This window comes from Bradyrhizobium sp. AUGA SZCCT0177, from assembly GCF_018130125.1.
Classification (GTDB): domain Bacteria; phylum Pseudomonadota; class Alphaproteobacteria; order Rhizobiales; family Xanthobacteraceae; genus Bradyrhizobium.
Genome location: NZ_JAFCMA010000001.1, coordinates 57,672 through 110,686, shown reverse-complemented (window position 1 = coordinate 110,686; position 53,015 = coordinate 57,672). Strand labels below are relative to the sequence as shown.

The 53,015-nt window shown below is 62.0% G+C and carries 57 protein-coding genes, 3 tRNA genes and 1 pseudogene (1 of these 61 only partly in view); 34 read left to right on the top strand and 27 right to left on the bottom strand.

What is annotated here, in order from left to right; translation table 11 throughout:
* On the top strand, positions 1-68 hold the final stretch of the coding sequence (locus JQ597_RS00530; protein ID WP_212261696.1) for a hypothetical protein. The gene continues 232 nt to the left of window position 1, outside the view; the window shows 68 of its 300 coding nt (coding positions 233-300); its start codon lies off the left edge, out of view; its stop codon occupies positions 66-68.
* Between the two features lie 152 nt (positions 69-220).
* Here JQ597_RS00530 and JQ597_RS00525 read toward each other — a convergent pair whose 3' ends face one another.
* Entirely contained in the window at positions 221-403 is a 183-nt protein-coding gene (locus tag JQ597_RS00525) for a hypothetical protein (protein ID WP_212261693.1), read from the bottom strand.
* A 527-nt stretch (positions 404-930) separates the two neighbouring features.
* A tRNA-Glu gene (locus JQ597_RS00520) sits at positions 931-1,005 on the bottom strand.
* A 248-nt stretch (positions 1,006-1,253) separates the two neighbouring features.
* Here JQ597_RS00520 and JQ597_RS00515 point away from each other — a divergent pair.
* The gene (locus tag JQ597_RS00515; RefSeq protein WP_192735778.1) at positions 1,254-1,511 is read left to right on the top strand and encodes a PilZ domain-containing protein; all 258 of its coding nucleotides are present in this window, start codon (positions 1,254-1,256) and stop codon (positions 1,509-1,511) included.
* A 31-nt stretch (positions 1,512-1,542) separates the two neighbouring features.
* On the top strand, positions 1,543-1,797 hold the full coding sequence (locus JQ597_RS00510; protein WP_212261690.1) for a porin: 255 nt from the start codon (positions 1,543-1,545) through the stop codon (positions 1,795-1,797).
* A gap of 3 nt (positions 1,798-1,800) precedes the next feature.
* Here JQ597_RS00510 and JQ597_RS00505 read toward each other — a convergent pair whose 3' ends face one another.
* The 3 genes from JQ597_RS00505 to JQ597_RS00495 form a co-directional block, all read right to left on the bottom strand.
* Positions 1,801-2,445, bottom strand: a complete 645-nt coding sequence (locus tag JQ597_RS00505) for a glutathione S-transferase family protein (protein WP_212261687.1) — start codon at positions 2,443-2,445, stop codon at positions 1,801-1,803.
* A 326-nt stretch (positions 2,446-2,771) separates the two neighbouring features.
* The gene (locus JQ597_RS00500) at positions 2,772-2,999 is read right to left on the bottom strand and encodes a hypothetical protein (RefSeq protein WP_212261684.1); all 228 of its coding nucleotides are present in this window, start codon (positions 2,997-2,999) and stop codon (positions 2,772-2,774) included.
* A gap of 50 nt (positions 3,000-3,049) precedes the next feature.
* Complete coding sequence (locus JQ597_RS00495) at positions 3,050-3,502, bottom strand: VOC family protein (protein ID WP_212261681.1); 453 nt, start codon at positions 3,500-3,502, stop codon at positions 3,050-3,052.
* Between JQ597_RS00495 and JQ597_RS00490 the strand changes: the two genes are divergently transcribed.
* The 4 genes from JQ597_RS00490 (at position 3,501) to JQ597_RS00475 (ending at position 5,457) form a co-directional block, all read left to right on the top strand.
* Positions 3,501-3,998, top strand: a complete 498-nt coding sequence (locus JQ597_RS00490) for a hypothetical protein (RefSeq protein ID WP_212261679.1) — start codon at positions 3,501-3,503, stop codon at positions 3,996-3,998. The genes JQ597_RS00495 and JQ597_RS00490 overlap by 2 nt on opposite strands.
* Before the next feature lie 151 nt (positions 3,999-4,149).
* Complete coding sequence (locus JQ597_RS00485) at positions 4,150-4,437, top strand: hypothetical protein (RefSeq protein ID WP_212261677.1); 288 nt, start codon at positions 4,150-4,152, stop codon at positions 4,435-4,437.
* A 430-nt stretch (positions 4,438-4,867) separates the two neighbouring features.
* The gene (locus JQ597_RS00480) at positions 4,868-5,101 is read left to right on the top strand and encodes an antibiotic biosynthesis monooxygenase family protein (RefSeq protein WP_212261674.1); all 234 of its coding nucleotides are present in this window, start codon (positions 4,868-4,870) and stop codon (positions 5,099-5,101) included.
* A gap of 218 nt (positions 5,102-5,319) precedes the next feature.
* Positions 5,320-5,457, top strand: a complete 138-nt coding sequence (locus tag JQ597_RS00475) for a hypothetical protein (protein ID WP_212209431.1) — start codon at positions 5,320-5,322, stop codon at positions 5,455-5,457.
* A gap of 329 nt (positions 5,458-5,786) precedes the next feature.
* On the opposite strand, the gene JQ597_RS00470 is transcribed toward JQ597_RS00475, so the two are convergent.
* Positions 5,787-6,011, bottom strand: coding sequence for a hypothetical protein (locus JQ597_RS00470; RefSeq protein WP_192735784.1), 225 nt, complete (start codon positions 6,009-6,011; stop codon positions 5,787-5,789).
* A gap of 175 nt (positions 6,012-6,186) precedes the next feature.
* Between JQ597_RS00470 and JQ597_RS38010 the strand changes: the two genes are divergently transcribed.
* Positions 6,187-6,315 carry a hypothetical protein gene (locus tag JQ597_RS38010; protein WP_283813377.1) on the top strand — a complete coding sequence of 43 codons (129 nt, stop codon included), beginning with the start codon at positions 6,187-6,189 and terminating at the stop codon, positions 6,313-6,315.
* A gap of 205 nt (positions 6,316-6,520) precedes the next feature.
* On the opposite strand, the gene JQ597_RS00465 is transcribed toward JQ597_RS38010, so the two are convergent.
* On the bottom strand, positions 6,521-6,718 hold the full coding sequence (locus JQ597_RS00465) for a hypothetical protein (protein ID WP_212261671.1): 198 nt from the start codon (positions 6,716-6,718) through the stop codon (positions 6,521-6,523).
* Positions 6,719-6,855: 137 nt separating this feature from the next.
* On the opposite strand from JQ597_RS00465, the gene JQ597_RS00460 reads away from it, so the two are divergent.
* A complete protein-coding gene (locus tag JQ597_RS00460; protein WP_212261668.1) occupies positions 6,856-7,152 on the top strand; it encodes a putative quinol monooxygenase in 297 nt (98 codons plus the stop codon).
* A 51-nt stretch (positions 7,153-7,203) separates the two neighbouring features.
* Here JQ597_RS00460 and JQ597_RS00455 read toward each other — a convergent pair whose 3' ends face one another.
* A complete protein-coding gene (locus JQ597_RS00455) occupies positions 7,204-7,350 on the bottom strand; it encodes a hypothetical protein (RefSeq protein ID WP_212261665.1) in 147 nt (48 codons plus the stop codon).
* Between the two features lie 611 nt (positions 7,351-7,961).
* Between JQ597_RS00455 and JQ597_RS00450 the strand changes: the two genes are divergently transcribed.
* Positions 7,962-8,147: a hypothetical protein gene (locus JQ597_RS00450; protein WP_212209536.1), complete on the top strand. Its 186-nt coding sequence runs from the start codon at positions 7,962-7,964 to the stop codon at positions 8,145-8,147.
* Positions 8,148-8,684: 537 nt separating this feature from the next.
* Here the strand turns inward: JQ597_RS00450 and JQ597_RS00445 are convergent.
* On the bottom strand, positions 8,685-8,852 hold the full coding sequence (locus tag JQ597_RS00445; RefSeq protein WP_212261662.1) for a hypothetical protein: 168 nt from the start codon (positions 8,850-8,852) through the stop codon (positions 8,685-8,687).
* A gap of 193 nt (positions 8,853-9,045) precedes the next feature.
* Between JQ597_RS00445 and JQ597_RS00440 the strand changes: the two genes are divergently transcribed.
* The 5 genes from JQ597_RS00440 (at position 9,046) to JQ597_RS00420 (ending at position 11,981) form a co-directional block, all read left to right on the top strand.
* Entirely contained in the window at positions 9,046-9,282 is a 237-nt protein-coding gene (locus JQ597_RS00440) for a hypothetical protein (RefSeq protein ID WP_212261659.1), read from the top strand.
* Between the two features lie 166 nt (positions 9,283-9,448).
* Positions 9,449-10,210, top strand: a complete 762-nt coding sequence (locus tag JQ597_RS00435; protein ID WP_212261656.1) for an SIR2 family NAD-dependent protein deacylase — start codon at positions 9,449-9,451, stop codon at positions 10,208-10,210.
* A 200-nt stretch (positions 10,211-10,410) separates the two neighbouring features.
* The gene (locus tag JQ597_RS00430; RefSeq protein WP_212261653.1) at positions 10,411-11,076 is read left to right on the top strand and encodes a cold-shock protein; all 666 of its coding nucleotides are present in this window, start codon (positions 10,411-10,413) and stop codon (positions 11,074-11,076) included.
* A 242-nt stretch (positions 11,077-11,318) separates the two neighbouring features.
* Positions 11,319-11,735: a DUF192 domain-containing protein gene (locus JQ597_RS00425; protein ID WP_249133138.1), complete on the top strand. Its 417-nt coding sequence runs from the start codon at positions 11,319-11,321 to the stop codon at positions 11,733-11,735.
* Between the two features lie 169 nt (positions 11,736-11,904).
* Positions 11,905-11,981, top strand: a tRNA-Pro gene (locus JQ597_RS00420).
* 77 nt (positions 11,982-12,058) lie between these two features.
* Here JQ597_RS00420 and JQ597_RS00415 read toward each other — a convergent pair.
* The 5 genes from JQ597_RS00415 to JQ597_RS00395 are packed head-to-tail and all read right to left on the bottom strand — an operon-like array spanning position 12,059 to position 16,045.
* Entirely contained in the window at positions 12,059-12,832 is a 774-nt protein-coding gene (locus JQ597_RS00415; RefSeq protein WP_212261650.1) for an ABC transporter permease, read from the bottom strand.
* Complete coding sequence (locus JQ597_RS00410) at positions 12,829-13,557, bottom strand: ABC transporter permease (protein ID WP_212262453.1); 729 nt, start codon at positions 13,555-13,557, stop codon at positions 12,829-12,831. The genes JQ597_RS00415 and JQ597_RS00410 overlap by 4 nt, the downstream gene beginning before the upstream one ends.
* Positions 13,558-13,613: 56 nt before the next feature.
* Positions 13,614-14,417: an ABC transporter ATP-binding protein gene (locus JQ597_RS00405; protein ID WP_212261647.1), complete on the bottom strand. Its 804-nt coding sequence runs from the start codon at positions 14,415-14,417 to the stop codon at positions 13,614-13,616.
* Positions 14,418-14,421: 4 nt separating this feature from the next.
* Positions 14,422-15,120 carry a GntR family transcriptional regulator gene (locus JQ597_RS00400; RefSeq protein ID WP_212261643.1) on the bottom strand — a complete coding sequence of 233 codons (699 nt, stop codon included), beginning with the start codon at positions 15,118-15,120 and terminating at the stop codon, positions 14,422-14,424.
* A 10-nt stretch (positions 15,121-15,130) separates the two neighbouring features.
* Positions 15,131-16,045, bottom strand: a complete 915-nt coding sequence (locus JQ597_RS00395) for an ABC transporter substrate-binding protein (RefSeq protein ID WP_349628769.1) — start codon at positions 16,043-16,045, stop codon at positions 15,131-15,133.
* Between the two features lie 100 nt (positions 16,046-16,145).
* Here JQ597_RS00395 and JQ597_RS00390 point away from each other — a divergent pair, with 100 nt between their 5' ends.
* Positions 16,146-17,129, top strand: a complete 984-nt coding sequence (locus tag JQ597_RS00390; RefSeq protein WP_212261637.1) for a fumarylacetoacetate hydrolase family protein — start codon at positions 16,146-16,148, stop codon at positions 17,127-17,129.
* A 57-nt stretch (positions 17,130-17,186) separates the two neighbouring features.
* A complete protein-coding gene (locus tag JQ597_RS00385) occupies positions 17,187-17,963 on the top strand; it encodes a cyclase family protein (protein WP_212261634.1) in 777 nt (258 codons plus the stop codon).
* A 312-nt stretch (positions 17,964-18,275) separates the two neighbouring features.
* Here the strand turns inward: JQ597_RS00385 and JQ597_RS00380 are convergent, their stop codons facing one another.
* A complete protein-coding gene (locus tag JQ597_RS00380; RefSeq protein WP_212261631.1) occupies positions 18,276-18,494 on the bottom strand; it encodes a hypothetical protein in 219 nt (72 codons plus the stop codon).
* Positions 18,495-19,003: 509 nt separating this feature from the next.
* On the opposite strand from JQ597_RS00380, the gene JQ597_RS00375 reads away from it, so the two are divergent.
* On the top strand, positions 19,004-20,812 hold the full coding sequence (locus tag JQ597_RS00375) for a carbamoyltransferase family protein (RefSeq protein WP_212261629.1): 1,809 nt from the start codon (positions 19,004-19,006) through the stop codon (positions 20,810-20,812).
* 18 nt (positions 20,813-20,830) lie between these two features.
* Positions 20,831-20,884 (top strand): annotated as a pseudogene (locus JQ597_RS38420) (hypothetical protein); the annotation flags it as partial.
* Here the strand turns inward: JQ597_RS38420 and JQ597_RS00370 are convergent.
* Positions 20,859-22,007 carry an OpgC domain-containing protein gene (locus JQ597_RS00370; RefSeq protein WP_212261626.1) on the bottom strand — a complete coding sequence of 383 codons (1,149 nt, stop codon included), beginning with the start codon at positions 22,005-22,007 and terminating at the stop codon, positions 20,859-20,861. The pseudogene JQ597_RS38420 and the gene JQ597_RS00370 sit on opposite strands and share 26 nt — an antisense overlap.
* A gap of 299 nt (positions 22,008-22,306) precedes the next feature.
* Here JQ597_RS00370 and JQ597_RS00365 point away from each other — a divergent pair, with 299 nt between their 5' ends.
* On the top strand, positions 22,307-22,612 hold the full coding sequence (locus JQ597_RS00365; protein WP_212261623.1) for an ETC complex I subunit: 306 nt from the start codon (positions 22,307-22,309) through the stop codon (positions 22,610-22,612).
* Positions 22,613-22,664: 52 nt separating this feature from the next.
* Here JQ597_RS00365 and JQ597_RS00360 read toward each other — a convergent pair whose 3' ends face one another.
* Together JQ597_RS00360 and JQ597_RS00355 are read right to left on the bottom strand one after the other, a co-directional pair.
* The gene (locus tag JQ597_RS00360) at positions 22,665-23,159 is read right to left on the bottom strand and encodes an Lrp/AsnC family transcriptional regulator (RefSeq protein ID WP_212261620.1); all 495 of its coding nucleotides are present in this window, start codon (positions 23,157-23,159) and stop codon (positions 22,665-22,667) included.
* 33 nt (positions 23,160-23,192) lie between these two features.
* The gene (locus tag JQ597_RS00355) at positions 23,193-23,840 is read right to left on the bottom strand and encodes a TetR/AcrR family transcriptional regulator (protein WP_212261617.1); all 648 of its coding nucleotides are present in this window, start codon (positions 23,838-23,840) and stop codon (positions 23,193-23,195) included.
* 339 nt (positions 23,841-24,179) lie between these two features.
* On the opposite strand from JQ597_RS00355, the gene JQ597_RS00350 reads away from it, so the two are divergent.
* The 3 genes from JQ597_RS00350 to JQ597_RS00340 are packed head-to-tail and all read left to right on the top strand — an operon-like array spanning position 24,180 to position 28,732.
* Positions 24,180-25,784 carry a carboxyl transferase domain-containing protein gene (locus JQ597_RS00350; RefSeq protein ID WP_212261615.1) on the top strand — a complete coding sequence of 535 codons (1,605 nt, stop codon included), beginning with the start codon at positions 24,180-24,182 and terminating at the stop codon, positions 25,782-25,784.
* A gap of 25 nt (positions 25,785-25,809) precedes the next feature.
* On the top strand, positions 25,810-27,816 hold the full coding sequence (locus JQ597_RS00345; RefSeq protein ID WP_212262451.1) for an acetyl/propionyl/methylcrotonyl-CoA carboxylase subunit alpha: 2,007 nt from the start codon (positions 25,810-25,812) through the stop codon (positions 27,814-27,816).
* Between the two features lie 7 nt (positions 27,817-27,823).
* A complete protein-coding gene (locus JQ597_RS00340) occupies positions 27,824-28,732 on the top strand; it encodes a hydroxymethylglutaryl-CoA lyase (protein ID WP_212261613.1) in 909 nt (302 codons plus the stop codon).
* Between the two features lie 5 nt (positions 28,733-28,737).
* Here the strand turns inward: JQ597_RS00340 and JQ597_RS00335 are convergent, their stop codons facing one another.
* The 4 genes from JQ597_RS00335 to JQ597_RS00320 form a co-directional block, all read right to left on the bottom strand.
* The gene (locus JQ597_RS00335; protein ID WP_212261611.1) at positions 28,738-29,664 is read right to left on the bottom strand and encodes a dihydrodipicolinate synthase family protein; all 927 of its coding nucleotides are present in this window, start codon (positions 29,662-29,664) and stop codon (positions 28,738-28,740) included.
* Positions 29,665-29,740: 76 nt separating this feature from the next.
* Positions 29,741-30,736 carry a TRAP transporter substrate-binding protein gene (locus JQ597_RS00330; RefSeq protein ID WP_212261608.1) on the bottom strand — a complete coding sequence of 332 codons (996 nt, stop codon included), beginning with the start codon at positions 30,734-30,736 and terminating at the stop codon, positions 29,741-29,743.
* 26 nt (positions 30,737-30,762) lie between these two features.
* Positions 30,763-32,028 carry a TRAP transporter large permease gene (locus JQ597_RS00325; protein WP_212261605.1) on the bottom strand — a complete coding sequence of 422 codons (1,266 nt, stop codon included), beginning with the start codon at positions 32,026-32,028 and terminating at the stop codon, positions 30,763-30,765.
* Positions 32,028-32,651, bottom strand: a complete 624-nt coding sequence (locus tag JQ597_RS00320; protein WP_212261602.1) for a TRAP transporter small permease — start codon at positions 32,649-32,651, stop codon at positions 32,028-32,030. Before JQ597_RS00320 ends, JQ597_RS00325 begins: the two co-directional genes overlap by 1 nt.
* A 188-nt stretch (positions 32,652-32,839) precedes the next feature.
* Here JQ597_RS00320 and JQ597_RS00315 point away from each other — a divergent pair, with 188 nt between their 5' ends.
* A complete protein-coding gene (locus JQ597_RS00315) occupies positions 32,840-33,538 on the top strand; it encodes a GntR family transcriptional regulator (protein WP_212261599.1) in 699 nt (232 codons plus the stop codon).
* 10 nt (positions 33,539-33,548) lie between these two features.
* Here JQ597_RS00315 and dctP read toward each other — a convergent pair whose 3' ends face one another.
* From dctP to JQ597_RS00300, 3 genes are all read right to left on the bottom strand, one after another.
* Positions 33,549-34,571 (bottom strand): TRAP transporter substrate-binding protein DctP, encoded by a 1,023-nt coding sequence (gene dctP, locus JQ597_RS00310; protein WP_212261596.1) that lies wholly within the window; start codon positions 34,569-34,571, stop codon positions 33,549-33,551.
* A gap of 540 nt (positions 34,572-35,111) precedes the next feature.
* Positions 35,112-35,471 (bottom strand): DUF6481 family protein, encoded by a 360-nt coding sequence (locus tag JQ597_RS00305; RefSeq protein WP_212261593.1) that lies wholly within the window; start codon positions 35,469-35,471, stop codon positions 35,112-35,114.
* A 260-nt stretch (positions 35,472-35,731) separates the two neighbouring features.
* On the bottom strand, positions 35,732-35,956 hold the full coding sequence (locus JQ597_RS00300; RefSeq protein ID WP_212261590.1) for a hypothetical protein: 225 nt from the start codon (positions 35,954-35,956) through the stop codon (positions 35,732-35,734).
* A 1,635-nt stretch (positions 35,957-37,591) separates the two neighbouring features.
* Between JQ597_RS00300 and JQ597_RS00295 the strand changes: the two genes are divergently transcribed.
* From JQ597_RS00295 to JQ597_RS00285, 3 genes are all read left to right on the top strand, one after another.
* Positions 37,592-38,029, top strand: coding sequence for a hypothetical protein (locus JQ597_RS00295; RefSeq protein WP_212261587.1), 438 nt, complete (start codon positions 37,592-37,594; stop codon positions 38,027-38,029).
* A gap of 285 nt (positions 38,030-38,314) precedes the next feature.
* Positions 38,315-38,497 (top strand): Trm112 family protein, encoded by a 183-nt coding sequence (locus JQ597_RS00290; RefSeq protein ID WP_312011001.1) that lies wholly within the window; start codon positions 38,315-38,317, stop codon positions 38,495-38,497.
* 204 nt (positions 38,498-38,701) lie between these two features.
* Positions 38,702-38,947 carry a hypothetical protein gene (locus tag JQ597_RS00285; RefSeq protein WP_212261584.1) on the top strand — a complete coding sequence of 82 codons (246 nt, stop codon included), beginning with the start codon at positions 38,702-38,704 and terminating at the stop codon, positions 38,945-38,947.
* Between the two features lie 195 nt (positions 38,948-39,142).
* Here the strand turns inward: JQ597_RS00285 and JQ597_RS00280 are convergent.
* Positions 39,143-39,219: transfer RNA gene (locus JQ597_RS00280), tRNA-Arg, on the bottom strand.
* A gap of 291 nt (positions 39,220-39,510) precedes the next feature.
* Here JQ597_RS00280 and JQ597_RS00275 point away from each other — a divergent pair.
* From JQ597_RS00275 to JQ597_RS00250, 6 genes are all read left to right on the top strand, one after another.
* Entirely contained in the window at positions 39,511-44,718 is a 5,208-nt protein-coding gene (locus JQ597_RS00275) for an alpha-2-macroglobulin family protein (protein WP_212261581.1), read from the top strand.
* A 107-nt stretch (positions 44,719-44,825) separates the two neighbouring features.
* On the top strand, positions 44,826-46,928 hold the full coding sequence (gene pbpC, locus JQ597_RS00270) for a penicillin-binding protein 1C (RefSeq protein WP_502754089.1): 2,103 nt from the start codon (positions 44,826-44,828) through the stop codon (positions 46,926-46,928).
* 96 nt (positions 46,929-47,024) lie between these two features.
* Positions 47,025-48,767 (top strand): ArnT family glycosyltransferase, encoded by a 1,743-nt coding sequence (locus JQ597_RS00265; protein WP_212261578.1) that lies wholly within the window; start codon positions 47,025-47,027, stop codon positions 48,765-48,767.
* Between the two features lies 1 nt (position 48,768).
* Entirely contained in the window at positions 48,769-49,614 is an 846-nt protein-coding gene (locus JQ597_RS00260) for a phosphatase PAP2 family protein (RefSeq protein WP_212261575.1), read from the top strand.
* Positions 49,615-49,697: 83 nt separating this feature from the next.
* On the top strand, positions 49,698-50,441 hold the full coding sequence (locus JQ597_RS00255) for a glycosyltransferase family 2 protein (protein WP_502754087.1): 744 nt from the start codon (positions 49,698-49,700) through the stop codon (positions 50,439-50,441).
* Positions 50,441-50,779, top strand: a complete 339-nt coding sequence (locus JQ597_RS00250) for a lipid-A-disaccharide synthase N-terminal domain-containing protein (protein ID WP_212261524.1) — start codon at positions 50,441-50,443, stop codon at positions 50,777-50,779. Before JQ597_RS00255 ends, JQ597_RS00250 begins: the two co-directional genes overlap by 1 nt.
* On the opposite strand, the gene JQ597_RS00245 is transcribed toward JQ597_RS00250, so the two are convergent.
* On the bottom strand, positions 50,776-52,467 hold the full coding sequence (locus JQ597_RS00245) for a Na/Pi cotransporter family protein (RefSeq protein ID WP_212261521.1): 1,692 nt from the start codon (positions 52,465-52,467) through the stop codon (positions 50,776-50,778). The two genes, JQ597_RS00250 and JQ597_RS00245, sit on opposite strands and share 4 nt — an antisense overlap.
* A 292-nt stretch (positions 52,468-52,759) precedes the next feature.
* Between JQ597_RS00245 and JQ597_RS38205 the strand changes: the two genes are divergently transcribed.
* Complete coding sequence (locus JQ597_RS38205) at positions 52,760-53,008, top strand: PilZ domain-containing protein (protein WP_192735824.1); 249 nt, start codon at positions 52,760-52,762, stop codon at positions 53,006-53,008.
* Positions 53,009-53,015: the final 7 nt, after the last annotated feature.

The following is a 53,015-nucleotide window of genomic DNA, read 5'->3' as shown; positions in this document are numbered from 1 at the left end:
TGATCAAGAAGGCGGCGGGCCTCTTTGTGCCCAACACGCTCCATGATGAGATTTGGCGAACGCTCTAAAGGCGCGCGTAAGCCGCCCCGAGGGGCCTGGCAAATCGCTGGAAATGCTTAGTCCCATCCTCCTCGGTCTCTTGCCTCAAGGACTGAGCGTTCAGATCATCGAAAGAGGCCGCCAGCGGGGCGGCCTCCCGAGCGTCTTAAAACTCAAACTGTCAGCCAAAATAGCCGTAGTAGTCGGTTGGATTGGTGCGGGCATACGCCGCGGTAAGCTGTTGCTGCAACGCGATCCGCTGATCTGTCCGCACCCCGAAGCCTGTAATGACACCGCCGCCGCTTACAGCCTCAAGCTGCTCGTCCATCATTTCGGTTGCCTCAATCTGATAATCCGATTTCATGTCGCTCTCCTGGTCCCTTTTCCCGATGGCACCATTGCCTCGGCTGATTGCGACATTGACGGATAAATTCTCGTGGCGCTGTTCCCTACGGAACAGGCCAAAAGGTCGCGCGAATTCGGTTGAACTAGTCGCAGCGTTAATTGGCGCCGATCCGCTCCCTCAAGACGGAACCCGGTGTCCACGAAGTTGGATGATCCACGTCTAACGAAGCGGCCAAACTCAAAACCGGTTCGGCGCTGGCGCCCGACCGAAATGGCGGCCTTCGAGGCTCGCTCGCCTCTCGGAACAAAGCAGCGGACTGCTTACGAGTTGATGCTCAACGTCGGCACGGCAAGGGTCGACGTCCACATGATGACGTGGGCGCAGACCGACGCCGACGGCGTTCAGTACACGCGCAGAGGCGCAGCGAGCGATGTGCGATCGAGCAGCTGGACGACCATAGGGAGAACAGACTTAGCCAAACCGAATCTGAGCGTTTGAGAAAAGAGGTCAAATCGTGAGGAAGATCAAAATGACACGAAAGCGACTGGCGCTCCCTAGCGGAATCGAACCGCTCTCTCCACCGTGAAAGGGTGGCGTCCTAACCGATAGACGAAGGGAGCAAAAACAACCGGAAAATCAGTGCTTTACAGCATGATGCACCGTGTTGGTCGCCGTTAATCGGGTTGGATCAGGCCAGCGACCGGCGAACGTATAGTGGCGTTTTGCCGGGCGGGCAAGCGGCCTGAAACTGCCTTTTTCCGGGCGCTTCCGGCCCGCACCGGCAAGGGGGACCGGCCAAAACAACCGATGTTTTGCAACGGATTTTAAAGCCGCCTGGAGTAGGGCTGGTGGCAGGGGAACTTCTGACATGGCCTTGGGCACCAAAAAGCGCGAGTCGCGCAAATCGCTGCATCAATCCGGGTGGATCACGCTGGACGGCGGCTTCGCGGCGCGCCCATGCGTGGTGCAGGACATGTCCACGACGGGCGCCAAGGTCACGATCGACGATCCCAACACGCTGCCCGCCAAATTGAAGCTGGCGTTTTCGCGCGACGCCCGGACCGGGCGAAACTGCGAAGTGGTCTGGCGCCGGGGCAAGTCGGTCGGCATCAAGTTCGTCCGCTAGCGCCCCGCGGCGCGGGGAGATAAAAGGCGGGATGCGAAAATCCCTCCTTGCGATCCCGGTTCTGGTGCTGACTGGCGTGGCGGCGTTTGCCGCCGAACCATCCGGCCATCAGAAGTCCGGCAAAAGCGCCCCGTCGGACAAGCTGCTTCCGCTGAAGGGAGCGACATCAAGCAATCCATGCGCGGCGTATGGGGCGGGATTCGTCAGGGTCGAGGGCACAGAGACCTGCGCGAAGGTCGGCGGTGCCATCAGTATCGAGGCCGGCACATCGGCTCGATCGCGCTGAGCGTCAGGTCATCGGCGGCGCGATAAACTTCACAAATCCGGCGCGCTCCGAGATCTGCGCGAACCACCGCTCGAGGTTCGAAAGTTTCGGTTTTGTGATGCCCTCGACGCCGAACCAGCGCCGCGCAAAAGCACCGAGCGCGATATCGGCGATCGTGAACTGATCGCCTTCGATATAGCGGCGCGTTGCCACTTGTGCGTCGACGATCCGCCATTGCACGGCCTCGGCGTCGGCGTCCTTCTGGACCTGGACCATGTCGCGTTTTTCCGGCGCCGTGCGCACCAGCGCCCAGAACACCGGCCGGTCCACCGGTTGCAGGGTCGACAGCGTCCAATCCAGCCAGCGGTCGACGGCCGCGCGGGCCTGCGGACTTTGCGGATAGATCGACGAATTCTGGCCGTAGGCGAGACAGAGATAGCGCATCACCGAATTGGATTCCCACAGCACGAAATCGCCGTCGATCAGCGTCGGCACGCGGCCATTGGGATTCATCGCAAGGTAGGGCGCTTCATTATTCTTGCCGAACTGCATGCCGGCATCGATGCGGTCATAGGCGAGCTCGAGCTCGCGCAGGCACCACAGCACTTTTTGAACATTGACCGAATTGGCCCGGCCCCAGATGGTGAGTTGTTGTTTGTTGTCAGCCACGTGTTTTGCTCCCAGCGGTTTTCTTGCGGTGATCTTCTTGCAACCGGTTCATAGCGGAAGATCGGCAAAAAAGCGCGGGCTGCCTTGGCCTGGACTAAACAAAAAAACAGGCTCCGCCGCGTCGCGACGGAGCCTGTCACCTACGCTTGCCGTCAGCGGCCGAAGAACAACCACAACAGAAGGATTATCGGTATCGGCACGCCCAACAGCCACAACAAAATTCCTCGTCCCATCCTCGTATCCTCCAAAATATCAATCGAGGAGAGAACGTGTGGGCGAGTGTCTTGTTCCTTTGCGCGGACCGAAACTGCGCACGCGGTGCCGCGTTATGATTGTGGAATATCGGAGAGCGACAGTCCGATTCGAAACAGCGAATAGCCGTCTCGATCGACGGCGTCGCGCACCTCGGCGTTGACGTCGCCGGCCTCGCGGCTACGCGTCAACTTCCATTCGTCTTCCGAGGTGCCTGAGGGAAACGGCACGTCCGCTTTCGTCACCAGCCGGTAGCTGGGATGGCGGACGTGCACGAAGAAGTTGTACCGTAGCGTTTTCAAGCGATGTGGATGCCGGTTCGCGTCAAGAAAACGCGTCAAAACAAAGAGGCCTACCAGTGGCCGGTGTTCGGCATCGAGGTCCACGGCTCGGCCGGCGGCTTCGGGTCACCCTTCTGCAAGAGCTCGATCGAATGCAGATCCGGCGAGCGGACGAACGCCATGTTGCCGTCGCGCGGCGGGCGATTGATGGTGATGCCCATCTTCATCAGCCGGTCGCAGGTGGCGTAGATGTCTTCGACCTCATAGGCGAGGTGGCCGAAATAGCGGTCTTCGCCGTATTTCTCTTCGTCCCAATTGTAGGTGAGTTCGACAAGCGGCGCGCCGCGGGTGGCCGGCGAGGCCTTGAGCAGGCCTTCGTCTTCGGCGGCGCACAGGAACACCAGCGTGAAGCGGCCCTTGTCGTTGTCGATCCGGCGCACTTCCTTCAGCCCGAGCGCATCGTGATAGAATTTCATCGCGGCATCGAGATTGCGGACGCGCAGCATGGTGTGGAGAAAACGCATGTTTCTTGGCTCCCTTTGCGAGGCTTGGTTTTTGGTTCGGGGCTTGAATAGCAGCAAAATTCGCCACGGGGCAGGGGGCATGATGCTGTTTGGGCGCTACCCTGGGTCCTTTACATGGCGGTGTGGCTGGGAAAGTGATGGCAGCATGAAATACCTGCTTGGCGCTCTTCTGATCTCCGGTACGGCTCATGCAGCCGACCAACTTCCCACCAGCATGCTGGGGAAGTGGGCCTCTGACGCCGCTGCGTGCACAGAGCAGTCCAGCGAATCCGGGATGACGGTCGAACCGCGGACAGTGCTGTTTTACGAGCATGGCTTTCAAATCAAGCGCATTACCCGGCTAAAGGACGGCTCACTAAAGGGAACAGGGTATGGTTTTGCAGACGATGGTCGGTCCAACGGTTCAATCACGCTTAAGCTGATTGATCCCAACAAGCTTCAGGCCAAGGGAGAGATCTATTTTCGGTGTGAAAAGCAAAGCGGAGGCGCACGTTGAGTGGATCCGAAGCGGGCGGCTTTGCTGCGACTCAAGCGAAAGCCCCGCCTGGGGAAGCGGGGCTCTCTGAGAGAAGCGGAGATGGGGACAAATCTCGACGCTTCGATAGTTAGACGCGCGAGGCCATCAAAGGTTCAATGATGAATGAGCTGTGGAAATTGACGGCTTGAAGCGAGTTCTGATCTCGGGACTGCTGGTTCTGTTCCAGGACACGGCCCACGCGAACGTACTGCCGAAATCGGTCCAGGGATTGTGGGCCTTCGAGGCTGCCGACTGCTCGAATCCCGAAAGTGATGGGCTGCTGAAAATCGGAGCGAACACGGTTACGTTTTTTGCCTCCGCCCATGACATCAAGCGTGTCGTGCGTCGGCCTGACGGTTCGCTGAGCGCGTCGGGCTTCGTTTCGAACGAAGGCGAGGCCGCGGTCCGGGTTCGTTGACCCTGAAGCTGATTTCGCCGGACAAGCTTCTTGTGCTCGACCACAGCTATCACCGTTGCGGGAAAGGTGAGCGCGCCGGGCGGGCCAAGCGCCGCTGATTCCCGGAAGTCGATCGCGAAACGAGACGAATGCCGGCGCGTCTGAACTGTGGGTAATTCGACCGTGGGCTGGACAGGCGAGCCCGTCCGCACATTATGCGTCGCGAGACGGAATCTCTGGAGGGCCTAGGGGGACAGTCTCGCTGAAGGCCACGCGGCGTAACGCCCGCGTGGTCTTTTGTTTTCCAATTATTTACGATTGCTCGTCCGCAAAATTGCGGACTCTGTTCGTTCTCCGAGAACAAAAGCGGAGCCGAGGTCCCCCTTTGAAGGTTGGTCGCGGATGGTAACTCGACGCGAGAGCCTCTCCTCGATGTTGCGAACTCGTCAAATTGCTGGACGAGGCGACTGACAAGGTCATGAAGCGTCAGCCGGGATTCGTCTCTGCCAACATTCAACGCAGCCTTAGCGGCAAGCACGTCGCGAATTATGCCCAATGGCGATCGAAAGAGTATTTCGAGGCCATGCAGCGCAATCCCGAATGCAAAGAGCATATGATGGCTGCAGGCAAGCTCGCGGAAAAATTCGAGCCCGAGCTTTATGCGGTGGCCAGCATCCACGATTAGCAAGACGTGCACGCGCGGGGTTACAGCTACACAAGCGAAAGCCCCGCTCGGGGGAAGCAGGGCTTTCTGATGGGGATGAGTGTCTGGGGGACTACTCATCCATAAGTCACCGCAACGCGCAATTGGTTCAAACCGATTTCCGCGCGCATCTGATCCACGGAGCACTTGCGAAAATGTTCTTGTTATGTTCTATTCAATCATTCCCTGGAGGTTGATTCATGGACATCGAGAAACAGCGCGAAATCATCAGGCTCTGGAACCGCATGCGCCGGGTCGAAGGCCCGATCGCCGAGGAAATCCGCATTCAGATCCTGGAATATTTTGCGCAGCAGGACCGTCCGAAACGCGCGGCCTGATGAGGTTTGCTTGCGCGCGTCGCCACGGCGTTAAAGCGCGGGCGTCGAGAGCGTGATCCCGCACAGATATTCGCGCGGCTTCTTCCGTCATTGCTGGGTAAACGGAGGAGCCAGCGAATTGCCTGATCGTGCTCGCGATCATGTTCTTCGTCGTTCTGCCGATTACGGATAGCGAAACGGCGCGGATGAAAGTGTCCGTCGCCCGGGAGCCTGGGTGCGTTGCTGGCGTATCGGTGATCGCGCCGCATCTGATGCATTGACGGCGGGCCGTTGCGCCATGCCCAACGTAACGCGGATGCGTCGACCAAGCCTTGCAGCTCAGGTCGCGGTTACGCTTCTTCCCGGTGGCCGTCAGAGCCGCGGTTGAACACGCCGTAATGGCTCGACTTCTGGCCGTCGCCATCCGTCGGTGCGACCGTCAATCCCAACCGCAACAGCTCGCGTACCGCCGCCGCGCGGGTTGGCATCCGGTGCTTGAAGCGGAAGTCGTCGAGAACGGTCATTTCTTCGGGAGAGAGCATGATTTGTAAGCGTTCGCCCCGCATGTCGGTCATGTGCCTGCCTCAACTTTAGACAAATGAGTAAGTGCCTAACTCGGAGCAGTTCGCTTTGGTTCCTCAAATTGCCGAGAGAAAGTCATTTTAGTAAAATATACAAATAAAATCAATAAGTTAAGTGTTGATATAAGATGTGCTCGGAAGTAGATTCCATGACAAGGAGAGTGCGGTCATGGAAAAGGAAATCAAGCTTCCGAAACTTCCGAAGGAATCAAAACCTCCCAAGCGCGCGAGCCATGACAGGGTGATCGAAAACCTGGAAAAATGGGCCACGAGCGCGGGCCTTCAGCCGCCAAAATAGGCTGCAAGGCAGGGCACCTCATCGGGACTGAAAGGCCCGCGCCGGATTGGCGAATGGCGGACGCAGTATCCCAGCACAGAGCGCCGGTCGACAATGGCCGTCGCTCCGCATTAAACGCAGAAAATGAAATTGTCGGTCGAACGAGCCCTGTCCCCCGGCGGCACGTCGCCGGCAGCGCGGAGGGACCAGGCTCACTCCCCAATGGTTAGGCCTTGACGTCGACCAAGGCGGTTGGCTCGGCCTGGGCGTGTTGTTCGATCTGCGCTTGCTGCGCCAGCGCCTTGGCGTCGTAGACGGCCTTCAGGTCTTCGTTGATCGTATTGGGCGGCGCCTTGGCGGTTTGGTCGACAAGGAGCTGGATTCTGGCCTGCGTCACTTCAACAGGTACGGGATAAACAAGCATGAGATTATCCTCCTGACCAAAAGCTGTCAGGCGGTCGTTTACACTTTGTAAAGGGATTGGGTTAACGGCGAATTGGGTTAATGGCGGAGCGGACCGGTACCGGGCAGGGACCGGCGAGATGTGCAGGGGATGCCGAGATGATCTTGGTGACAGGGAGTATTCTGACGCGCGAGGACAGCTTTGATGAGGTGCTGGCCGCCTGCCTTGATCATGTCGAGCGCTCGCGGACGGAACCCGGCTGCATCTCGCATGACGTGCATGTCGACTGCCAAAATCCGATGCGCCTGTTTTTCTTCGAGCAATGGGCGGACGAGGCAGCCCTGCGCGCCCACTTCGCCGTTGAAGGTTCGAAAGCGTTCGTCAGATCGCTCAAGGGCCGGATCGTCGAAACCACCGGGACCAGGATCTATCGCGCGGAATCAATTCCGCGGTAGCAGCGCTGCAAGCCGTGACGCGCAAGCACCGCTTCTTGTCGCCTGCGGGCCTTAGAGGATCTTCTCCAGCCGTTCGGCATAGAGCCGGAATTCCTCGGCCATCTCGTTGAGCTTCTTCGAGGCCTCGGGATCCTTGGCGGCGCGGGCCAAACGCTTGGCTCGGATGGACTGGTCGCGGTAGTGATCTGCCTGGGTCATGTCAGCACCTTTTCGGATAGGTCCAAATCGCGCCAAAAAGGTTCGATCGCGACGATGCGAACAGCATCGTGTCCGGAGCGCTCCGATCAGGCAGCTTGGCGGGAGGCGGCGAGGGGCCACGATGCGGTTTGCCGTCGGCGAGCGCTCGCGAAGTAACCCGATCTTAAGGGGCGGCCGGTCCGGAAAGCGCGCCCCCTGTTCGTTCTTCGAAGAACAAAAGGAGTCTTGCTTCGATATTTCGGATTCGCTTGCGCAGTGCTTCACGTGTCTCCCCAACTCCTGGGCAGATCCATTCGACCATGTTGGGCTGGTCCAGGCTGTGCCGATGCGTATTCTGCTTGAAGAGAAAGCTCGATGCGTTCTGTCCGCCGGGGTGTGGACGGGTGCGCAGCAAGCATTGGGCGCAACGCCTGAAAACCCGTTTTGCGGCCTGTGATTTGGCTGTGGATTTGCTGCGGACAAGTGCGTACGGGATCGTGCGGGTGCGCGCGCCAACCGGCGAGGTCAACGATCCCTTTCCGGAGCTCCAATAACCCTATTCAGTTAGGTTAAGAGGGGGATTGCGTTGTGCTTATCAGAGGTTGCGCTAGGGATGGCTGGAGGAAGCAGCCATGGTCCCTTCGTTTCATAACGCCGACAAGCCGACCCACCGACGCGTGATGGTGGTCGGGCTGCTGTTTTGCCTGGCCTTCGTCGGCATCAGTTTTTCACTGCGGTCGCAACCGGAAACCGGACATGTGCTGGTCAAAGCTGACAGGCTGGTCCGGACGGCGGGCGAGCCGCACAAGGCGAACTAGGATCCCACGCCTAGAGCATTATCGGTTCTGATTGAATCAGAACCGAAGCTCTAGACTCTTGTTTTGACGCGTTTTCTTCATGCGAACCGGTATCCACTTCGCTCGAAAACGCTCTAGCGGTCCGGTAATTTTTCGCCGCGCGGTTTGTGATATTTGGCGATGCCGATAAAGCCGGCAAACGCGATCACGTTCAGCAGAACTTCCAGCCATGGGGGCATCGTTGCACCTCTTTCGGGAACAAATTCCCGGGGCCGCAATTGGTTCCTTCGTGCTGGTTTGGCGTGGATATTTTGCGGGCAGGGCCTGCCAGCCGCGAAATGAAAAACCCCGCCAGCCTCCGAAGACGCTGACGGGGTCTTTCATGCTTTCACCTCTGGCAAGGTTGCTGCACTTGAGCTGAGAATGCGCATCCGCAGGGTTCGTTCCCGGCGCTCCGAAAACTTTTTGGCGAAAATGGCTTGCCGGTTCCGCCTGGTGGCGGACTTACAAAAAAGCCCGGAGCATCGCCCCGGGCTTTTTGCTGATCGGACTTTGGCGCTAGCTCCAGAACGATGGGCGGTTAAATCCGCTCCAGGCTTTGCCGAGCGTGGTGGCGTAATATTCCTCGCGCTCGCGTTCGAATTTTTCCTGCGTGGCCTTGAAGCTCGCGACCCGTGCTGCGATTTCCTCGCGCGCACGCGCGAGCCTGTCGTCCTGTTCGTTCATTGCCCATCCTTTTTGGAGTCGTGTTTTTGAGTCGTCCCGGTTGCCATTGACGGTTGCGATTGGGGCGTGAATTGGGAAGCCGCGTTGCGGGATTGTGGTCGTCTGTTTGCAAAGCGATGGCGGTGGATAAGGCCCGTGCGCCGCTTGTTGCTTGCGCACCTTCCCGGTAGCGACAAGCAAACCGGAGGTTCCAATGGCAAAGATCGATCTGGATTCACTGAGCATCGAAGAACTCGCCGCACTGCGCGAGCACGCCACCGACAAGCTGTTCGAGAAGGTCGCTGTGCGCCGCGCCGAGCTCGAGGCGGAACTGGAAAAACTCGCGCAATACGGCAAGCCTGCGAAGAAAACGGAGAGCGCGCCCGTCGCCAAGGTCAAGAAGACCGACGAGGTGCGGGAACCCAAGGAGCCCGTCGCCAAAGCCGCCTGATGATGCCTGCTTGGTGACGCGCGGCCGACGTTCGGTTGTGCGGGGGCCGACCGAACAGCCAATCCGATTGGCCGCGCTATCGTCGACGCGGCCAATTTTGTTTGACGTGTTTTCCGTTGCGGGGCAGGCTTCCGCTTGCAAACGCTTTGAAAAATCGGATGTTGACGTGATCGCACCAGACCTTCGCAGCGGCGTCGAACAGCTCGGCAACATGATCGCCGCGGCATCGTCCATCGTTCCCTTTACCGGCGCCGGCATCTCGACCGAATGCGGCATTCCCGATTTCCGCTCGCCTGGTGGATTGTGGACTCGCAATCGTCCGATTCCGTTCGACGAGTTTGTCGCCAGTTCCGACGCCCGTGACGAGGCTTGGCGGCGGCGCTTTGCGATGGAGCCGACCTTTGCCGCGGCGAAACCCGGCCGCGGGCATCGGGCGCTGGCGTCGCTCTACAAGGCCGGCAAGATCCCCGCGATCATCACCCAGAACATCGACAATCTGCACCAGACGTCCGGTTTCAAGGCCGACGATGTGGTCGAACTGCACGGCAACACGACCTACGCCCGCTGCATCGGCTGTGGGCAGGCCTACGATCTGCCCTGGGTCAAAGCGCGCTTTGACGAGACCGGCGGCGCGCCCGATTGCACGGTTTGCGACGAACCGGTCAAGACCGCGACCATTTCGTTTGGACAGGCGATGCCGGAAGACGCGATGCGCCGCGCCACGGAACTGGCCCAGCATTGCGACCTGTTCCTCGCCATCGGATCCTCGCTAGTGGTTTGGCCGGCCGCAGGTTTTCCGCTGATGGCCAAGAACTGCGGCGCCAAGCTCGTCATCATCAATAACGAGCCGACCGAACAGGACGATGTCGCCGATCTCGTGATCCGGCACGACATCGGAGAGACGCTTGGACCATTTGTAGGCAATTGATCTGCAATTGATTCGAAGCTGTGCAAGCCTGTTCATAGTTCCCGCCTGAATTGTTTTTTTAGCTATGCGCCGCATGCGGGAGTGTTATCTTTTGATTCGAGAGATTCGCGCGGCGTTATCATGAGTGGTCATGGATGGGCGCGTGTTCCGGTCCGCTACGGCGATAGCGGGCCGCAAATGAATGTGTGAGGTCCGGGGTCATGGGGTCGGACGGATTTGAGTCCAAGAAGCTCGGGGGGCCGCCGTCAGGCGGGACGGGGCAGAACAGGCTTGGACCAAGTGAATTCTCTGCCGGCGCCGAGCGCGATCCGGCGATGGATGCTCTTTCGGGTCTTGGCGATGCGGCCGCCAACCTTGTCGAAATATCCGGCGTCATCAAATGGTTCGACGCCTCGAAAGGCTACGGCTTCATCGTTCCCGACAATGGCTGGCCCGACGTGCTGTTGCACGTCACGGTGCTGCGCCGCGATGGCTATCAGACCGCGTATGAAGGTGCGCGGCTGGTGGTCGAGTGCGTGCAACGCGCCAAGGGCTATCAGGCCTTCCGCATCGTCTCGATGGATGAGTCCACTGCGATCCATCCGGCGCAGATGCTGCCGCCGCGGACCCATGTCAGCGTTACGCCGACCTCAGGTCTGGAGCGCGCGCAGGTCAAATGGTTCAACCGGCTGCGCGGTTTCGGCTTCCTGACCTGCGGCGAGGGGACGCCTGACATCTTCGTGCATATGGAGACGCTGCGCCGCTTCGGCATGACCGAGCTGCGGCCTGGCCAGTACGTGCTGGTGCGGTTCGGGCCCGGCTCCAAGGGCATGATGGCCGCGGAGATCCACCCCGAGACCGGGCCGTCGGCGCTGTCGTCGCACTAACCGCCCGTATCCGCTGTCCGGGCCTGTCACCTGACGGAATCGTGAGCCGCTCGGTGCCTGTGCGTGCGCCGGCCTCTGGCCTTTGCCGCAATCATCGGGTTAGGATTTCCCGGCAATGGCCCCCTAAATCCTCCTGGATCATCCTGATGTCCGGCGTAAGTGTTGTTATGAATTTGGTTTTGATGGTTGCGCGGACCGGTCGGCGCGGACGGTTGGTGACGTCGCTGATCGTCGGGCTCGGCATGTTGGCAAGCCTTGGCGCAACCGCGCAGGCAGCGAGCTTCCATCCGCTCGAGATCGCCACCAAGTCCGGCGTGCAGGTGTTTTCGGTCGAGATGGCGACCACCGAAGAGGAGAAGACCACCGGGCTGATGCACCGCAAGGAATTGCCCGACGGTAAAGGCATGCTGTTCGATTTCTCCCCCGAACAGCAGATCTCGATGTGGATGAAGAACACCTACATCTCGCTCGACATGATCTTCATCCGCGCCGATGGCCGCATCCTGAGGATCGCGGAAAATACCGAGCCGATGTCGACCAAGATCATCTCGTCGGGCGGGCTCGCCAAGGGCGTGCTGGAGGTGATCGCCGGCACGGCGCAAAAATACGGCATCAGGCCCGGCGACCGGGTGGCGCACCCCCTGTTCAACGGCCGCTGACAAGCTGCCAGGCGCCTCTGCGGCGGCCATCGCAGGGTCCGGACAAAAAATCTCGAAAACAACCCCATGCAAAGTAGAATGGGGCCACCATTTGAACCTGAGCTTGGGGCCTCCAGTGCCTTGCTGGCGAGGTCCCAAGCGTGTATCGACGTCCATTCCCAGCACCAATCGGGGTATAGCGCAGCCTGGTAGCGCGGCAGTTTTGGGTACTGCAGGTCGTTGGTTCGAATCCAGCTGCCCCGACCAACTAACCCTTTGAAATTACTCAAAGTGATTCTGACGTTTTCCTCGCGATTCTGGCACGTGGTTCTTACGCTGTTCCGTTACCGCTGCGAGGCCTGCCACGCCAGCAGGCGATGTTCGGCCATCGACATCGCCACCGACGTTACATAACCGGTCACGCCGAGCAGGATGACGCCGGCGAACAGATCGGCCGAGCGGAAGGCTCTGGCCGAGAGCAGCACCCAATGGCCGAGACCGTCGAGGCCGGCGAGGATTTCGCAGACCACCGACAGGATCAGCGCCACCGTCAGGCTGAGGCGCATGCCGGCGAGAATGTCGGGGCTGGCGGACGGCAGCGCGATCTTGAGGATGACCGCCAGCCGCGACATCTGCAGCGAGCGCGCCACCTCGTAGAGGCGGGGTTCGACCGCCGCAAAGCCGTGGATCGTCGCCAGCATGATCGGCCAGATCGCACCGAAGGCGATCACGAACAGCGCCATCGCCTGGGTCAGCCCCAGCATCGCAATCGCGACCGGGATGATGGCCGATACCGGCAACGGCCGCAAAAACTCCAGCGACGGTGCCACATAGGTCCGCATTATCCGCGACGAACCGATGATCGCGCCGATCGCGATACCGGCGATCGATGCGGCGAGCCAGCCATAGGCCATGTGCTCGAGCGTGCCGGCGAGCTTGCTCCAGAGATCACCGTTGGAAAATCCGCGCATCAGAGAGGCCCAGGCACGGTCCGGGCCCGGCAGGAACACCGGCGAGACCAGCTTCAGATTGGCGATCAATTGCCACAGCGCAATGAAGGAAGCGGCGACTGCAAAGCTTGCGGCGCGCCAGAGCCAGATCGTCGCGATGCGGTTCATGCGCTGTCTCCGCTCAACGCGGCGCGGCCGAACATGCGGTGCTGCGCCACCACCAGCAGGATGTTCAGGGCGTAGCCAATGACGCCGATCCAGACCAGATAGGCCAGCATCAGGTCGGGGCGCAGCGCCTGCTGCGCCAGCATGATGCCGGCACCCAGCCCCAGTGGATTGATCGCGATTTCGACCGTGACGGCTACGATCAGCGCGATACCGGCCGACAGCCGGAACGCCACGAAGATCCGCGGCAGCGCCGCGGGGATGATGATCTTCCAGACCCGCTGCGCGGCGGGTAGCCGCAGCGCCCGCGATACTTCCATCAGCCGCGGTTCGATACTGCGTACCGCCGCCCGGCTCAGGATCAGGATCGGCCAGACGCAGGCGAACGCTACGATCACGATTTCCATGCGATAGCCGAACCCGAGCGCGATCAGCGCGATCGGCAGCAAGGCGATCGACGGGATCGGCCGGATCGCCTCGACCGTCACCTCCATCAGGCGGTTGAGCGTGTCTGATATCCCGAAGGAAATGCCAAGCGCCAGCCCGATGACGGTGCCGATCGCAAGGCCCGCAAAGGTCGAGAACAACGTGTCGCGCGTCGCTGTGAGGATTGAGAAGTCGGCAAAGGCGCCGGCGAGCGCCATGGCGATCTCGCTTGGTGGCGCCAGGCTGTCGCTTTGCAGATGCGTCGCGCGCGCCCAGGCCTCGAAGGCGAGCAGCACCGCCATCGGCAGCAACAGCGCCTTAACTTTTTCCTTGGCCTTTTCCTTGGCCTTATCCGTCGTCACTGTTCGGTCGCCTTGATGAAGTCGAACAACTGCCGCCGCAAGCGCAGGAATTCCGGGTGTTCGCGGGTCGAAAGCTGATCGCGCGGCCGCGGCAGATTGACCGCAAGCTCGATGCCGATCCGACCGGGATGCGGCAACAGGCCGATGACGCGGTCGCCGAGATAGATGGCCTCGTCCAGATCATGCGTCACGAAGATCACGGTGGCGCCGCTTGCAGCCACCAGCGCCAGCACCTCGTCCTGCAAGCCCTGCCGTGTCATCGCATCGAGCGCGCCGAACGGTTCGTCCATCAGCAGCGTCTTCGGTTCCTGCGCCAGGCATCGTGCGATCTGCAGCCGCTGCTGCATGCCGCCGGACATTTCTGCGGGATATTTGCCGGCATGGCCGGGCAGGCCGACCGTGCGCAATAACTCCTCGATGCGGGCAGGGCGCTCGGCGGCCGGCATTCCGCCGGCTTCGAGCGCCAGCGACACATTGCCGGCTGCGGTGCGCCACGGCAGCAGCGCCTTGCCGTAATCCTGGAAGACGATGGCGATCTCGCGCCGCGGATGCAGCATCGGCTGGCCGTCGAAATCCACCTTGCCGCTGGTCGGCTGGTAGAGCCCCGCCGCCAGCCGCAGCGCGGTGGTCTTGCCGCAACCGGACGCACCGACGACGCAGAGGAATTCGCCGGGCCGGACGCCAAGGCTCAAATTCTCGATGATGGTCTTGCCACCGAGCCGGAGCGTAACGCCGGTGAACGCGATCTGCGGTCTCGGCTGGCCGGGAATGACTTCGAAGCGTTTTGCAGCGTTTGCCATGGCGTCAGCTCTCGCTTCCAGTGGGATAGACGATGTCGATCGTCGAACGCAGATGCGCCTCCAGCATCGCCTGCGCGCCGGCGATATCGCGGGAAAGAACGCGGTCGGCGAGCAATTGGTGGACGCGCACGAATTTCTTGCCGCTCTCGAGGGAGCGCATCATCACGCGGCGATAGCGGTAGGCCTGGTCGTAGAGATCGGAATGCGCTGATAGCAGCCGCTTGGAGCCGCAGCCGGTCAGTAGCGCGGTGTGGAAACCCTTGTGCAGCCGGTCGAAATCCTCGGCGCCTTCGCGGAATTCATCGCCGGTCCGCTCGATGTGCCGGCGCATCTGGTGCAGCGTGCTGACGATGCCGGCCTCCCAGGCATCGTCGCCATGGGTAATCGCCAGCCTGATGGCCTCGATCTCGACCGCGGTCCGCATCACGGTGATATCGTGCAGATCTTCGCGGCTGACGTCCGCAACGCGAAAGCCTCGCTGTCCGGTTCCGACGATCAGCCCGCGCGACATCAGCCGCGACAATCCTTCGCGCAGCGGCGTCGCGCCGATCTCATAGCGCTGAACCAGATCGATGATCCCAAGCCGCGATCCCGGCGCGAGATGCCCGGCCAGTATGTCGTGCTCGACCAGCGTGGCTGCGCGCTCGCTTAAAGTTGCGGCCTCAGTCGCGGGTTGGGTCGAATTGCGCTCGGTAGTCGACATTGCAACAGCCTCACTTCAGGACCAGTTTGGCGGTATCGAGCCTGGATTGCAGCATTTTCTGCGACGACATCACCTCGATCCACCAGCTCAACTGCTCGGGCTTAAGCACCGGCTCGGATTGGTTCGGGGGCGTCGCCTTGACCAATTCGATCGGCTGCTTGGTGAATTTGGCAATCGACGCGGAGGCCTTGTCGCGATCGCCATTGACGATCAGCGCAGATTCAGCGATCGCATCGCGAAATTTCTTGATCGCGACGGCGTTCTTGTCGGCCCATTCGCGGGATGCCGCGTAGAAAATGATCGGCTCGGTGCGCGCGAGCTCGGCTGCATAACGCGCGCCGACCGAGCCCAATCCTGCGTTCAGCATACGCGTCACGAACGGCTCGGCCGTGAGCACGGCATCGACGCCGCCGGACTTGATGATGTCGGCCATGGTCGGGAAGGTGACCTCGACGAAATTGACGCGTCTGGGATCGACACCTTTGTCCACCAGCCACTTTACGAACAGCACATGCAGGAAGGCGTTGAGGCCGGGCGCACCGACTTTCTTGCCGACGAAGTCCTTCGGCTCCTTGATGGTAATGCCGTTGCGGACGAAGGCGGCGATGCTGTCCTGGTTCACCGGGCTCATCACGCTCGCGCCGGCGATGGCGACGAGGTCGAGGCCGCCGTCGACGGCCTGCAGGAACACGGTCGAGGTTGGACCACCGATCTGAATCGAGTTGGAAAGGATCGCGGCGGGGATGTTCGAATTGATGCCGATCGGCGTCATCTCGACTTCAAGACCGTGCTTTTTAAAGATGCCTTCGTCGATCGCCACCATGGCGGAGGCGCAATCCGACGTCGCCGTGCAACCGACCTGAATCTTGGCCTGCGCGACGACGGCTCCCGTTAGCGCCAGGCTGACCGCAATGGCTGCAAGGATCGTTTTCACGGTCATCTCCCACGGTTCACATTTTTGGTGCTTGATTATCGATATTTTTTTTGATCATATATTTCATCCAAAAGCAAGAGGGCGGCACACCATGAAACTCGCAACATTCAAATCCGGCGGTCAGGAAAAGGTCGGGATCGTGCATTCCGGCGACGGCAAATTGTTCGACCTCGCCGCGGCCGCCGGCCGGAACGGCGCCGCCAATCCGGCCTTTGCATCCATGCTTGCCCTGATCGATTCCGGCGAAGGCGCGCTCGAACAGGCATCGGCCGTGTTCGAAGAGCACGGCAAGGACGAAACCTTGTCGGTATCCGCTGCAACGGCCGATATCCTCGCCCCGATCCCGGAGCCGCGGCAGATGCGGGACGGCATGTCGTTCCCGCTGCACATTCTCCAGGCCCCGCGCGGCCAGCTCAAGCTCGCCGCACGCGCCAGGAACGACATGGCGGAACTGGCGCGGATCGAGGCCGAGCCGCTCGGCGAATTGCCGGAGGTCTATCGCAAGCAGCCGATCTATTACATCACCAACCGCTTCAGCGTCCGCGGCACCAACACCACCGTAAAGTGGCCGCGCTACAGTCAGGTGATGGATTATGAATGCGAATTCGGCATCATCACCAAGAACAAAGGTGCCGATATTTCCGCTGCAAAAGCCAAGGATCACATCTTCGGTTATACGATCTTCAACGATTTTTCCGCGCGCGACGCCCAGCGTATCGAAATGGAGGGGCGGCTCGGCCCCGCAAAAGGCAAGAGTTTCGATGGCGGCAATGTGATGGGACCGTGGATCATCACGCCGGACGAAATCGGCGACCCCTACAAGCTCAAGATGGAAGTGCGCGTCAACGGCAAGATGCGCTCGCAAGGGGTTTCGGATGGAATGCTGTTTTCATTCGAGGAGATCATCGCCCATGTCACCAAGGACGAGACCCTGATGCCCGGCGAATTCATCGGCTCCGGCACGGTCGGCAATGGCTGCGGACTGGAACTCGGCTGGTATCTCGAACACGGCGATAGCATCGAGCTTGAAGTCGAAAAGATCGGTATCCTGAAGAACCGGGTCGAACGGCAATAGGCCGCCGCGACCACGCCACCACAACAAGAACCAAAAACATTCAGCGAGGAAACGCCAATGGCGCGTAAGTTGATCGATATCTCCGTTCCCCTGCAAAACGATGTACCCGCCGATCCGCCGGGCGGTCACCCGACCATCCAGTACATCGACCACCAGCAGGGCCTGCCGCGCATGCTGCAGTTCTTTGACGGGCTGAAGGCCGAAGACCTGCCGGACGGGCAGGGCTGGGCGGTCGAACAGGTGCAGCTCTCGACGCACAACGGCACCCACCTGGATGCGCCCTGGCACTTCCATCCCACCATGAACCGGGGCGAGCGATCCTGGACCATCGACGAAGTGCCGCTGGAATGGTGCCTGCAGCCGGGGGTGAAGCTCGACTTCCGGCATTTTGCCGACGGCTATGTGGCGACCGCCAAGGACGTGGAGAACGAGCTCAAGCGTATCGGTCATACGCTGTCGCCGCTGGAAATCGTGGTGGTTAACACCAGCGCCGGCATGAAATATGGCCAACAGGATTACGTCACCTCGGGCTGCGGCATGGGCTATGAGGCGACGATGTATCTTCTGGAGCGCGGCGTGCGGCTGACCGGCATCGACGGCTGGAGCTGGGATGCGCCGTTCGTCTACACCGCGCAGAAATATGCCGAGACCAAGGACGCCAGCCTGATCTGGGAAGGCCACAAGGCCGGCCGTCACATCGGCTATTGCCACATCGAGAAGTTGCACAACCTCGAGCAACTGCCATCGACCGGGTTCATGGTGTCCTGCTTCCCGGTGAAGATCGAACGCGCTTCGGCGGGCTGGACCCGGGCCGTCGCTATTCTCGAAGGATAGATCCATCGCCAGCGAGAAGGGCCGAGAGGAATTCATGATGGAATTGCGTCCAGCCCGTTGGCGGATGCTTCTGCGGGAGTGAGTCCGCTTCGTCGATCTCAACCCCGCCGCGGCTTCATCCTCGGTGCCGGCGCGCTGACACTTACAACAGCGGTCGCGCGCCGCAACGCAGAGACCGCGCATATCGATTGAGCGCAGCGCGCTCATACCGAACACGTGGCTTATCAAGCTAGCCACATATCGCGCAGTGGAGGTGTCAAATTGGCGGCAAAGAAAAAGGCGTGCCGGTTGTCCGGCACACCTGATTATTGTTTAGACCGTGGCGTAAATTTTGCCGATCAGTCCGGTATCAATAATACCTGCAGACGCGAACGCCGTAGGCATTCCACCAGCAACGCGGTCCGCCACGAACCACGGGAACACCGTAGAAGCCATAGCCTCGGCCACGGCCATATCCACGACCCCAGCCACCGCCGCGATAGAAACCACGACCACCGCCGCGGCCCCATCCGCCGCCACGGCCTCTTCCACCGCGGGCTTCCGCCGGCGAGGTCGTTGCACCTACCAGAATGGCAGACGTACTGGCGACGTAGACGAACAACAGGGCGAGCGCTGCAAGACAACGCGTCAGGATATTGTAGCGTTTAGCCATTCTAGAATCTCCCGGTCACTTTCAAAACCACCTGGACTTTTCCGCACTATCAAACTTAGACGCTCGAAAATGCTTTCGGTTCAGATGAGCTAAGATAATATCTTTACTAAGGTTCTTCCGGCAATTCGGGACTTTATTAAGATGGAAAGATAAGGTCAAGTTACACTCCGGCTTGCGACGAATTCTCGCGTCGCGCCGTTAATCTTTGTTCATCTTTGTTCATCTTCGTTCATCTTTCTGTCCGACGATTGTGCACTGCAGAATTACCGAAACGAAAACTCGGCACGACAAACCAGCCGAGAAATCAGGCAAGAAACCGAACAAGCCCACGCCAACAACTTGAAGTCGACATCTCGCGCACGACGGTCCCCCGCCTCAAAGAGTATCCATGCCCAAACAGCACACCTATGTTCTCGGCCTGAACACCTACGACCATGATGTGAGCGCCTGCCTGTTGCGTGACGGCGTCATCGCATTCGCGATCGCCAAGGAGCGGATCACGCGGGTCAAGCATGCGTCCGGCTTTTACAAGGAGGTGATCGATTATTGCCTCGAGGCTGAAGGCATCACGCTGGATGATATCGATCTGATCGTTCGCAATTGCTACATCATGCCGGTGGGGGAAATGGAAGAACGGCTGGTCTATTTTGACGCGCCGGGCTTCCTTCCCGAATTCGAACGGGACGACGCGGCCAAGCACCCGTTGTACCTCTCGCGTCAGGACAAGGTGGTGACGATCTCCCACCATCTGGCGCACGCCTACAGCGCGTTCGCGGTATCGCCGTTCGAGGAAGGCGTGGTGATGATCGTCGATGGCGTCGGCAGCTATCAGTCCGACGTCATGGAGTCCTATCCCTCGAGCGACACCGCAACGCCGCTCGCGCGCGAGTCCGAGAGCTATTACAAGTTCAAGGGATCGACGCTCGAATGCCTGAAGAAGGTTTTCATGGAGCCGGACCGCGGCTTCCTGAGCGATGAATTCTACAACATGCCGGGGATGGGCGCGCTCTACAGCCGGGCGTCGACCTACATTTTCGGCGACTGGAATAAATGCGGCGAGCTGATGGGGCTCGCGCCCTATGGCCGCCACAACCAGGTCAAGAGCCTGATGGGGCTGACCGACGGCAAGCTGCAGGTTCCGCACTGGACCACCGAACTCAAGCAGCCCTACGTCCAGGACGGCGGCAACTGGGAAAAGCACCCGGCGATGCGGCACTGGGAGGATCTGGCCTGGCGGGTGCAGGACGATACCGAGAACGTGCTGCTCGCCCGCGCCCGCTGGCTTCGCGAAACGACCGGCGCCAAGAACCTGACGATGGCCGGTGGTGTCGCCCTGAACTGCGTGGCCAATGGCCGGCTCGCCCGTGAAGCCGGTTTCGACAATATCTGGATCCAGCCGGCGACCGGCGATGACGGCATTGCGATCGGCTGCGCGTATTATGGCTGGCTCGAGATCCTGAAGCAGCGCCGCAACTTCGTCATGGAGCATTCCTATATCGGCAAGCCCTATAGCGATGCGGATGTCGCGGCTGCGCTGCAGCGGTTTCTGGTGCGCATCCAGATCGACGCGAGACGCAGCGACAATATTTGCCGCGATACCGCGAAGTTGCTCGCGGATCAGCGGGTGATAGGCTGGTTTCAGGGCGGCTCGGAGTTCGGCCCGCGGGCGCTCGGCAACCGCAGCCTGCTCGGTGATCCCCGCAAGCCCGAGATGAAGGACATCCTGAACAGCCGCGTCAAGCACCGCCAGGCGTTCCGCCCGTTCGCGCCGATCGTATTGGCCGAGCGGATGAAGGACATTTTCGAGGGCGACGCGGATTCGCCGTTCATGCTGCTTGCGAAACCGGTTCGCCCTGAATGGCGCGACAAGATTCCGGCGATCGTGCATGTCGACGGTACGGCGCGCGTCCAGACCGTGCGCGAAGCGACCAATCCGAGGCTGTACCAGTTGCTGAAGGAGTTCGACGCGCTGACCGGCGTTCCCGTGCTGATCAACACGTCATACAACATCAAGGGCGAGCCGATCGTCGAAACGCCGCGCGATGCTGTGGCCTGCTTCCTGACCACGGGGGTCGACCATCTGATCATGCACGATACGGTGGTATCGAAGACCGCCATGCACAAGATCGTCGGACCGCTGGTCGATACCTACGACGACGTGAGGAACCTGGTGTCAGCGACCGCCCGGCCGGCCTAAAGGTGGCCGTTTTGTAAGCTGAGGCACCCGGATCAAGCCGCCGCGGTCAGGCGGCTTTCGGCGCCACCGGCTTGGGCAGCGGCTTGTCCTGCCGTTTCGACCAGGAAATGTAGTAGGCGACGATGGTCATGATCGCGATGCCGGTTACGCTGACGAAGATCTGCGCGAACAGCGAACCGGAACTTAGCGACAGCTGGAAGTGCCCGACGAACGAGAGGAACACGCCGACGCAGAACACCGCGAGCGATTGCTGGCCGCAGACCACCAGCGGATCGAATATTCTCCATTCCAGCGCCGGCCAATCCTTCGGGATGAACCGGATCACCATGATCACGATCACCACGAAATGGATGAAGCGGTAGGGCGCCAGATTGGTCTTGTCGTTCGGATTGAACATCGAATAGAGCCAATGCGGGAACATGTTTCCGAAATCCGGAAACCTGCCGGCCATCGTCATGACCAGCCCCAACAGCAGGTAGGCGATACAGAAATACAGCGTCAGCGGGTGATTGATCACCGCCGCCGATCGCCGGGCGCCGCCGAGCGCGCACCAGGAGCCGAACACGAACAACACCTGCCAGGCGAACGGGTTGAAGTACCAGGTTCCGGCGGGATAGGCCGCCAGGTTCCAGCCGGTCTGCCGCGACACCAGCCACAGCACGATCGCGGCGACCATGGTCCAGTTGGGCTGGCGCAGCATCATCCACAGCACCGGCGGAAACAGCCCCATCAGCACGATGTAGAGCGGCAGCACGTCGAGATTGACCGGCTTGAACTTCAGGAACAGGCCTTGGCGCAACGTTTCGGTTGCGTTGTCGACCAGGCCGACGACGTTGAACTCGTTGACGAGCTCGGAATCGCCAAACCGCAGCGCGAGGTAGCTGATCGAGGCGATATAGATCACGAACAGGATGATATGGGCGACGTAGAGCTGCCAGACGCGCTTGGTCAGCCGCGTGGCGCCGACGATGAAGCCGCGGTCGAGCATCATCCGGGCATAGACGAAGGAGGCAGTATATCCGGAAATGAAAACGAACAGGTCGGCCGCGTCGCTGAAGCCGTAGTTGCGGGTCGTGATCCAGTTCACCACGTTGTCCGGGATGTGATCCAGATAGATCGCCCAGTTCGCAACCCCGCGAAACAGGTCGAGCCGGAGGTCGCGTCCTTTTTCGGGCAGGGTGGCGTTGATTTTCATGGGAGCCGCTTCGATGTGATGCTGTCGGGACGATCGCGCCGCAGGACCAAGCCTTGAATCAGGCCTCGAACCATACCCTGGCCGCAGGGCGGACGAAGATTGTCACAGTGCAGCATAATGACTATACCGGTCCGGAAATGGTACATCCGGGGTTATGGAATCACCGATCAAATCCCTGAAAGGTGTATTTATACTATCCCGGCGGTTTCCGCCAAAACTCTCCAAGTACCCCTGTCGTTAAGTCGCATGTCGTTAAGTCGCATATCTGATGTCGCATATCTCTGAGGACCCGACCATCCATGACCGCACGCATTTTTAAACCTGCCAAAAACGCGATGCAATCGGGGAGGGCCAAGACCCGGGAGTGGCAGCTCGACTATGAGCCCGAGCAGCCCCGGGCCATTGAACCGCTGATGGGGTGGACCTCATCCGGCGACATGAAGCAGCAGCTCACGCTCCGCTTCGATACCAAGGAAGACGCGGTGGCCTATTGCGAGCGCAAGGGCATTCCCTATCAGGTGATCGAACCCAAGGACTCCGCGCACCGGCAGGTCGCCTATGCCGATAATTTCGCGTTCCGGCGCGGCGAGCCCTGGACCCACTAAGTCCTGAAGCCACCAAGTCCTGAACCCATTAAGCCCTGAACCCATTGAAGCGTTAGGGATCGGTTCGGGGCGTCGGATTCCCCGGGATCGGCAAGGGCGCATCCTTCGCGACGCCAAGGACCGGCAAGCTTCTGATGGTCCGGACCCCGGGCATGGCGGCGAACTGCCGAAGCTGCTGATGCATCCCCTCGACATCGGGCGCGACGCATTTGAGTAAAAAGTCCGCTTCGCCCGAGATGCGCCAGCTTTGCAGAACCAGCGGCAAGGCCGCAATCGAGGCTTCGAACGCTTCCAGCGTCGCCTTGGCCTGGCTCGCCAGCTGGATCGATACGAACGACACGACCTCGTAGCCGAGCACCTTCTCGTCGATCGTGGCGCGGATCGCCTTGATCACGCCGCGGCTGCGCAGGGAGCGCACGCGCCGCAGGCAAGGCGGCAGGGAGAGGCCGACACGACTGGCCAGTTCGTTGATCCGGATCCGTCCATCCTTCTGAAGCTCGGACAATATCTTCAGGTCGATGTCGTCGAGCTTGTGATTGGCTGTCATGGCTGCTCGTTCGCGCTCAAGAGTCCGCCGCTGCTAGACGGCTGCAACGCGCCGTGGCTTGCGGATGCTGCGGGCAGGGGCGCTCGCGGCCTGCGGCGTCACGCCCGACAGCACGAGTTTCTCATGGGCGGCGATGATCGCGTCCCTGGTCAGGCGTCCGCCCGGCCGGTACCAGGTGCAGAGGCCGGTCAGGAGCGCCAGGATCGCAAACGTCGCCACCTTGACATCGACGACTTCGAAGACGCCTTCGGAAACGCCCTCCGAGAGGATACGCGCCAGCCGCGCCTCATAGGCGCTGCGCAGCGCCACGATCGCCTCATAGTTCTTCGGCTCCAGGCTGCGGAGCTCGGAATTGGCGATGAAGACCTCGCGCTTGCGGCTCATATGGTAGGTGACGTGGAATGCGACGAAGGCGCGGAGCTTTTCCTCCGGACCTTGCTTTCCTTCCAGCGCGAGATCGAGCTGACGAATGAGCTCGTTGACGTGGTCCTGCACCAGCTCGAACAGCAGCTCCTGCTTGGTGCTGATATGATTGTACAGCGACCCCACCTGGATCCCGACCTCGGCGGCGAGGTCGCGCAGGCTCATCGCCGAATAGCCCTGTTCGAAGATCAGGCGCAGCCCGGCCTTGCGGATCGCTTCCAGCGTCTTCGGGCCATAGGAGCCGATCGTGCGTGCCATCTGGTCCTCGGGGTGGTGGATTTGGCTGCTGAATTTGGCGCATAAAGATACAAACGACCGTATGTTTATTGCATGAGATGTGAGGAATTTCAACGGCATAACATGCCATTTTGGCGGAAAAACGAAAATGATGACCGTCCTCTTGCAGCTCCATTAAAAAAACGTATGATCGTTTTTAATTCGGAGGAGGCATCATCCTGCAACGGGCCGGCAATCCCGGCTGCCGGGACACTTCGCCGCAAAGATGGTACAGCCTGTCGCGCCGTTTCGCGAGAGGTCTTGTCCCGTCAGTCCTAGAGGCCACGCACCACCGCCCGTCACTCAAAGAAACGATAGGCCATGTCGCTTCATTCTACGATCGATCCCACATCCGCCGATTTTGCCCGCAACGCCGAAGTGATGCGCGGCCTCGTCGCCGACCTTCGCGAAAAACTCAAGGTGGTTGCCGGCGGCGGCGGCAAAACCTCGCGCGCGCGGCATACCTCGCGCGGCAAAATGCTGGCACGCCAGCGTGTCGACCTGCTGGTCGATCCCGGCACCGCGTTCCTCGAATTGTCGCCGCTGGCTGCCCACGGCCTCTATGGCGGCGACGTCCATTCCGCCAGCGTCATTACCGGGGTAGGGCGCATCTCGGGCCGCGAATGCGTCATCGTGGCCAACGACGCCACCATCAAGGGCGGCACTTACTATCCGATGACCGTCAAGAAGCATCTGCGCGCGCAGGACATCGCGCGGCAGAACAATCTGCCCTGCGTCTACATGGTCGATTCCGGCGGCGCATTCCTGCCGCTGCAGGACGAGATCTTCCCCGACGAGCGGCATTTCGGCCGCATCTTCTACAACCAGGCGCAGATGTCGGCACAAGGCATTCCGCAGATCGCCATTGTGATGGGCTCCTGCACGGCCGGCGGGGCCTATGTGCCCGCGATGTCGGACGAGAGCATCATCGTGCGCAACCAGGGCACGATCTTCCTCGGCGGACCGCCGCTGGTGAAGGCCGCGACCGGCGAGGTGGTCACGGCCGAAGAACTCGGCGGCGCCGACGTGCATTCGCGGCAATCCGGCGTCACCGACCATTACGCGCAGAACGACGCCCATGCGATCGGGATTGCGCGGCGTATCGTCGCCACGCTGAAACCGCCGACGCGCGCCACACTCAACATGCGCGTGCCGCGCGAGCCGCTGTTTCCGGCGGAAGAAATCTACGGCGTGGTTTCCGCCGACGGCCGCAAGCCGTTCGACGTCCATGACATCATCGCGCGGGTGGTGGATGGATCCGAATTCGACGAATTCAAGAAGCTCTACGGCACGACCCTGATCTGCGGCTTTGCCCATATCTGGGGCTATCCGGTCGGCATCATCGCCAATAACGGCATCCTGTTCAGCGAAAGCTCGCTGAAGGGCGCGCACTTCATCGAATTGTGCTGCCAGCGCAATATCCCGCTGGTGTTCCTGCAGAACATCACCGGCTTCATGGTCGGCAAGAAATACGAGGCCGGCGGCATCGCGCGCGACGGCGCCAAGCTGGTGACGGCGGTGGCGACCGCCGGGGTGCCGAAATTCACCGTCGTGATCGGCGGCTCCTATGGCGCCGGCAATTACGGCATGTCGGGGCGGGCCTACAGCCCGCGCTTCCTCTGGATGTGGCCGAACGCCCGTATTTCGGTGATGGGCGGCGAACAGGCGTCGATGGTTCTGGCCCAGGTGCGGCGCGACGGTATCGAGGCCAAGGGTGACACCTGGTCTGCCGAAGAAGACGAGAAGTTTCGTGCGCCAATTCGCGCCCAGTATGAGAGCCAGGGCAGTCCCTATTATGCCACCGCGCGGCTGTGGGATGATGGGGTGATCGACCCCGCCGATACGCGGCTGGTGCTCGGCCTTGGATTGTCCGCAGCTGCCAACGCGCCGATCGAACCGACGAAATTCGGCCTGTTCAGAATGTGATGCAGGATTGATGCAGGAACTGATGATGGACCGCTCGAAACTATACCGGCGTTTTCGCACGCTGTTGATCGCCAACCGCGGCGAGATCGCCTGCCGCGTGATCCGCTCCGCCCGTGCCATGGGCCTTCGCACCGTCGCCGTCTATTCCGAGGCCGACCGCGACGCCATGCATGTCGCCATGGCGGATGAGGCCGTGCTGCTCGGGCCGGCGCGGGCCCGCGACAGCTACCTCAACGTCGAGCGGGTCATTGAAGCCGCGCGCCAGACCGGCGCCGAAGCGGTGCACCCCGGCTACGGGTTCCTGTCTGAAAATGCCGAGTTCGCGCAAGCCTGCCTCGACGCCGGCCTGGTGTTCGTCGGTCCGACCGCCGCGATGATGACGGCAATGGGCTCCAAATCCGGCTCCAAGGCGCTGATGGAAAAGGCCGGCGTGCCGCTGGTGCCCGGCTATCACGGCGAGGCCCAGGACGAGGCGACGCTGGCGCAGGCCGCCGACAAGATCGGCTTCCCGGTGCTGGTCAAGGCCTCGGCCGGTGGCGGCGGGCGCGGCATGCGCGTGGTCAATTCGGCCGGTGAACTGGCGGCGGCCATCGTCAGTGCCAAGCGCGAAGCAAAAGCCGCGTTCGGCGACGATCGCATGCTGATCGAAAAATTCGTCCTCAACCCGCGTCACATCGAGGTGCAGATCATCGGCGACAGCCACGGCAATCTGCTGTCGCTGTTCGAGCGCGAATGCACGCTGCAGCGGCGCCATCAGAAGGTGATCGAGGAGGCGCCGTCGCCGACGCTGAACGCCACCCAGCGCGAGGCGGTTTGCGCCGCCGCGCGCAAGGCGGCCGGCGCGGTCAATTATGTCGGCGCCGGCACCATCGAATTCGTCTCCGACGGCAAGGACGTGTTCTTCATCGAGATGAACACGCGCCTGCAGGTCGAGCATCCCGTTACCGAATTGATCACCGGCGTCGACCTGGTGGAATGGCAGTTGCGGGTGGCGTTCGGCGAAAAGCTGCCGCTGGCGCAAAATGAGATCAAGCTGAACGGCCATGCCATCGAGGCGCGGGTTTATGCGGAAAACCCGCAGAAGAATTTTATGCCCTCGGTCGGCCGGATCAAGACCTGGCGGACGCCGGACGCCGTTGACGGCCTGCGGATCGATGCCGGTTATCGCAGCGGCGATGCGGTATCGCCCTATTACGACGCGATGCTCGCGAAGGTGATCGCATGGGCGCCGACCCGTCAGGCGGCGATTGAACGGCTCAACCGCGGCCTCGAAGAAACCGACGTCCGCGGCATCGTCACCAACATTCCGTTCCTGTCGGCGCTGGTGACGCATCCGCAAGTTAGGGCGAATACCATCGACACCAGTTTTATTGAACGCGAACTGAAAGGCCTGACGGACCCGAAACACGCGTGTGGCCATCTTGAACTCTGTGCAGCGGTCGCCGCTATCGTCGTCGAAGAGCGCAAGGTCGCAGCCAAGGAGGTCCATTCGCCGTGGCAGTCCTTTGGCTGGCAGCCGGTCGGTCAGCGGCAGCGGGCGTTCGCGCTGCGCCAAGGGCAGGGCGCCGAGCAGAAGGTCACGCTGGACTATGGCAACGGGGCGTCGACGCTGTCGATCGGCGAACGTCAATATGTTTTCACGACGTCGCTGACGGACGATGGCGGTTTTGATCTCGCGCTCGACGGGATGAAATCCCGCGTCGTCGCGGTGATCGAGGGCCACGAACTCTATCTGCGCACCCGCAACGGCCGCTTCGACCTGCATTGGGTCGATCCGTTCGGCGGCGAGACCGAGGAGCATGTCGGCGAGGACAAGATCGTGGCGCCGTTGCCGGGCACCGTGGTGGCGTTGCTGGCCGAGGAGGGCGCGACGCTGGAGAAGGGGGCTGCGATCCTGACGCTGGAAGTCATGAAGATGGAGCAGACCCTGCGCGCGCCGTTTGCCGGCGTGTTGAAGAAGATCAAATGCAAGGTCGGCGATATCGTTGGCGAAGGCGTCGAACTCGCCGAAGTCGAACCTGCAGCCTCGTGAGGCCGAAATGAGCGACGCTGTCCGTATCATTGAAGTCGGGCCGCGCGACGGGCTGCAGAACGAGAAGATCCCGATCAGCGTCGCGGACCGCATCGCCTTCATCGAGGCGTTGATCGGTGCAGGATTGCACACCGTCGAGGTCGGCGCCTTCGTGTCGCCGAAAGCGATCCCGCAGATGGTCGGCTCGGACCAGGTGTTGCGCGGCGTCAGCCATATCGCGGGCAGTGAATTCCACGTGCTGGTGCCGAACGAAAAGGGCTACGAGGCCTCGCAAGCGGCCGGCGCCAAGGTCATTGCCGTGTTCGCCTCGGCCTCGGAAGGATTTTCGCGCGCCAACATCAATTGCTCGGTCGCGGAATCGATCGAGCGCTTCAAGCCGGTGGTCGCCCGCGCCAAGGCCGATGGCATCAGGGTGCGCGGCTATATTTCCTGCGTGCTCGGCTGTCCCTTTGATGGCGAGGTGAAGCCGCAAGCGGTCGTCGACGTCGCCAAAATGCTGTGGGACCTCGGCTGTTACGAGGTCTCGCTCGGCGACACCATCGGCGTCGGTACGCCGATGAAGGCGCGGCAGCTGCTGCGTGCGGTGGCCGGCAGCGTGCCGATGGAAAAGCTCGCGATGCATTTCCATGACACCTATGGGCAGGCGCTGGCCAACCTCTATGCGGGGATGGAAGAGGGCGCGCGCGTGATCGATTCCGCCGCCGGCGGTCTCGGCGGCTGCCCCTACGCCCCCGGCGCGACCGGTAATGTCGCAACCGAGGACGTGATCTACATGCTCGAGGGCTTGGGGATGAAAACCGGAGTGGACATGACAAAGCTGCTCGCGGCCACCAATGAGGTCAGTCGCTTGATTGGCAGGCCTCCGGTCAGCCGCGTCGCGTCGGCATTGAACGCAAAGACGCGGGCCGCAAAATAGACCGCTTAGGCGGCCTTCAATCCGACGTTCGGCAGCATCGGCCGGTTCTTCAGCGCCTTCGCCATGATGGCTTCGACCTCCGCCTTTTCGTGCGGCAGCAGGGCCAGCCGCGGCGGACGGGTCAGCGCAGTACCGCGGCCAATGATGTGCTCGCAAAGCTTGATGCACTGGACGAGGTCCGGACGGGCATCGAGATGCAGCAGCGGCATGAACCATTCGTAGAGCGGCATCGCTTCGGCGTAGCGTCCGGCCTTGGCGAGGCGGAACAAGGTTTCCCCTTCGCGCGGGAAGGCATTCGACATGCCGGATACCCAGCCGACCGCGCCCATGGCCACGCTCTCGACGATGACGTCGTCGAGCCCTGCAAACAGCACGAAGCGATCGCCGACCATGTTGCGGGTGTCGATGAAACGCCTGGTGTCGCCGGAGGAATCCTTGAAGCACACCACCGTCTCGACGTCGGCGAGCGTGGCGAGAATATCCGGTGTCACGTCGTTCTTGTAGATCGGCGGGTTGTTGTAGAGCATGACAGGCAGATCGGTCGCCGTTGCGACAGATCGGAAGTGCGCGGCGGTCTCGTGCGGCTTGGACGAATAGACCAGCGCCGGCATCACCATGATGCCGTCGATCCCGACCCGCGCGGCTTCCCTGGCGGTTTCCACCGCAAAGGCCGTCGTGAACTCGGCGATGCCGCACAACACAGGAACGCGGCCGGCGGCGACCGACTTTGCCGCCTCCATGATGGCGATTTTTTCCTTGCGCTCGAGCGAGGTGTTTTCGCCGACCGAGCCGCAGATGATCAGTCCGGAGACGCCGTCGCGGATCAGGCCGTCCATCACCTTGGCCGTGGCGTTGATGTCGAGTGACAGATCGTCATGGAATTGGGTGGTAACGGCCGGGAAGACGCCTTCCCAGGAAATGCGTGGGCTCATTGTTTCGCTCCGATGGGATTTTTCCGGCGGATTCTTTGAATCCGCCGGGATTTGACTGGAAGAACGATGGAGAAGGTCAGAGCGTCGCGCCGACCTTGCGCAGCTCGGCGAGAACCGGCGCCTTGGGCAGCCAGATCTTGTCGAACTCCGCGATGACAGCCTCGGTATCCGCCGTCGCAACCTGCCGGATCGGAATCGGTGCGTTGCGAAAATTCTCGATCAGCTTGGGCTCGTTGCCGGCGAGTTCGTCGATCTGGGCGTCGAGCGTCGACTTGACGGACTTGGCGATCAGCTCCTTGTCGGCTGCCGGTAGCGACTGCCACACGCGGCCGGAGACGACGGCTGCCATCGGCATGAAGACGGCGTTCATCTGCAGGATGACCTTGGCGACCTTGTCGAAGCGCTGATTCCAGGAGAACTCCAGGTCGGCCTCGAGGCCATCGACCTGGCCGTTCGACATGGCGTCGAACACCTGCGGCGTCGGGATCGGTGTCGGCGCAGCACCCAGCGAAGAATAGAAGTCGCGATAGACCGGCGTCGGATTGATGCGCAGCTTCATGCCTTTGATATCGGCCAGACCAGTCAGGTCCTTGGCCGAGAAGATCGCGCGCATGCCGGTGATGCCCCAGCCCAGACCGATCGTCCCGGTTTCCTGCGGCAGCACGTCGAACAGTTTGACCGCCGCGGGATGGCGGACGAACTTGGCCACCGATGGCGTCGAACGCACGATGTAGGGCGCATTGATCGCGGCGATGTGCGGCACGCGCGAACCGAGTTCGGCGGCCTGGATGAAGCCCATGTCGAGCGCGCCGGATTGCAGCTGCTGCATCATGGCCGGCTCGTTGCCGAGCTGCCCGGAGTGAAACACGGTCATGGTCAGGCGGCCATTGGTGGCGGCCTTCAGGTCTTCGCCGAGCTTGAGGGCGGCCTTGTTCCAGGAGTGCCCGTTGGGCGTGATGAGGCCGAGGCGAAACTCCTTGGCCTGGGCCAGCGCGAGCGAGGGCGCGAACAACGGCACGGCCGCGCTGGCGGCAAGAAATCGGCCAAGAAATCGACGACGTGAAATGGACATGGCAAGGCTCCTTTGAGTTGGGCGATTCACTTGATGAGGACGAGGGACAGGGAGGGATAGAGCGAGAGCAGCACCAGCAGGACGCAGGAGATCCCGAAAAAAGGCAGCGTCACGATGAACATCTTTCCCGGCTTGGCGCCGGTAACGGCGGCGGCGACGAAGAAGCAAAGGCCCACTGGAGGTGACAGCAGGCCGAGCACCAGATTGATCACCACCACCACGCCGAAATGCCGGGGATCGATGTGATAGATTTCGGTGGCGACCGGCAGCAGGATCGGCACCGTCATGATCAGGCCGGGAATTCCGTCAATCACCGTGCCGATCACCAGCAGGATGACGTTGCAAAGCAGCATGAAGCTGACCGGATCCTTGGCCACCGACTGGATCCACGCCGCGGTTTCCTGCGGCACCTTGCCAAAGATCAGCACCCAGGAGAACACGGCGGCGGCCGCCACCAGAAACAGCACGATGGCCGAATAGATGCCGGAGCGCAGCATCATCTGCGGCAGCTGCGAGAATTCGAACTCCCTGGTCCAGTATTTTCCGATCAGGGCCGCCGCGACCGCGCCGACGGCCGCCGACTCCGTCGCGTTGGCAAGCCCGCCAAGGATCGAGCCGACGATGACGATCGGAATCAGCAGTGTCGGACAGGTGCGCAGGATCGTCGCCACGCGCTGCCGTGGCGTCTGATATTCGGCGCGCGGGTAGTTGTAGACGTAGCCCATCAGCGCAATGACGAGACAGAACATCACCGTGAGGATCACGCCGGGCACGATGCCGGCGATCAGCATGTCGCTGACCGAGACCTGCGCCAGCACGCTGTAGACGACGAACATCACGGATGGCGGAATGATCGGCCCGAGCATGCCGCCATAGGCGGTCAGGCCCGCCGCAAAGGTCCTGTCGTAACCCTTCTTCTCCATTTCCGGGACCATGATCTGCGCCATGATCGCGACCTGCGCGGTCGCCGAACCGAGGATGGAGGAGATGAACATGTTGGCGAGGATGTTGACGTAGGCCAGCCCGCCCTTCAGCGAGCCGACAAACGCCATCGCCATGTCGACGATGCGCCGGGTAATGCCGCCGCCATTCATGATCTCGCCGATCAGGATGAACAGCGGTATCGCGATCAGTCCGTAACTGTCGACGCCGCCGAACAATTGCAGCGGATAGGATTGAAACAGCACCGGATTGCCCGACGCGATGATGTAAACAAAGCCGGCAAGGCAGAGACAAAGACCGATCGGCACGCCGACCAGCATGATCACCATGAAGGCGGCCGAGGTGATCATCAGTTGACCCCGTCGAGCTCGGAGAGCTGGAAGCCCTTCAAGGCCGTTCGTGGCATGAGATCGAGGTCCTCGAGCAGATTGGCGATGCCGTGGATCGTGATCGACACGGCAAAGATCGGCAGCGTCAGATACACCACCCAGGTCGGCCAATTGAGCGTCTGGGTGCGCTCGGTGTAGAGGAAGTTGAAGGTCTCGCCGGCAAATTTGCGGGCGTCGAAGCCGGCGCGGGCGAGGCCAACCGGGTCCATCCAGAGCCAGCAGGTGGCGATCAGCGACACGCCGAACACCACGACCATGCCGGTTGCGATCACCTTGGCAAGCTTCTGGGCTCGCGCCGAAAGCCGTTCGGTCAGCATGGTGACGGCGAAATCGAGTCTCAGCCGGGTCATCGCGGAGGCGCCGATAAACGTCAGCCAGACCACGCAATAGACGGCCGATTCATCGATCCAGTAGATCGGAAAATGCGAATAGCGGGTGACGACGTTCACCAGGATCAGGGCCGTCAGCAGATACATCAAGCCCATCAGGGCAAGGCGCTCGCATGCGAGCAGGGCGCCGGAGGCCCTGACCACGAAGCTGCGGGCGCTGAACGCCGGCGCATCGGAAGCCGTTTGTTCGATCATGGGGAGCCCCGCAGCCCGCGAAATTTGCCGTGCATTCGCAAAATGTATAATTTATACATTCTTGCTGTCAATGGAGATTGCAGGCCAATCGTGGGCCTCCCACCGGCTTTGTGCTGGGGCGGACCACTTCAACGTGCGAAACAAGACCACCTCGACTGGAGGGGCCGGCGATGAAGACGGAAGATCAAATGAAAGTCCCGCTAAAGCACCGGACCTTGTCGGCCGCGATCGTCGACCAGCTCAGGCAATCGATTCTCGACGGGACCTATCCGGCGGGATCCCAACTGCGGCAGGACGCGCTGGGCGATGCTTATGGCGTGAGCCGCATTCCGGTTCGTGAAGCGCTGTTTCAGCTCGAGGCCGAAGGCCTGGTACGGATCGTCCCGCAAAAGGGGGCGATCGTTTCGGAACTGTCGCTCGACGAAATCAACGACGTGTTTGATCTGCGCCGGATCCTGGAGCCGCGGCTGCTGGCGCAATCCGCACCTTGCTTTGCCGCCAGGGACCTCGACGGATTGGACGATATCCAGAAGCGCTTCGAGAAGGCGATCAAGGCGCGCAACGTCAGCGAATGGGGTCAGCTCAACGCCGAATTTCACATGGCGCTCTACGCGCAGGCACGCCAGCCCCGGACCAAGGCGATCGTCGTGGCGCTGCTGCAAACCAGCGACCGCTACACGCGCCTGCAACTATCCAACACCAAGGCGATGGGGATCGCTGAAAAGGAGCACGCCCATCTGATCGCGCTGTGTCGGGCACAGCAAATCGAAGAGGCGTGCGGGTTTCTGGAGCAGCATATCGAATCCGTGAGAGCGGATCTGTTGCACGTCGTCGGCGGCGGCTCGATCGCAGTTCGTTCCAAGCGCGGAACGCGGGCAGGCGAGTAGTGCGAACGCATCAGGCGGCGACGTCGCTTGCAAGCTTCAGCAGATTGGCCGACGTCGCCGTCGCGGCACTGTAGTCTTTCCACGCGGTATCGCGCGCGATGTCGCGCCACTTGGCGACGGTTGCCGCATCGAGCGCGCTGACTTTGGCGCCGGCCTTCTCATAGACCTTGGCGACTTCGATATCGTCGTCCTGTGCACCCTTCTTGGCGAAGGCTTCGAGGTCGGCGCCGACCGCGCGAATGATGTCCTGCTGGTTCTTCGGCAGCTTGTCGAAGCTCGGCTTCGACATCAACAATGGCTCCAGCATGAACCAGTAGGATGCGCCCGCGCCCGAGGTCAGCGATTTTGCGACCTCCTCCAGACGGAACGAGATCAGGCTGGTGGAGGAGGTAATTCCGGCATCGCAGGCGCCGCTCTGCATCGCCGCATAGAGTTCGTTGGACGGTACCGAGAGCACCGCTGCGCCCGCGGTCAGCAGCACCATGTCCATCTCGCGCGAACCGCCGCGAACCTTGAGGCCCTTGGCGTCTTCCGGAGCGACGATCGGCCTGGAACGGCTGGCGACGCCGCCGGCCTGCCAGACCCAGCTCAGCAAGATGATGCCCTTGTCGGCCAGGAAATCGGTCAGCGTCTTGCCGACGGGGTGCGTTTTCCAGCGCAAGCCCTGATCGTAGGTCGAAACCAGTCCGGGCATCAGGCCGATATTGGTTTCCGGCAATTCGCCGCCGGCATAGGGAAGGGGATAGAGGCTTAGATCGAGCTCACCTTTGCGCATCGCCGAGAATTGCGCGTTGGTCTTGATCAGCGAGGAGTTCGGATAGACCTCGGCCGCGATCTCGCCGCCGCTGCGCTTGGCGACTTCCTGCGCGAACGTACGGCACAGGCGGTCGCGGAAATCGCCCTTGTCGATGGTGCCGCCCGGAAACTGATGCGAAATCTTCAGCCTCGTTGCGGCGTGTGCGGTGCCCGTGCCGAAGCGAAGGATAGCAGGCGCGGCGAGCGCGGATCCGAGAACATGGCGGCGTGTGAGCATGGTTCTCCCCTGAATTCCATTCCCGATTGGCGTGTCCAAGCCGGCGCTGAGCGCAGTTTAACCGGCTGCGTGCGAAGATTCTCTGTTCTGATCGTTCGAGCCAGCCTGTCGCTCAAGGCAGCAGTGGCTGATTCCAGAGCCAGACTTCAAGGTCTGCCGCAGTGCACACGTAAGGAGGGGAGGGTTTTAGCGGAAGACTCGTCAAACATGCGTCCGCCTCCGTTTCTCGGGGCGCGTGCGCTGGCCTGCTTCAATTATCCGCTATGGCCGGTAATGACGCGTATCCTTGTGACGTCGCGCCTGCCGCCATCCAGGACAATAAGCGCAGGGACGACCCAGGAAGAACGACTCGCTGTTCAACACGTCCAGGAGTGCCACGAGGAAGGACAGGGCATGATGAAGACGGACGCCATGAAACGACGGAGGGATGGTGAAAGACGGCATGAACAATAGCCAAGCCGTCGTTTGTTTTTTCAATCGGGCTCGCCCGAGCGGAGTCTTGCGATTTCCGGCGCGGATGCCCGCGCCCGAACGAGCGCGTTACTTCTTCTTGCCTTTGCCGCCGCTCTTGCGGGCCGCGTAGCGTGCATCGCGCTTGGCCTTCGCTTCGGCCTCGAGGGCTGCCTGTCTGGCGGCCTCTTCTTCCTTTTCGCGGGCGAGCTGGGCGGCAGCCGCGGCCGCAGCTTCTTCCTCGCGCGCCTTGGCTTCGGCCTTGGCAGCTTCGCGGGCTTCCTTGGCCTTGGCGCGGGCGGCCGCCTGCGCTTCGCGCTCGACCTGACGCTGCTTCACCTCCGGATCGTCAGGGCCGGGTTGGGCCTTGAACTTGTTCAGGATGTTCTGTCTCGCTTGCTGGGCGGCCTTCTGGCGGTCGGCGAAGCTGGGTTCCTTGAATCCACTCATAAAAGGGGCCTTGTCGTTTTCTTGATTGGTTGTGAAACGCAGGGGATTGGCGGTTTGCGCTTCAGTAGGTGAACCGGCGACAAAATGCCAGCGCCGAAGGGGGCAAACAGGGAGATTTCCGTGAACGGCCCGGTTGGTCGTCCGATGCCGGTGAGCGCGCTGGCGGCGGCCCTGGCCGGATCGCCGATGGCGTGCGCCTCGACACAAGCAACAGCAAGCGCCGGCTGAAACCGGTTCCGAGCAGCCAGGCAGTGGCTGTTCTAATCGACCCTGAATTGGTCGCGGCGGCCGCCCGGGCCGAGAATTTTCGCAACTGTCACGGCCGTCATCGCCACGCGATCGGATGTCCGCTGGGCTTCCAGCCTGTCGCGGGCTCCCTCCTTGATCATGAGATCGATGAGTTCGAGCCGCTTGGCATCGTCGGTCGCTTCGGCCAGTAGTTTTCGATAGCGATCGTAGTCGTAGCCCGTTTCCTGCTTACTCATGGCACGCCCCCCGCACACGTACTTTCCCCGAACCAACAGTGTTGATCAACCTCCGCAGGCGCGCAACGGATTTGCGGGACTTATGGCCCTGCCGCGCATCTTGGCGTGCGAGTGTTGCAGAATTGATCCGGCAGGTAGCGCACAGGTTGTGGCGCGGTCGGATGTCAGGAGAGGGAACCCGATACGATCGGTAGCGCCGCCCTGTTTGGGCACGGAACTGCAATCGGTCGCACCCTGAAAGCCGAAACACTGTGAATTCGATCACATAAGGACGGCCGGCGCGAGCCTATGTTGCGGCAGTTCCTGAAAGGAGCGACCGCCATGATCCCGAATTGGTGCACCCCTAAAAATGTCGTTCTCGCCGCAGCGATCGTTTTGTTCGCCTGCGTCGCGGGCGGCGTCGCGACCGGACTGGCGTATCCGGAGCCGGTGTCCAGCGCCGCGCTCGGGCCGGATTGGCAGTGCAGCCGGATGGCGTTTGTCTGGACCACCTGCAGGAGGCTGACGCACGCCAAATCTGCATCGATTCGTGTAGCGAGGGAACCGGTCTGCACGCGAATCCGAACGTAGGCGCGAGCCTACGCTAAGCTACCTTCGATGCCGGTCTAGACGATGGTCGTGAGCACAAACGCGTGCCACGCGCTCCAGTCGATTCCATCGAAACTGCGTGCATACATGGTTTCCGTGCCGGTGCCAGCGCCACCACGAAGCCAGACATCGTCGAGATCGGCGACGCTAACGTCGATTGCGATACCGGCGGCCCAGTGGGAATTCGCAGGCGTCCAGAAGTAACTGCTGCTGGCGCCTGCGCCACCATCCCAGAACTGGTAGGCGGTTGCGGTATGTCCGTCGGCGTCGGAATAGGACAGCAGTTGCCGATCTCACTCCATTCATTGATATGCAAGGATTGATTGCTGATCGTGGTCACCGGCGCATGGTTCGGCAGCGTGGTCAGGGTGAACGAGTCCCAATTGTCCCACGCGGTTCCATCGAAAGCCCGTATGTACATGGTGTCGGTACCGCCCGCCGTACCGCCTTATCGCTACGGCGCTGGTAGCACCTATGTCGCCACGGGAAACATCTGATGACGAACCGCTGGCTGCGGGTGCGTCATATGCGCCTCTGAACGTGGTGTAACCGCGATATCGATCGTGACGCCACAGGGTCTCGATCGGCTCGAACCAGCGTTGCGCTGACTTTGGATTACACCTCGCATCGGAAATAAGGTCGCGAACCGGAAGTGCTTCACGCGTCAATAGCCGCCGGAGACGCAATCGGTTTGCCACTCAAGTGGTATCAGCGAACATACTACGCACCGGCTAGGCCGCTGAGCCGCGAGCCTGTCGGGAGGGCCGCGGGACGTGCATGGCGCTATTGAAGCGCGGCCCGAACGGATAGGCAAATCGTCCTGCAGCTTGGGCTGGGAACAGCAACGAGCCACCGCACATCGCGAGGCGCCTGAATTCGCTGGAGCCGCGGCCTGTCTGGCGGGCTGAACTCTCTCCACGACGGCTGCAACGGTCGTTGGTTGTGGCGTATCGCATACACAACCTGACTCCATATTCTGCTGCAAATCAGGTATTGAAGACCGACCACCAAAGGGTTGATTTATCAATTACGGATCTGGAGGGCACAATGGTTTCCGAAGATAAGCACTACGAATTTCTCACCAAACAAATAGCGGATCGTAGTCAGAAAATATACGAATCATTCAATCAATTTATACGGCTCTTCTCGGCCGTTGTGGGAGGGACGATCTGGATCAGTCTTCAAGCGGATGCCAGCAAAAGAGGCGGCAATTCCCAGATCTACGAAACGTTCTCCAACTTTCTTGTCATCGCCATCGCCGTGATGAGTGCCCTAATCATCATCGAGAACGTAAGATCGTGGAAAGGCTACCGCCAAGCGCTGGTAAAGATGGGTGCAAACGACGTAGCGAGCCCCGTGTATATTCCGGCGCCGTTGCGATATCGATCGTCGATCATCGAGATCGGGATGATTTGCAGCATGTTCCTCGCCACGATCCTGTTCTGCATATTCAATCCACTCGCTCTGATCCCGACAACTCCTTAACAATTTGCCGACCGCGGATAGCCACGCTTAGCCTTGACCCGGCAACCTTGACTGAACCGCTATCGTGCCGACCTGAACATCACCGTAATAGATGCGCCAGCAGTCGGAGCTTTCCGAGTGTGAGCGGCTGGTGAGGGCGCGCGTACCGCTATTGAGGCGCGCCCGTTCTGCGCGCTTCGGCAACCAGTGTCGCCCATCCTCCGGCGTCCTTTACTGAAGCATCATCGGCGACGCGCCCGGACAGTCTGAATTGAAATGATTGAAGTCCCGGTCTATGAGATGGCCATGGCCGAGCCTCGCAAGATCTCACCCAAATTGCTTGAATTGTTGGTATGTCCCCTGACCAAGGGGCCGCTGGAGTTTGACGAGGTAAAACAGGAACTGATCTCCCGTTCGGCACACCTCGCATACTCGATCCGGGACGGCATCCCGATCATGCTGCCGGCAGAAGCGCGAAAGCTGGATTGAAGTCTTTCGTCTACCAAAGATCCCGTCTCACACAGCGTCCGTTTGATTCATCAGCTCCATATTGCTAGACGAGCGGCCATGGAAAAGTCGCGTCTCAGATTGTCCCGCTTTGACCTGGTACTCGCCATGCTGGCGGTTGTGGTCATCCTCTACGTCCTGAGCCTTGGCGCTGCGGTACGGCTCTAATCGGACCTCCTGCAATCAATGACCGATCTCATCCGCTACCGCTACAATACGATGGCCGCTGAATCGCCCAACGGCGAGTGGACTTGGCGGGTGATTTTAGAGGAGCCGGATGGGTTCAAAGAGGTTCTGGTAAAGCGACTTGTGGTGAACGTGTCGTCGTTCAGCAAGGAAGATGAGATGCCAGTTGTAGGGCGAAAATATCATATGGCTTGCCGAGGTACGTTCCGCCTTGAAGACGATGGCACCGGGATTATCGATCCGTAGGTCATCTCAGTTGGCGGCCTCTTTCTTATGGTGCCACGCGAAGCCATCTTTGCGCTCGCCGGACCAGCGAATGTCGAGCCGCGACTGCTCGGTCCGTTACCGGGCGAGCGACAACCATGAAAGCCAAGAGTTCTCTTCAATACAGAATGCGACACGGCTTTTTCGAGAACAAACCAGCTATCCGATTGAAAATATTGGCGATCCCAGCAGGATTCGAACCTGCAACCCACGGAGTAGAAATCCGTTACTCTATCCAGTTGAGCTATGGGACCGTCGGAGTCTTTCTAGCACTGCCAATATGAAAAATCCGCTTCGGAGCCAAGTCCGTTCCGAACCGATTTCCTTCCGGCTGCGACAAAGCCAGACGGCGAACCATTGCCATCGGTCCGCCTATCAATCAATGCTGCGCCGGCAACCCTCGCCGGTGCGGTCCGGGACCTTGGACTGCCAGAGCCATGCCGCATGCGACTTTTTCGCAAGCCTCTTCCATCGCCATCAGTCCGTCACCTTTTCGCGCACTTTTCGTTCGTTACGAGGCGGTCGTCCGCCCAAGGAGCTCCATCATGATCGGTTTGGTTCGCGCCACAGTCGTTTGCGCCACGCTGGCGCTTGGCCTGGTCGCAGCGCAGGCAGCAGATAAAGCCTTCAAACGCGACGACCTTGCCGATTCCGCGGTCAAGCTGGAGGCCCAGATCAAGAGCGAGGCCGGGCCGGTTTCCAAATCCAGCGCGACGCTGCGGACCGATGCGGATACCGCCTTCAAGCGTGCCGACTTCCGAACCGGCCTGCAAATCCTCGGACAGATCGCGGGCACCACGCCCGAAGACAGTGCCAACTGGCTCAAACTCGCCAAGACCATCTTCCAGATCCGTTCCGCAAGTTCGAGCGAACAGACCTTCCTGCTCGAGCGCGCCTCGACCGCGGCCTACATCGCCTATCAGCGCGCCGGCAACGCCGCCGAGGAAGCCGATGCGCTGGCTGTGCTGGGCCGGGCGATGTCCGACCGCAAGCTCTGGCGCCCGGCGCTGGATGCGCTGCGGCTGTCGCTGGACATGCGCGAGGTCGCCGAGGTGCGCGGCCAATATGAGAAGATGCGCGACCAACACGGTTTTCGTCTTTTGGATTACACCGTGGACTCCGACGGCGCGTCACCGCGGGCGTGCTTCCAGTTCTCTGAAGATCTGGCAAAACGGGTCGATTTTGCGCCGTTTCTGGCGCTGGCCGGCACCGACAAGCCGGCGCTGTCGGCCGAAGGCAAGCAGCTTTGCGTCGACGGCCTGAAGCACGGCGAGCGCTACAACATCAATCTGCGTGCCGGCCTGCCGTCCACGGTCAAGGAAACCCTGCCGAAATCGGCCGAATTCAACATCTATGTCCGCGACCGCAAGCCGTTCGTGCGCTTTACCGGCCGCGCCTATGTGCTGCCGCGTACCGGCCAGCGCGGCATCCCGCTGGTCAGCGTCAATACGCCTGCGGTGAACGTCAACGTGTTCCGGATCGGCGACCGCAACCTGATTAATACTGTGATCGACAGCGACTTCCAGAAGACGCTGTCGACCTACCAGCTCGGCGATCTCGGCGACGAGAAGGGCGTCAAGGTCTGGACCGGCGAACTCGCCACCGCCACCACGCTCAACCAGGACGTCATTACCGCTTTCCCGGTTGACCAGGCGCTCGGCGACCTGCAGCCGGGGGTCTATGTGATGACGGCGTCAGCCAAAGGCCCCGGCAGCGATGATGACGGCCGGCTGGCGACGCAGTGGTTCATCGTCTCCGACATGGGCCTGTCGGCGTTTTCAGGCAATGACGGTATCCACGTCTTCGTCAATTCGCTGGCATCCACCGAGGCGGTCGGCAAGGCCGAGGTGCGGCTGATCGCGCGCAACAACGAGATCCTGGCGACCCGCAAGACCGACGATTCCGGCCACGTGCTGTTCGAGGCTGGATTGGCGCGCGGCGAGGGCGGGCTGTCGCCGGCCTTGTTGACGGTCATGAGCGAAAAGTCGGACTACGCTTTCCTCAGCCTCAAAACCAACGCGTTCGACCTCACCGACCGCGGCGTGTCCGGTCGGGTGGTGCCGGCGGGCGCCGATGCCTTCGTCTATGCCGAGCGCGGCGTCTACCGCTCCACCGAAACCGTCTACTTGACCGCGCTGCTGCGCGACGGGCAGGGCAACGCCATGGCCGGCGGGCCGCTCACCCTCGTCATCGAGCGTCCGGATGGCGTCGAATTCCGCCGTGCCGTGCTACCCGATCAGGGCGCGGGCGGCCGCAGCATGGTGGTGCCGCTCAATTCCGCGGTCCCGACCGGGACCTGGCGGGTACGCGCCTTCACGGACCCCAAGGGATCGGCGGTCGGCGAGACCACCTTCATGGTCGAGGACTACATCCCCGAGCGGATCGAATTCAACATCTCCAGCAAGGAGAAAATGATCAAAGCTGAAGTTCCAGTTGAACTTAAGGTCGATGGCCGTTTCCTTTACGGTGCGCCGGCTTCCGGCCTGCAGCTCGAAGGCGACATGCTGGTCACCTCGGCAGCCTCCGGGCGGCCGGGCTATCCCGGCTACCAGTTCGGCGTCGCCGACGAGGAGACCGCCAGCAACGAGCGTACCCCGATCGAGAACCTGCCGGAGGCCGACGCCAACGGCGTGGCGACGTTCCCGGTCTCGCTGGCCAAGGCGCCAACTTCGACCCGCCCGCAGGAGGCGCAAATCTTCGTCCGGATGGCGGAGGCCGGTGGCCGCGCCGTCGAGCGCAAGCTGGTACTCCCCGTGGCGCCTGCCACGCCCCTGATCGGCATCAAGCCGCTGTTTGGCGACAAGAGCGTCGCCGAGGGCGACAAGGCCGAATTCGACGTGGTGTTCGTCGCTCCCGATGGCAAGCAATTGCCGCGCGATGGCTTGCGTTACGAGCTCCTGAAGATGGAATCCCGCTACCAGTGGTACCGGCAGAACTCGTCCTGGGAGTATGAGCCGGTCAAATCGACCAGCCGCGTCGCCGATGGCGACCTGACTCTGTCAGCCGACAAGGCGGCGCGGGTGTCGCTGGCGCCGCAGCCCGGCCGCTATCGCCTCGACGTCAAATCATCAGAGGCCGACGGGCCGGTCACCTCGGTCCAGTTCGACGTCGGCTGGTATTCGGACGGCAGCGCCGACACCCCCGATCTCCTCGAAACCTCGATCGACAAGCCGGAATATGCGTCCGGCGATACCATGGTGGTGTCGGTCAACGCCCGCACGGCCGGCAAGCTGACCATCAACGTCCTGGGCGACCGCCTGCTCACCACCCAGACCGTGGACGTCAAGGAAGGTACCCAGCAGGTCAAGCTATCAGTCGGCAAGGATTGGGGTACCGGCGCCTATGTGCTGGCGACGTTGCGCCGTCCGCTCGACGCCGCGGCGCTGCGGATGCCCGGACGGGCAATCGGCCTGAAATGGTTCGGCATCGACAAGAAGGCCCGCACGCTGCAGGTGGCGCTCTCGCCGCCGCCGCTGGTCCGCCCCGGCACCGCGCTGAAGATTCCGGTCAAACTCGGCGGGCTCAACCCCGGCGAAGACGCCAAGATCGTGGTCGCCGCGGTGGATGTCGGCATTCTGAACCTGACCAATTACAAGCCGCCGGCGCCGGATGATTTCTATCTCGGCCAACGCCGCCTCACGTCCGAGATCCGCGACCTCTATGGGCAATTGATCGACGGCATGCAGGGTACCCGCGGCCAGCTCAAGACCGGCGGTGACGGTGCCGGCGCCGAGCTGCAGGGCAGCCCGCCCACCCAGAAACCGCTCGCGCTTTATTCCGGCATCGTCACGGTCGGCCCTGACGGGTCCGCCGAGATCAGCTTCGACATTCCGGAGTTCGCCGGCACCGCGCGTGTCATGGCGGTGGCCTGGAGCGCGACAAGGCTTGGCCGCGCCACCATCGACGTCACCGTGCGCGATCCCGTGGTGCTGACGGCAACATTGCCGCGCTTCCTGCTCAATGGCGACCGCGGCACCATGAGCTTTGATCTCGACAACGTTGAAGGTGCACCCGGCGACTATACGATTAACGTCAAAACGACGGGGCCCGTAAAGGTAACCGGCAATGCCGCGACGACTGTGAAACTCGCCGCCAAGCAGCGGACCTCGATGTCGCTGGCGATCGACGCCGGCGGCGCCGGCACCGCCAATCTCGACGTCGATATCAAGGGGCCGAACGGCCTGGCGCTGGCGCGGCACTATGCGCTCGACGTCAAGGCGGCGACGCAGGTCCTTGCGCGCCGCTCGATCCGCACCCTGGCCAAGGGCGAGAGCCTGACGCTGACCTCGGACATGTTTACCGATCTGGTGTCGGGAACGGGCAGCGTGTCGCTCTCCGTCAGCCTGTCCACCGCACTCGATGCGGCGACCATCCTGAAGGCGCTGGATCGCTATCCGCACGGCTGTTCCGAACAGATCACCAGCCGCGCGATGCCGCTGCTCTACGTCAACGACCTTGCGGCAGGCGCCCATCTGGCGATGGACACCGCGGTCGATCAGCGCATCAAGGACGCGATCGAGCGGCTGCTGGCACGTCAGGGCTCGAACGGCTCGTTCGGCCTTTGGTCGGCGGGCGGCGACGATGCCTGGCTCGACGCCTATGTGACTGACTTCCTGACCCGCGCCCGTGAAAAGGGCTTTGCGGTGCCGGATGTGCTGTTCAAGAGCGCGCTCGACCGCATCCGCAACTCGGTGGTCAACGCCAACGAGCCCGAAAAGGACGGCGGCCGCGATCTGGCCTACGGCCTCTACGTGCTGGCACGCAATGGCGCCGCCCCGATCGGCGACCTGCGCTACCTCGCCGACACCAAGCTGAGCAATCTGGCGACGCCGATTGCGAAGTCGCAATTGGCGGCGGCGCTGGCGTTGGTCGGCGACAAGGCGAGGGCGGAACGCGTCTATGGCGCAGCGCTCGACGCGCTCGCGCCAAAGCCCGTGATCGAGTTCGGCCGGGTCGACTATGGCAGCGCTTTACGCGATGCCGCAGCTTTGGTCTCGCTCGCCAGCGAAGGCAATGCCCCGCGGGCGACGCTGACGCAGGCGGTGCAGCGGGTCGAAGTGGCGCGGGGACTGACGCCCTACACCTCGACGCAGGAAAACGCCTGGCTGGTGTTGGCCTCGCGCGCGCTGTCGAAGGAGACGATGGCGCTCGATATCGATGGTTCGCCGATCAAGACGGCGGCTTATCGCAGCTACAAGGCGGAGCAGATGGCAGGCAGGCCGGTCAAGATCACCAACACCGGCGATGCACCGGTGCAGGCGGTGGTGTCGGTCTCGGGTTCGCCGGTCACGCCGGAGCCGGCCGCCTCGAACGGCTTCAAGATCGAGCGCAATTACTTCACGCTCGACGGCAAGCCCGCCGATATCAGCAAGGCCAAGCAGAACGATCGTTTCGCCGTGGTGCTGAAGATCACCGAGGCCAAGCCGGAATACGGGCACATCATGGTATCCGACTATCTCCCGGCCGGCCTTGAGATCGACAACCCGCGGCTGGTGTCTTCCGGCGACAAAAACACACTGGACTGGATCGAGGACGGCGAGGAGCCGGAGAATACCGAGTTCCGCGATGACCGCTTCACCGCGGCCATCGATCGCGCGAGCGACGATACGGCGGTGTTCACCGTCGCCTATGTCGTGCGCGCGGTTTCCCCCGGCAAATACGTGCTGCCGCAGGCCTATGTCGAGGACATGTACAATCCCTCGCGCTATGGCCGCACCGGCACCGGCACCGTGGAGGTGCGTCCGGCCAAATGAGTGCGCCCGCGAACCAGCAGAAGTCGTCATGCCCGGGCAAAGGCGCGAAGCGCGTCTTCGCGCAGATGTCCCGGGCATCCACGACTTTTGTTGATACAAAGCAAGACGTGGATGGCCGGGACCATGACGGTGCTGGAAAGCGACGCATCGTTCGCTTCGCGGCAGCAATGGCTGTCGTACTTCTCGCCATCTCCGGCGCGTTCGCCGGCTGGGTTGCCTCGCTCGGCCCGCTGCCGCTGGAGCAGGCGCGCAAGGTCTCGACCTCGATCGTCGACCGCAACGGCAAATTGCTGCGGGCCTATGCGATGGCCGACGGCCGCTGGCGGCTGCCGGTCGATGCCAAAACCGGCGTCGATCCTGGCTACCTCAAGCTGCTGCTGGCGTACGAAGATCGCCGCTTCCACTCGCATCGCGGCGTCGATCCGCTGGCGCTCGGCCGTGCCGCACTTCAGCTGATGACGCGCGGCCACATCGTCTCCGGTGGTTCGACGATTACGATGCAATTGGCGCGGCTGATGGAGCCGCGGCGGGAGCGCTCGGTCTACGCCAAGCTGCGCCAGATGGTGCGCGCGATCCAGATCGAGCGGCAATTGAACAAGGATCAGATCCTCGATCTCTATCTGGCGCTGGCGCCGTTCGGCGGCAATCTGGAGGGCGTGCGCGCCGCTTCGATCGCCTATTTCGGCAAGGAGCCGAAGCGGCTCTCGCTGGCGGAAGCGGCGCTCTTGGTGGCGCTGCCGCAATCGCCGGAGACCCGCCGCCTCGACCGCCATCCCGAGGTCGCCCGCGCCGCGCGCGATCGCGTGCTCGAACGCATGGTGAACGAGCAGCGCGTAACCGAAGAGGATTCGGTTCAGGCCAAGGCTGTCTCCGTGCCGCGGCTGCGCAAGCCGATGCCGATATTGGCGCCGCATTCCTCCGACCAGTCGATGGCGACGGTGAAGGATACGCCGGTCATCAAGCTGACGCTGGATGCAGGCCTGCAGAAGACCCTTGAAGCGCTGGCGCGCGACCGCGCGATTGCGCAGGGGCCGAACATTTCGGTAGCGATGATCGCGGTCGACAATGAAAGCGGCGACGTGCTGGCGCGGGTCGGCTCGTCGGATTATTTCGACGAGCGGCGCGCCGGGCAGGTCGACATGACCCGCGCGGTGCGCTCGCCGGGATCGACGCTAAAGCCCTTCATCTACGGTCTCGCCTTCGAAGACGGCTTTGTGCATCCGGAGAGCCTGATCGACGATCGTCCGATCCGGTTCGGCTCCTACGCGCCCGAAAATTTCGACATGACGTTTCAGGGCACGGTGCCCGTGCGCAAGGCGCTGCAACTGTCACTGAACGTGCCGGCGATCGCGCTGCTCGACCGCGTCGGCTCAAGCCGGCTGTCGTCGCGGCTGAAGCAGGCCGGCGGCAATCTGGTGCTGCCGAAAGACGAAGCGCCGGGCCTTGCCATGGGCCTCGGCGGCGTCGGCGTTACCCTGCAGGATCTGGCGCAACTCTATGCGGGGCTGGCGCGGCTCGGCACCACAAAGCCCTTGCGCGAAATAATGATCGCCAAGGACGAGCGCGACCCGATGCGGCTGATGGATCAGGCCGCGGCCTGGCAGGTCGGCAACGTCCTGATCGGCACGCCGCCGCCGGAAAACGGCGTGCACAACCGGATCGCCTTCAAGACCGGCACCAGCTACGGCTATCGCGACGCCTGGTCGGTCGGTTTCGACGGCCGCATGACCATCGGCGTATGGGTCGGGCGTCCCGACGGCGCGCCGGTGGCCGGGCTGGTCGGCCGTACCGCCGCCGCGCCGATCCTGTTCGACGCCTTCGCGCGCACCGGAAAAACCTTTGCGCCATTGCTGAAACCGCCCAAGGGCGCGCTGATCGCTGGTAACGCCAAGCTTCCGGTGCCGCTGCGGCGCTTCCGCCCCATTGGCGAACTGGTCGGCACCGGCAGCGATCAGGCGCCGCGCATCCAGTTTCCGCTGAACGGTTCACGGATCGACGTCGACCGTTCCAACGACGGGCAATTCTCGGCGATGCCGGTCAAGGTCGCCGGCGGCGTGTTGCCGCTGACCATGCTGGTGAACGGTATCGCGGTCGGCGAGATCGGCAGCCGGCGTCAACGCCTGGTCGAGCCGCCCGGACCGGGCTTTGCACGCCTCACGGTCATCGACGCGACCGGCGCCGCCGACACCGTGGTGATCCGGGTGCAATAAACAGGTACAATTTGACCGATCAGGGGGCCGGGAACACCGCCGGATAGCGGGAACTGCGGTGTTGTTTGCAGTGCGATTTCATCGTATGCGAACAAGATGGTTGAAACCGTGCAACCCCGGCGATTTGGAGCAGGCCAACAGTCTGTGAAACCTGCGAATTCCAGCCGCAGGCTGCTCGCCGCGTTTGACTTCGCCACAGCCAGCCATTTCCGCGCGATCATCTTCCTGACGCTGTGCGCCATCGTGCTTTTCGTGCCCGGTTTCTTCTCGATTCCGGCCATCGACCGCGACGAGGCGCGGTTTGCGCAGGCGACCAAGCAGATGGTCGAAAGCGACGAATACGTTGACATCCGCTTTCAGGATGACGTCCGCTACAAGAAGCCCGTCGGCATTTACTGGATGCAGGCCGCCGTGGTCGAAACCGCCTCGAAGCTCGGCCTGCCGCGGGCGGAATTGCGCATCTGGCTCTATCGCCTTCCCTCGCTTATTGGCGCGATCGGCGCGGTCCTGCTGACCTATTGGACGGCGCTCGCCTTCGTGACCCGGAGCGGCGCCGCGCTGGCGGCGTTGATGATGTGCAGCTGCGTCTTGCTTGGCGCCGAAGCGCGGCTCGCCAAGACCGATGCGATGCTGCTGCTGTCAGTCACCGCCGCGATGGGGGCGATGGCGCGGGTCTACCTGTCCTGGCAGCGCGGCGAGGATCCGGCGCGGCCGCCGTGGAGTTCGCCCGCGATTTTCTGGACCGCGCTGGCCGGCGGCATCCTGCTCAAGGGCCCGCTGATCCTGATGTTCGTGGGATTGACCATCGCGGCGCTGGCGATCCTCGACCGCTCGGCGGTCTGGCTGTGGCGCATGCGCCCGGTCTGGGGCCTGATGTGGACGCTGGTGCTGGTGCTGCCGTGGTTCGTCGCGATTTTCTGGCGCGCGGGCGATGCGTTCTTCACCAATTCGCTCGGCGGCGACATGCTGAGCAAGCTCGCCGCACAGGAGTCCCATGGCGCGCCGCCCGGCCTGTATCTGCTGCTGTTCTGGGTCACGTTCTGGCCCGGAGCGCCGCTGGCGGGGATGGCGGCTCCGGCGGTATGGCGGGCCCGGCGCGAGCCCGGCGCGCAGTATCTGCTGGCCTGGCTGGTGCCGTCGTGGATCGTGTTCGAGCTGGTGATGACCAAGCTTCCGCACTACGTGCTGCCGCTCTATCCGGCCATCGCCATCCTGACCGTCGGCGCTCTCGAGCGCCGCGTGCTGTCGCGCTCCTGGCTGAGGCGCGGCGCGGCCTGGTGGTTTGCGATCCCCGCGATTACGGCCGTGATCGCGATTGTCGCGGCGATCAAGCTGACGCATCAGCCGGTCTTTCCGGCCTGGCCGGTGCTGGCGGCGGCGATGATCTTCGGCCTGATCGCCTGGTGGCTGTTCGAGGAAAGCCGCGCCGAGCGCTCGCTGTTGCATGCCGTGATTGCAGCGATGTGCCTGGCAATCGCCGTCTATGGCATCGTGTTACCGTCGCTGACGACGCTGTTTCCAAGCGCAGGCATCGCGCGCGCGCTGCGCAACGTCGTCTGCGTCGGGCCGAAGGCCGCGGCTGCCGGCTTCCATGAGCCCAGTCTCGTCTTCATGACCGGAACCAGTACGCTGTTGACCGACGGATCAGGCGCTGCCGATTTCCTGGGGCAGGGCACCTGCCGCTTTGCGTTGGTGGAATCGCGCTCGGAGCGCGGTTTTGTCCAGCGCGCCGAAGCAATCGGGCTGCGCTATAACGTGGCGACGCGTGTCGAGGGTTATAACATCTCGCAGGGCAAGGCGGTTTCAATCGCAATCTTCCGCTCCGAAGGCACAGAATAAGATGCCAGCGCCGACCGTCATCGCCGAATCCCAAAACTATCTTTCGCGCTTTGTGGTGCTGGGGTGGCGCTCGCTGACCCAGCTCGCGCGGACGCCGTCGCACTCGCGGCGGGCCGAGGCGGGCCGCCGGGCGGCGCGTCACGCGTTGCTGCTGTCGGCCGGCCTTGGCGCCGCCATCATCGCGTTGATGTTCGTGCTCGATGCCTGGGAGATCGGCCAGATGCCGAAGCGGGGTACGCCCTCGCTGTGGTGGATGCGCATTGTCACCGATTTCGGCAAGGATGAATATGTGCTGGCGGCGCTGGGCGCGCTGTTGATCTTGGTTGCGATAGCAGCACCCGCGTTCAGTGGTATTCAGCGCTCCCTGTTGCTCGGTCTCGGCACGCGTTTACAGTTTTTGTTCTGCGCGGTGATGGTGTCCGCGCTGATTACCGAAGTAATAAAATGGAGCGTCGGACGCGGCCGGCCGTTTGTCGGCGGCGAAGGCAATGTGTTCCATTTCTCGCACTTTGCGGGAACGGGGGCCTATTCAAGCTTCCCCTCGGGCCATGCGACCTGCGCTTTCGCGCTGGCCTTTGCCGTGTCGGCGTTGTGGCCGCAGGCGCGGATCACGATGTTCGTCTACGCCCTCGTCATCTGCGCAACCCGTCTGGTGTTGCTGGCCCATCATCCCAGCGACGTGGTTGCGGGCGCGCTGGTCGGCATCATCGGCGCGATGTTCGTGCGCTACTGGTTCGCAGCGCGGCGGCTCGGCTTTGCGATCCACCGCGACGGCACAATTCTGCCGCTGGTAGGGCCTTCCTCGGGACGCCTCAAAAGGGTTGCCCGGGGCGCATTCGCCCCATAAAAGCGGACGCCGCGCAGGCCTGACGGAACCGGTTCCGGTCCGTGCAAGCCGATCCAACCCCAGCCCAACCGATGAGTGCCGATTTGCCTTCTTCCGACCAAGCCGCGGTCGCCGTTTCCATCGTTGTGCCCGTGCGCAACGAGGCCGACAACGTCGCGCCGCTGATTACGGAAATCACGGCCGCGCTGGATGGCCGCTGGGCCTATGAGATCATCTATGTCAATGACGGCTCGACCGATGCCACCGCCGAGCGGCTCAAAGCGCTGATGAAGGTGCACGGCAATCTCCGGCAGCTCCGGCATGAAAAATCCTCCGGACAATCGGCGGCGGTGCGCAGTGGCGTTCGTGCGGCGCGCGGCGCCATTGTGGCGACGCTCGACGGCGACGGACAGAACAATCCGGCGTTTCTGCCGGATCTGATTTCGGCGGTCGAGAGCGGCGGCGGCCGCATCGGCCTTGCCGCGGGCCAGCGGGTCGGACGCAAGGACACCGGTTTCAAGAAAATGCAATCGCGGATCGCCAATGCCGTGCGCAACGGGATTTTGCGCGACGGCACCCGCGACACCGGGTGTGGGCTGAAGGCCTTTCCGCGCGAGGTATTCCTGTCGATGCCTTATTTCGACGGGCTGCATCGTTTCCTGCCGGCGCTGGTGCGCCGTGAAGGTTTTGGCATTGCTTACGTCGATGTGATCGACCGCCCGCGCCATTCCGGCGTATCAAATTACGGCTTCTTTGACCGGCTATGGATCGGGATCATGGATCTGGCCGGCGTCTGGTGGTTGATCCGCCGCAAGAAGTCGACGCCCATTGCGACCGAGGTGACCTGATGCTGATTCAATACGGGCAGGCGCTCGGCGATTACCTTTACGACGTCTTCGTCGCCAAGTTCGATTTCTGGCTGGCGTTCGGCCTGGTCGCGCAATTGCTGTTCACCGCGCGCTTCCTCGTGCAGTGGATCTCGAGCGAGCGCGCCGGGCAGAGCGTGGTGCCGATGGCGTTCTGGTTTTTCTCGATGGGCGGCGGGATGATGACGCTGGTCTACGGCATCGCCAAACGCGAACCCGTCATCATCCTCGGCCAGTCAATGGCCACCATCATCTACATCCGAAACATCATGCTGATCGTGAAGAGCCGCGCCAGCGCGTCGAGGACGCTGGATCGCTAACCGCTGCGTCCCGCGGCCGGTGCGGGCAGCGCCGCCATGTCGCTTTCGCTAGAGCGATAGGCCGCCAGTTCACCGGCGGCATCGAGCACGGGGTAGGCGACCGAGCAGATATGGGAGTGAATCCGCCGGAGATCGCGCAGCACGTCGAGGTGCAGCGAGGTGGTCTCGATGGTCTCGGGCCGCCCCTCGCGCAGCCGGTCGAGATGCCGCTCGGTGGCGGCGAGTTCGGCGTTGCGCAGCGCCGCCTTCTCGGCCAGCAGCTTGCGGGCCTCATTGACGTCGCCGGACATGAAGACGCCGAACGCGATCCGCAGCGAATCCATCGTGCGCTTGTGGAAGGCCGAGAGCTCTTCGGCGCCCTCGGCCGAGAACTGGAACCGGCGCTTGATCTTCTTGGTCGCAAGCTCGCTCAGATTCTTGTCGATAATGTCGCCGATATGTTCGAGGTTGATGGCGAAGGAGACGATCTCCATCGCCCGCTGTCCCTCGCGCTCGTCGAGACTGCCGCGGGTGAGCTTGGTGACATAGAGCTTGATCGCCTCGTCGAGGCTGTCGACGCTGTTGTCCATCTGCGAGACCTGGTCGACCAGCGCCCGGTCGTTGGTCATCATCGCCGCCATCACCTTGCGCAGCATGACCTCGACATGGTCGCCCATATGCAGCGTTTCACGCGCGGCGTCCGCCAGCGCCAAAGAAGGGGTCTCCAGCGCGCTCTCGTCGAGATAGCGCGGCCGCAGCGGGTCGGTCTCCCGGACGCGCGTCGGCAGCAGTTTTTTCAGCAGCCGCGCGATGCCGTCGAGCAGGCCGATAAAAAGCAGCGCCATCACGACGTTGAACGCGATGTGGAATTGCGCCGTGGCCTTGGCGGGGTCCGGCTGCCACGATTGCAGCAGATCCGCGATCGGGTTCAGGAACGGCGCCACCAGTGCGATGCCGATCACCCGGTTGGCGAGATTCCCCAGCGGCAGGCGGTAGCTGGCGGGGTTGTCGCGGCGGGCGCCTTCGACAATCGGATTGATCGCGCTGCCGAGGTTGGCACCGAGCACCAGCGCCAATGCCGCCACCGGCGTAATGAAATGCGCAAATGCCAGCGACATCACCAGCAGCACGCTGGCGACGCTGGAATGCACCACCCAGGTCACGACCGCACCGACGACGATGCAGAGCACGGGGTCGCCGGTGATGGCGTTCATGAACACGCGCATGCCCGGCGCGTTTTCGGCCGGCGCTAGCGTGTCGAGCAGGATGTGCAGCGCCAGCAGCATCAGTCCAAGCCCGATCGAGACGCGGCCGATATCCTTGATGCGCGAGCGCGGTCCGGTGCGGAACGCCACCAGACCGATGATGAACAGGACGGGGGCGACGGCGGCGATTTTGAACGACAGGATCTGCACGATCAGCGTGGTGCCGACATTGGCGCCGAGCATGATGGCAAGCGCCGGCACCAGGCTGACCAGGCCTTCCGACGTGAACGAGCTTGTGATCAGCGCCGTCGCGGTGCTGCTCTGGAGCAGCGCCGTCAGGCCGAGGCCGGCCGCGAAGGCGGTGAAGCGATTGTTGAGCCCCTTCGCCAGCAATTGACGCAGGTCAGGGCCGAACGCGCGAAGGATTCCGCTGTGGACCATATGCAGGCCCCACAGCAGCAGCGCAACGCCACCCATCAGGTCGAGAAGAACGACGGTTCCCATGCGAATAGCTTCCGGCAGCGCGAGTCGAAAGTTCAGGCTATCGCCAAAAGGGCGCGGATCAACCCTTTAATTTGCCGAAAATTGCTGACGTGGCCGCAGGCAGAGAACGTGCCGGCAGGAGCCAAAGGCAGCAATCGATCGCGCGAGCGCGTCAGCACAAGCGCAGGGTAAGCAGAGCTGGAAAACAACCGCTACACTTCGATTACATTGCGATCGGTTCCGCTAGGCCAATTCCAACAATTCTTCTGTAAACGAGAGACACCAATTTTCTCGATCAGGGCCAGGGGCAAAGATGTTAGCGAATCGCCGCAGAAGCGAACGTCGTGTGTGCAGAAACTTTGCGAAGATACAGTTTGGGACCGGCGGGTTGCCGCGCGACTGCATGATCACGGACGTGTCGGACGGCGGAGTGAAGATTATCGCCGAATATCCGGAGATTCCCCCCGAGTTCACCGTGATTTTCTCGACCGGTCAGCGGCCGCGCCAGTGCAAGCTCGCATGGCGGATCGGCTGCGAACTCGGCGCTCAATTCGTCGACTAGTACAGGA

What these genes read in the sequence shown, in the direction of transcription:
- JQ597_RS00525 (WP_212261693.1), bottom strand. Translation starts at nt 403, where the DNA reads ATGAAATCGGATTATCAGATTGAGGCAACCGAAATGATGGACGAGCAG.
- JQ597_RS00515 (WP_192735778.1), top strand. Translation starts at nt 1,254, where the DNA reads ATGGCCTTGGGCACCAAAAAGCGCGAGTCGCGCAAATCGCTGCATCAA.
- JQ597_RS00510 (WP_212261690.1), top strand. Translation starts at nt 1,543, where the DNA reads ATGCGAAAATCCCTCCTTGCGATCCCGGTTCTGGTGCTGACTGGCGTG.
- JQ597_RS00490 (WP_212261679.1), top strand. Translation starts at nt 3,501, where the DNA reads ATGTTTCTTGGCTCCCTTTGCGAGGCTTGGTTTTTGGTTCGGGGCTTG.
- JQ597_RS00495 (WP_212261681.1), bottom strand. Translation starts at nt 3,502, where the DNA reads ATGCGTTTTCTCCACACCATGCTGCGCGTCCGCAATCTCGATGCCGCG.
- JQ597_RS00475 (WP_212209431.1), top strand. Translation starts at nt 5,320, where the DNA reads ATGGACATCGAGAAACAGCGCGAAATCATCAGGCTCTGGAACCGCATG.
- JQ597_RS00470 (WP_192735784.1), bottom strand. Translation starts at nt 6,011, where the DNA reads ATGACCGACATGCGGGGCGAACGCTTACAAATCATGCTCTCTCCCGAA.
- JQ597_RS38010 (WP_283813377.1), top strand. Translation starts at nt 6,187, where the DNA reads ATGGAAAAGGAAATCAAGCTTCCGAAACTTCCGAAGGAATCAAAACCT.
- JQ597_RS00465 (WP_212261671.1), bottom strand. Translation starts at nt 6,718, where the DNA reads ATGCTTGTTTATCCCGTACCTGTTGAAGTGACGCAGGCCAGAATCCAG.
- JQ597_RS00460 (WP_212261668.1), top strand. Translation starts at nt 6,856, where the DNA reads ATGATCTTGGTGACAGGGAGTATTCTGACGCGCGAGGACAGCTTTGAT.
- JQ597_RS00455 (WP_212261665.1), bottom strand. Translation starts at nt 7,350, where the DNA reads ATGACCCAGGCAGATCACTACCGCGACCAGTCCATCCGAGCCAAGCGT.
- JQ597_RS00450 (WP_212209536.1), top strand. Translation starts at nt 7,962, where the DNA reads ATGGTCCCTTCGTTTCATAACGCCGACAAGCCGACCCACCGACGCGTG.
- JQ597_RS00445 (WP_212261662.1), bottom strand. Translation starts at nt 8,852, where the DNA reads ATGAACGAACAGGACGACAGGCTCGCGCGTGCGCGCGAGGAAATCGCA.
- JQ597_RS00440 (WP_212261659.1), top strand. Translation starts at nt 9,046, where the DNA reads ATGGCAAAGATCGATCTGGATTCACTGAGCATCGAAGAACTCGCCGCA.
- JQ597_RS00430 (WP_212261653.1), top strand. Translation starts at nt 10,411, where the DNA reads ATGGGGTCGGACGGATTTGAGTCCAAGAAGCTCGGGGGGCCGCCGTCA.
- JQ597_RS00425 (WP_249133138.1), top strand. Translation starts at nt 11,319, where the DNA reads ATGTTGGCAAGCCTTGGCGCAACCGCGCAGGCAGCGAGCTTCCATCCG.
- JQ597_RS00415 (WP_212261650.1), bottom strand. Translation starts at nt 12,832, where the DNA reads ATGAACCGCATCGCGACGATCTGGCTCTGGCGCGCCGCAAGCTTTGCA.
- JQ597_RS00410 (WP_212262453.1), bottom strand. Translation starts at nt 13,557, where the DNA reads ATGGCGGTGCTGCTCGCCTTCGAGGCCTGGGCGCGCGCGACGCATCTG.
- JQ597_RS00405 (WP_212261647.1), bottom strand. Translation starts at nt 14,417, where the DNA reads ATGGCAAACGCTGCAAAACGCTTCGAAGTCATTCCCGGCCAGCCGAGA.
- JQ597_RS00400 (WP_212261643.1), bottom strand. Translation starts at nt 15,120, where the DNA reads ATGTCGACTACCGAGCGCAATTCGACCCAACCCGCGACTGAGGCCGCA.
- JQ597_RS00390 (WP_212261637.1), top strand. Translation starts at nt 16,146, where the DNA reads ATGAAACTCGCAACATTCAAATCCGGCGGTCAGGAAAAGGTCGGGATC.
- JQ597_RS00385 (WP_212261634.1), top strand. Translation starts at nt 17,187, where the DNA reads ATGGCGCGTAAGTTGATCGATATCTCCGTTCCCCTGCAAAACGATGTA.
- JQ597_RS00375 (WP_212261629.1), top strand. Translation starts at nt 19,004, where the DNA reads ATGCCCAAACAGCACACCTATGTTCTCGGCCTGAACACCTACGACCAT.
- JQ597_RS00370 (WP_212261626.1), bottom strand. Translation starts at nt 22,007, where the DNA reads ATGAAAATCAACGCCACCCTGCCCGAAAAAGGACGCGACCTCCGGCTC.
- JQ597_RS00365 (WP_212261623.1), top strand. Translation starts at nt 22,307, where the DNA reads ATGACCGCACGCATTTTTAAACCTGCCAAAAACGCGATGCAATCGGGG.
- JQ597_RS00360 (WP_212261620.1), bottom strand. Translation starts at nt 23,159, where the DNA reads ATGACAGCCAATCACAAGCTCGACGACATCGACCTGAAGATATTGTCC.
- JQ597_RS00355 (WP_212261617.1), bottom strand. Translation starts at nt 23,840, where the DNA reads ATGGCACGCACGATCGGCTCCTATGGCCCGAAGACGCTGGAAGCGATC.
- JQ597_RS00350 (WP_212261615.1), top strand. Translation starts at nt 24,180, where the DNA reads ATGTCGCTTCATTCTACGATCGATCCCACATCCGCCGATTTTGCCCGC.
- JQ597_RS00345 (WP_212262451.1), top strand. Translation starts at nt 25,810, where the DNA reads ATGGACCGCTCGAAACTATACCGGCGTTTTCGCACGCTGTTGATCGCC.
- JQ597_RS00340 (WP_212261613.1), top strand. Translation starts at nt 27,824, where the DNA reads ATGAGCGACGCTGTCCGTATCATTGAAGTCGGGCCGCGCGACGGGCTG.
- JQ597_RS00335 (WP_212261611.1), bottom strand. Translation starts at nt 29,664, where the DNA reads ATGAGCCCACGCATTTCCTGGGAAGGCGTCTTCCCGGCCGTTACCACC.
- JQ597_RS00330 (WP_212261608.1), bottom strand. Translation starts at nt 30,736, where the DNA reads ATGTCCATTTCACGTCGTCGATTTCTTGGCCGATTTCTTGCCGCCAGC.
- JQ597_RS00325 (WP_212261605.1), bottom strand. Translation starts at nt 32,028, where the DNA reads ATGATCACCTCGGCCGCCTTCATGGTGATCATGCTGGTCGGCGTGCCG.
- JQ597_RS00320 (WP_212261602.1), bottom strand. Translation starts at nt 32,651, where the DNA reads ATGATCGAACAAACGGCTTCCGATGCGCCGGCGTTCAGCGCCCGCAGC.
- JQ597_RS00315 (WP_212261599.1), top strand. Translation starts at nt 32,840, where the DNA reads ATGAAAGTCCCGCTAAAGCACCGGACCTTGTCGGCCGCGATCGTCGAC.
- dctP (WP_212261596.1), bottom strand. Translation starts at nt 34,571, where the DNA reads ATGCTCACACGCCGCCATGTTCTCGGATCCGCGCTCGCCGCGCCTGCT.
- JQ597_RS00305 (WP_212261593.1), bottom strand. Translation starts at nt 35,471, where the DNA reads ATGAGTGGATTCAAGGAACCCAGCTTCGCCGACCGCCAGAAGGCCGCC.
- JQ597_RS00300 (WP_212261590.1), bottom strand. Translation starts at nt 35,956, where the DNA reads ATGAGTAAGCAGGAAACGGGCTACGACTACGATCGCTATCGAAAACTA.
- JQ597_RS00295 (WP_212261587.1), top strand. Translation starts at nt 37,592, where the DNA reads ATGGTTTCCGAAGATAAGCACTACGAATTTCTCACCAAACAAATAGCG.
- JQ597_RS00290 (WP_312011001.1), top strand. Translation starts at nt 38,315, where the DNA reads ATGGCCGAGCCTCGCAAGATCTCACCCAAATTGCTTGAATTGTTGGTA.
- JQ597_RS00285 (WP_212261584.1), top strand. Translation starts at nt 38,702, where the DNA reads ATGACCGATCTCATCCGCTACCGCTACAATACGATGGCCGCTGAATCG.
- JQ597_RS00275 (WP_212261581.1), top strand. Translation starts at nt 39,511, where the DNA reads ATGATCGGTTTGGTTCGCGCCACAGTCGTTTGCGCCACGCTGGCGCTT.
- JQ597_RS00265 (WP_212261578.1), top strand. Translation starts at nt 47,025, where the DNA reads ATGGTTGAAACCGTGCAACCCCGGCGATTTGGAGCAGGCCAACAGTCT.
- JQ597_RS00260 (WP_212261575.1), top strand. Translation starts at nt 48,769, where the DNA reads ATGCCAGCGCCGACCGTCATCGCCGAATCCCAAAACTATCTTTCGCGC.
- JQ597_RS00250 (WP_212261524.1), top strand. Translation starts at nt 50,441, where the DNA reads ATGCTGATTCAATACGGGCAGGCGCTCGGCGATTACCTTTACGACGTC.
- JQ597_RS00245 (WP_212261521.1), bottom strand. Translation starts at nt 52,467, where the DNA reads ATGGGAACCGTCGTTCTTCTCGACCTGATGGGTGGCGTTGCGCTGCTG.
- JQ597_RS38205 (WP_192735824.1), top strand. Translation starts at nt 52,760, where the DNA reads ATGTTAGCGAATCGCCGCAGAAGCGAACGTCGTGTGTGCAGAAACTTT.